This is a genomic window from Streptomyces sp. AC558_RSS880 (assembly GCF_019049255.1).
Taxonomy (GTDB): domain Bacteria; phylum Actinomycetota; class Actinomycetes; order Streptomycetales; family Streptomycetaceae; genus Streptomyces.
On the sequence record NZ_JAGMUJ010000041.1, the window covers coordinates 1 to 57495 of the forward strand.

Sequence of the window (57495 nt, forward strand, 5' to 3'; positions counted from 1 at the left end):
ACCGGGGTGCCGGTGGGGACGGCGTAGTCCTGACCGCTGTGCTTGGACGCCCACATGCCGCCGTTCTGGGCGAAGCTCGCGGACAGCTTGTAGCTCTTGACCGGGGAGACCCAGGAGGCCGTGGCCTTCTTGGCGACGGCCTGCGCCTGGGCGGTGGTGGCGGCGCCGGGCGCGGCCGTGTTCTCGGCGGCGACCGCGGCCCCGACTCCCAGGACGACCGTGGCGCCCATGCCGGCGGCCAGGACGGCCGCGCGGGTCTGGGTCAGGGACGTACGGGGGAGACGGGACGTGACGCGCTGGAGCATGGAGACCTCATGGGTGAGGGGACGGGGGAGGCCATCGGTGGAACGGGGTCCGTGCCGTGATGGCTGTTCCTTGGTAACCGGATCCGGTCAAAAGCCGCAAAGGTGTGACCTACGACGAAAGGTCGTACTCCGGGCGTGAGACGCACGTCTCTTGACGGTCGGCCCCGGACGGGGCGAAACCCCCCATTTCAAGCTGATCGGTCAGCTCTGTGCACCAAATGTCCCTTTTGGATTCAACCACTTCTCCACTATTCCGGTTAGTACCGGATGTTTCCCCTGTGCCGCTTGTCACCGGGAGCCCGGTCCGGATGCCCGGTGAATGTGGCGTGCGTCTCCGGTTCTGCCGCCCCGGTCAGCCGCCCAGCACCTCCAGCGACACCCACAGCGCCACCGTCGACGCCACCAACGCCGCCGGAACGGTGGCCAGGCCCAGCAGGGTGAAGCGCCTGAGGCTGACCTCGTGGGCGTGGTGGTGGGCGATGCGGCGCCACAGGAGGGTGGCCAGGGAACCCGCGTAGGTGAGGTTCGGGCCGATGTTGACGCCCAGCAGGACCGCGAGGACCGCGCCGGGGCCGGACGGTGCGGCCAGGGGGACGAGGGCGAGGACCGCGGGCAGGTTGTTGATCAGGTTGGCGAGCAGCGCCGCCAGGCCCGCGACGGCCAGCAGGGCCGGCAGTGACGTGCCGTCGGGGAGGACGACGCCGAGCGCCTCGCCCAGGCCGTGGTCCAGGACCGCCCGTACGACCACGCCGAGCGCCAGGACGAACGCGAGGAACGGCAGGTCGGCGGAGCGGAGGACCGCGGCCGGGGTGGTGCGGCGGCGCGCCAGGGCGCGTACGGCCAGCACGGTCGCGCCGGCCGCCGCCGCCCACGCCGGGTCGATGCCGAGCGCGGACGCCACGGCGAACCCGGCCAGCGTGGCGGCCACGGTCACCAGGGCGAACAGGGGCGGTCCCGCCGGCTTCTCCGGCACCTCCGGTGCGGTGGGCGCCGCGTCCAGGTCGGCGGCGAAGAAGCGGCGGAAGACGGCGTACTCCACGGCGATCGCCGCCAGCCACGGCAGGGTCATCAGCAACGCGAAGCGGGTGAAGCTCAGCCCCGTGGCGGTGAACGCGAGCAGGTTCGTCAGGTTCGACACCGGCAGCAGCAGGGACGCCGTGTTCGACAGGTGCGCGCCGGCGTAGACGTGGGGGGCGGGCCGGGCGCCCATGCGGGTGGCGGTGGCGAACACCACCGGCGTCAGCAGGACCACGGTGGCGTCCAGGCTGAGCGCGGCGGTGATCAGCGAGGCGAGGGCGAAGACCGCGCCCAGCAGCCTGCGCGGCCGGTGACGGGACCAGTGGGCCATCCAGGTCCCGCAGGCGTGGAAGAGACCCTCGTCGGCGCAGAGCCTGGCGAGCACCAGCACGGCGGCGAGGAAGCCGATCACCGGCCCGAGCCGGACGGCCTCCTCGCGCACCGCCGTCAGGGGGATCGCACCGGTCGCGATCACGACGCCGGCCGCGGGCACCGCGAACGCCGCCTCCGGCCAGCGGAAGGGACGGACGACGGCACACACCAGCACCACGGCCAGCGCGGCGACGGACAACGATTCGAGCAGCACAGCCCCGATCATCCCCAGGGGGCGGCGGGACGCGGACACCGCGTCCCCGGGATGTCGCGGGACGGTACCTTCGACCTCACGCCGATCCGGGCCGATGAGGAGAGTCAACGTGAGCAAGTTCGTGCGGCCCGCCGCCGAGGGCGCCGACCCGTTCGGTACGGCGCGTCTGCGGCGCGGGGTCCTGGACGCCTGGGTCACCAGCCCCGCCCGCTTCCGTGAGGACGCCAACGCCGAGGAGGACCTCGTCCTCGGCGGCTACCGGGACCGCCTCGTCGTCGAACTCGCCCAGAACGCCGCCGACGCCGCCGCCCGGGCCGGCGTGCCGGGACGGCTGCGGCTCACCCTGCGCGACGGGGTCCTCGTCGCCGCCAACACCGGGGCCCCGCTGGACGCGGCCGGTGTCGAGTCGCTGTCCACGCTGCGGGCCTCCGCCAAGCGGGACGCCCCGGACCGGTCCGTGGGCCGGTTCGGCGTCGGCTTCGCCGCCGTCCTCGCCGTCACCGACGAGCCCGCTGTCGTCGGGCGGCACGGCGGGGTCCGCTGGTCGCTGGCCGAGGCGCGGGAGCTCGCGGGGGACACCGCCCGGCACAGCCCCGGCCTGGGGGACGAGATCCGGCGGCGTGACGGGCACGTGCCCCTGCTCCGGCTTCCGTTCGCCGCCGAGGGCACCGCGCCCGGCCCGTACGACACGGCCGTCATCCTCCCGCTGCGCGACGCCGCCGCCACCGACCTCGCCGAGCGGCTGCTGCACGCCGTCGACGATGCTCTGCTGCTCGCCCTGCCCGGGCTGGAGGAGGTCGTCGTCGAGATCGGGGACGCGGAGCCCCGTACCGTCAGCCGCCGCGGCGAGGACGGACTCGTCGTCGTCGAGGACTCCCGGGAAGGCGTCACCCGCTGGCGCACCGCCCTCGCGCACGGCCCGCTCACCCCCGATCTGCTCGCCGACCGGCCGGTCGAGGAGCGGCTGCGCCCCCACTGGTCGGTCACCTGGGCCGTTCCCGTGGACTCCGACGGGGGCCCCGCCCGGCCCCGCACCAGCGCCGTCGTGCACGCGCCCACCCCCAGCGACGAGCCGCTCGGCGTGCCCGCGCTGCTCATCGCCTCCTTCCCGCTGGACTCCACCCGCCGGCACGCCGCCCCCGGCCCGCTCACCGACTTCCTCGTGCAGCGCGCCGCCGACGCCTACGCCGGGCTCCTCGCCGACTGGCGCCCGGTGGCCGCCGGGATCATCGACCTGGTGCCGGGCCCGCTCGGCAAGGGCGAACTGGACGGCGCCCTGCGCCGGGCGATCCTCGAACGGCTGCCCCGTACGTCCTTCCTCCCGCCGGCCGCCGGGCCGCGCGGGCAGGACGACGACTCCGAACTGCCGGAGTCGCTGCGGCCCCGGGACGCCGAGGTCGTCGAAGGCGCGGGGGCCGACACCGTACGGGTGCTGGCCGAAGTCCTCCCCACCCTCCTGCCCGCCGGTCTCGAACGCCGCGTCGAGCTGCGCACCCTGGGCGTGGCACGCGTCCCGCTCACCGACGCGATCGACCGGCTGGCCGGTCTGGAGAAGTCCCCCGACTGGTGGCGGCGGCTGTACGACAGCCTCGCCGGGGTCGACCCGGACCGGCTCTCCGGGCTGCCCGTGCCGCTGGCCGACGGGCGGACGACGATCGGGCCCCGGCAGGTGCTGCTGCCCACCCCCGACTCGGCCTCCCTCGACGCGGAACTCCTCGCCCGGCTCGGGCTCAAGGTCGCCCACCCGGACGCCGCCCACCCCCTCCTGGAGAAGCTCGGCGCGCTCCCCGCCACCCCGCGCGCCGTCCTCACCACCCCGCAGGTGCGGGCCGCCGTCGCCGCCTCGCTCGACGACGAGGGCGGGGTGAACTGGGAGGAGGACGCCCCGGACGCCGAGGAACTCGCCGACACCGTGCTCGGCCTGGTGCGCGACGCCGGGCTCGAACCCGGCGACGAGCCCTGGCTGGGCGCCCTCGCCCTGCCCGACGAGGACGGCGAACTCTCCCCGGCCTGCGAGCTGGTCTTCCCCGGCGGCCCGTTCGCCCAGGTCATGCGCGAGGGCGAACTCGCCGCCGTGGACGGCGAACTGGCCGAGCGGTGGGGTGAACAGCCGCTGGCCGCCTGCGGTGTGCTGGTGGACTTCGCGCTGATCCGCGCCACCGACGTCGTCCTCGACCCCGACGAACTGGAGCCCCGCGAAGGGGACTTCGCCGAACCCGACGACGCCGGTCTGCTGGACGCCGTGGACGTGTGGAGCGAGGACGTCCTCGACCGCTTCCCGGACAGCCCCGTCCCGCCCGTCGCCACCGAGATCGTCGCCGTGCGCGACCTCGACCTCGTCGACGACGACCAGTGGCCCCGCGCCCTCGCCCTCCTCGCCCGCCCGCCGCTGCGCGACGCGCTCACCCAGCCCGTGCGGATCCTGCTGCACGACGGCACCCACGAAATCGTCCGGCCGTACACCGCCTGGTGGCTGCGCGGGCACCCGGTGATCGGCGGTCGCCGCCCCGCCGGCCTGCGCGCGGCCGGCGGCGACCCGCTGCTGCGGGGTCTGTACGACGAGGCCGACGCGACCGGGTTCGAGGACGAGCAGGTGTTGCGGGCGCTGGGCGTACGGACCTCGGTGGCCGCCCTCCTCGACGAGCCCGGCGGCGCGGCGGAGCTGCTGGACCGCCTCGCCGACCCCGACCGCCCCGTCACGGCCGCCCAACTGCACGCCCTGTACGGCGCGCTGGCCGAACTGGATCCCGAACAGGTGACCCTGCCGGACGATCTGCGGGCCGTGGTCGACGGCCGGGTCGAGGTGGTGGACGCCGCCGACGCGGTGGTCGTCGACTCGCCCGACCTGCTGCCGTTCACGTCCGGTGTGCCGCTGCTGCCGGTGCGGCCGGCGCGGGCCGCCGAGCTGGCCGAGCTGTTCCAGGTGCGGCGGCTGAGCGAGTCCGTCACCGGCGAGGTGGACTCCGAGGGCACGGAGCACGACGTACCGGACGCGGTGCGGGTGCTGCTGGGGCCGCGTACCCCGGCGTCGTACGTCGAGCACGAGGAACTCGTCGTCGACGGCGTGGAGATCGACTGGCGCCTGACGGCCGACGGTGTGCTGCACGCGGCGACGCTGGAGGGCGTGGCCGCGGGCCTCGCCTGGGCGGCGGGCCAGTGGCCCCGGCGCTTCGAGGTGGCGGCACTGCTGGAAGACCCGTCCCGCACGGAGGAGTTGGCGCGGGACCGCTGGTTCGACTGAACCCGACGACGCCCGCACATTTGTTTCACTTCTCGTACAACCATATGGGCGAGTGGTGTATCTGATCATGCGAGTCAACAGACTCCACGATCATTCGGGCCCCGGCCGACGACGAGCCGTACGAAACGACCAGAGCCGGGGCCCCCTTCTCCAACGTGGGGAACACATGCGCATTCGTGCCACCGTGGCCGCCCTCTCCGGCGCCCTGGCCCTGTCCGCCCTCGCCGTCCCGGCCGCTCACGCCGACGACTCCGAGGGAGACACCAAGATCTCCAACGTGGTGGTCAACGGCGGCAAGTCCGTCGTCGTCGGCCCCACCGCTGCCAAGAAGGTCACCGTGACCTTCACCGTCACCGACAACTCCGGCGTCGACTGGGCGCAGGCCATCCTGTACCACGGCTCGAGCATCGAGAAGGCCGACAGCGGGGCCGTCGCCGACAGCAGCGACGGTGAGGCCAAGTGCACCAAGGTCAACGCCACGAAGTCGACCTGCACGTCCAGCTTCACCCTGGACCCGGGCTACAACCTGATCAACTCGGTCGCCGGCACCTGGAAGGTGTGGGCCGTCGCCGAGGCCAAGGACGACAACTTCGCGCAGAAGGACAACGCCAAGAGCTTCAAGGTCCAGCGGGCCTCCAAGCTCACCGTCAACGCCTCCCCCGAGCCGGTGAAGAAGGGCAAGACCATCACCGTCACGGGCAAGCTGTCCCGGGCCAACTGGGAGACCGGCACGTACGCCGGTTACACCGGCCAGTCGGTGAAGCTGCAGTTCCGCAAGAAGAGCTCCAGCACCTACAGCACGGTCAAGACCATCAAGACCAACTCCAAGGGCGAGCTGAAGACCACCGTCAAGGCCTCCGCCGACGGCTACTACCGCTACTCCTTCGCGGGCACCACGACCACCCCGGCGGTCAACGCGACGGGTGACTTCGTCGACGTGAAGTAAGCACCTCCGCGCTAAGCGGGAACGCGGCGGTCCACCCACCTCCACAGGAGCTCCAGGGTGGCCGCCGCCACCACCGCGATGCCGGTCGCGGCCCATGGCATGGTCATGTCGACCAGCCTCAGCGCGAAGAACTCCTGCAACCACGGCACCACCAGCACCAGCAGGAACCCGGCCCCCATCGCCGCGACCAGGCCGACCCGCCACCAGGTGTACGGCCGGGCGATGATCGCCAGCACCCAGATCGAGATCAGGAACAGCGTCAGCGTCGCCGCGCTCGTCTCCGCCTCCAGCGCGCCCGCACCGGTGTAGTGCTCCCGTGCGACCAGGTACGACGCGAACGTCGCCAGCGCGGCCAGCACCCCGCCCGGGATCGCGTACCGCATGACCCGCCGCACGAAGTTCGGCCGGGCGCGTTCCCTGTTGGGGGCGAGGGCGAGGAAGAACGCCGGGACGCCGATGGTGAGCGTGGACAGCAGCGTCAGATGGCGCGGCAGGAACGGGTACTCCACCTGCGAGACCACCACCAGCACCGCCAGCAGCACCGAGTACACCGTCTTCACCAGGAACAGCGTCGCGACCCGGGTGATGTTGCCGATCACCCGTCGCCCCTCCGCCACCACCGACGGCAGCGTGGCGAAGCTGTTGTTCAGCAGCACGATCTGGGCGACCGCCCGCGTGGCCTCCGAACCGGAGCCCATCGCCACGCCGATGTCGGCGTCCTTCAGCGCGAGCACGTCGTTCACGCCGTCCCCGGTCATCGCGACCGTGTGGCCCTTCGACTGGAGCGCGCCCACCATGTTCCGCTTCTGCTGCGGGGTGACCCGCCCGAACACCGTGCCCCGGTCCAGCGCCTCCGCCATCCCGTCCCGGTCGGCGGGCAGCCGGCGCGCGTCCACCGTCGTACCGGACAGCCCCAGCTTGGACGCGACCGCTCCGACCGACACCGCGTTGTCCCCGGAGATGACCTTGGCGCGGACGTTCTGCTCGGCGAAGTAGCGCAGGGTGTCGGCCGCGTCGGGGCGCAGCCGCTGCTCCAGGACCACCAGCGCGGCCGGCCGTACGCCCTCGGCGGCCCCGGGGTCGTCGACGTCCACGCCGTCGCGGGCGCGGGCGAGCAGCAGCACGCGCAGTCCCTGCTCGTTCATCCGCTCGGTCTCGGCCAGCGCCGGGTCGCCGGGGTCCAGCAGCACGTCGGGCGCCCCCAGCAGCCAGGTGACGGACGTGCCGGGGCCCTCGTCGAACGTCGCGCCGCTGTACTTGCGGGTGGAGGAGAAGGGCAGGGTGTCGGTGAGGCGCCACTCCCGCGTATGCGGATACGCGTCGATGACCGCCTGCAGGGAGGCGTTCGGGCGGGGGTCCGCCGCACCCAGCGCGCCCAGCACCTCGCGCACGTACGTCCCGTCGCCGTCGCCGAGCACCCGCAGCTCGGTGACGTCCATGCCGCCCTCGGTGAGCGTGCCCGTCTTGTCCAGGCAGACCGTGTCGACGCGGGCCAGCCCTTCGATCGCGGGCAGCTCCTGCACCAGGCACTGCTTGCGCCCCAGCCGGATCACCCCGATCGCGAAGGCGACGGAGGTGAGCAGCACCAGCCCCTCGGGGACCATCGGCACGATCCCGCCGACCGTGCGGGCGACCGAGTCCTTCAGCTCGTTGTCCTTGACCACCAGCTGGCTGATGATCAGGCCGATCGCGGTCGGGACCATCATCCACGTCACGTACTTGAGGATCGTGGAGATGCCCGAGCGCAGCTCGGAGTGGACCAGCGTGAACCGGGACGCCTCCTCGGCGAGCTGCGCCGCGTACGCCTCGCGCCCCACCCGGGTCGCCTGGAAGGAGCCGCCGCCCGCGACGACGAAGCTGCCGGACATGACCTGGTCCCCGGGCTGCTTCACCACGGGGTCGGCCTCGCCGGTGAGCAGCGACTCGTCGATCTCCAGGCCGTCCGCCTCGACGCACACCCCGTCGACGACGACCTTGTCCCCCGGCCCGACCTCGATCAGGTCGTCCAGCACGATCTCGGAGGTGCCGACCTCCGCGGCCGTCCCGTCCCGGCGCACCGTGGGCCGTACCTCGCCGATCACCGCGAGGGAGTCGAGGGTCTTCTTCGCCCGCCACTCCTGGACGATGCCGATGCCGGTGTTGGCGAGGATCACGAAGCCGAACAGGCTGTCCTGGATGGGCGCGACGATCAGCATGATCACCCAGAGCACGCCGATGATCGCGTTGAACCGGGTGAAGACGTTCGCGCGGACGATCTCGGCCAGGGACCGGCTGCTGCGCACCGGTACGTCGTTGACCTGCCCGCGCGCCACTCGTTCGGCCACTTCCGCGGCCGTCAGACCGGTCACCGGTGAGGTGACCCTGGCGGGTCGCACGCCGTCGACCCGGTCGTCCGCCTCGAGATGCGTCATGCATTCGACGGTACGGGCGGATTCGGGGGCCCACCCACCCGAACGGCGGAAGATCCGACCTGGGGAGGACGGCCGTAGTGCCGTGGTCGTACGGCGGTGGCGTGGAAGCCGGCAGGGCTCAGTCGTACGGCGGTGGCGCGGAGGCCGGTCGGGCCGAGTCGGCCGGCGGGGAGCGGAGGCCGGCCGGGCTCAGTCGGCCGACGGGGCGGGGGAGCGGTCCGGCTCCGTCGCCTCGGCCGTCCGCGCCCGCTGGATCGCGGCGTCGCGCCTGCGGACGTACCAGATGCCGATGAAGCCGAGCCCGCCGCCGGCCAGGCAGGTCCACAGCCACCAGGTGTGGCCGTGGTCGTCGAACCAGCCGTAGAACGGCAGCTGGACCAGGAACAGGGCGAACCAGACGATCGTGCCGCCGATGATGGTGGCGACCACGGGGCCCTCCAGGGGCTCCGGCGCCTCGTGCTTGGGGGTCCACTTCGCCATGCGGACAAGCTTACGAGGCCCGGCACGTGACGGGGACCGCACGGGGCCACACGGTTCTACGCGCGGAGATAGCGTGGACGACGTTATATGTTCATACTGAATCCGTTTGTCTCTGACCGCTTTTATTCGTAGAAAACACCAAAGGGCTTCGGGGGACGCCCACCGGTGATGAGGTCCTTGCATGTCCACGTCGGCCACCACCAAGGCCCCCACCCCCGAGCAGCCGGGGTCAGGTGCCGCGTCCGGCGCCCTCGACCGCTACTTCCGGATCTCCGAGCGCGGCAGCACCCTGTCCCGTGAGGTCCGCGGCGGTTTCGCCACCTTCTTCGCCATGGCGTACATCATCGTGCTGAACCCGATCATCCTGGGCAGCGCGAAGGACATGTACGGCAACCAGCTCGACAACGGCCAGCTGGTCACCGCGACCGCCCTGACCGCGGCGTTCACCACGCTGCTCATGGGCGTCATCGGCAACGTCCCGATCGCGCTGGCCGCCGGTCTCGGTGTGAACTCGGTCGTCGCGCTCCAGCTCGCGCCGCGCATGTCGTGGCCGGACGCCATGGGCATGGTGGTGCTGGCCGGCTTCGTCGTGATGCTGCTGGTCGCCACCGGTCTGCGCGAGCGCGTGATGAACGCCGTCCCGCACGGTCTGCGCAAGGCCATCGCCATCGGCATCGGCCTGTTCATCATGCTGATCGGTCTGGTCGACTCCGGTTTCGTCACCCGTATGCCGGACGCCGCCCAGACCACCGTCCCGCTCCAGCTCGGCACCGGCGGTCACCTCACCGGCTGGCCGGTGCTCGTCTTCATCCTCGGCGCGCTGCTGACGCTGGCGCTGATCGTGCGCCGGGTGCCGGGCGCGATCCTCATCTCGATCGTCGCGATGACGGTCGTCGCGGTGGTCATCAACGCCGTCGCCGACATCCCGTCCTGGGGCCTGACGACGCCGACCTGGCCCGGCAACCCGGTCGCCACCCCCGACTTCGGTCTGATCGGCGAGGTCAGCCTGTTCGGCGGCTTCGGCAAGGTCGGCGTGCTGACCGGCGTCCTGTTCGTCTTCACCGTGCTGCTGTCGTGCTTCTTCGACGCGATGGGCACGATCATGGGCGTCTCGGACGAGGCCAAGCTGACCGACGCGCAGGGCCAGATGCCCGGCATCAACAAGGTCCTGTTCATCGACGGTGTCGCGGTCGCCGCCGGCGGTGCCAGCTCCTCCTCGGCCACCACCGCGTTCGTGGAGTCCACGGCCGGTGTCGGCGAGGGGGCGAGGACCGGCTTCGCCAACGTCGTCACCGGCGGACTGTTCGCGGTGGCGCTGTTCCTCACGCCCGTCGCCACGATGGTCCCGTCCCAGGCGGCCACCCCGGCGCTGCTCGCGGTGGGCTTCCTGATCCTGGCCGGTTCGGTCAAGGAGATCGACTGGGCGGACCACACGATCGCCGTCCCGGCCTTCGTGACGATGGTGATGATGCCGTTCACCTACTCGATCACCAACGGCATCGGCATGGGCTTCATCACCTTCGCGGTTCTGCGGCTGGCGGCCGGCCGCGGCCGGGAGGTCCCGTCGGCGATGTACGTGGTGGCGGCGGTGTTCGCCTTCTACTACCTGATGCCGGCGCTGGGCCTGACCTGATCCCACGCCACGGGGATCATGTGATCCCACGCCACGGAGCTCACGTGACCCCGCACCACGGGGTCACCTGACCCCGCACCACGGGCTCACGTGACCCCGTAGAACTTCTCCGTCTCCTCGACGGCGGTCTGGAACCGCTGGTCGAAGTCATCGCGCATGAGCGTCCGGACGACATAGTCCTGGACGCTCATGCCGCGTTTGGCGGCATGCTCACGGAGTCGTTCGAGCAGGTCGTGGTCGATGCGCAGGCTGAACACGTCGGTCCCCATGCGCATGAGGGTTGCTGCACACCACGGTGCGGCGCGCCACGATTCGCGGATGGATCACTCATATGGGTGATCCGGTGTGACAGTGGCGGGGGTCACGGACACGTACGCGCCTTCCGAGTGGTCCTTAGCGAGAGTAATGAGTTACGCTAAAGAACATGCCGGACTTCAGCCATGGCGACGACGCAGCCGCCGTGAACGCCCTCCGATCCGCCGTGATGCGGCTGTCCCGTCGGCTCAAGCACCAGCGCGTCGACGAGTCCCTCAGCCCCACCGAGATGTCGGTGCTGGGCACCCTGGCCCGCTGCGGCCGGGCCACCCCGGGCGAGCTCGCCCGCAAGGAGCACGTCCAGCCGCCGTCGATGACCCGCATCGTGGCCCTGCTGGAGGCCAAGGGACTGGTCCGCCTCGAGCCGCACCCCGACGACCGGCGCCAGAAGGTCGTCACGCAGACCGAGCAGGCCGAGGCGATGCTCGAGGAGAGCCGCCGCAAGCGGAACGCGTTCCTGGCCTCGCTGGTCGAGGAACTCGACGACGACGAGTGGGCGAAACTGCGCGCCGCCGCCCCCGTGCTGGAGAAACTGGCGCACGTCTGAGCACACGGCACAGCAGCAGCTAGGAGGCGAACCCTTTTGAGTACGGGATCCGGAGCAGCTTCCGCCCCCGCACCTGACCCCCACGACACCCTGCCCGCCCCCGAGACTCCCGCCCGCAAGGCCTCGATGTTCGCCTCGCTGCGGGTCAGGAACTACCGCCTGTTCTTCGTCGGCCAGGTCGTCTCCAACATCGGCACCTGGATGCAGCGCATCGCCCAGGACTGGCTGGTGCTCAGCCTCACCGGCTCCTCGGCCGCCGTCGGCATCACCACGGCCCTGCAGTTCCTGCCGATGCTGCTGTTCGGCCTGTACGGCGGTGTCCTCGTCGACCGCCTGCGCAAGCGCCCCACGCTGCTCGTCACGCAGATCGCGATGGCCCTCACCTCCCTCGCCCTCGCCGCCCTCACCCTGACGGGACGGGTCGAGGTCTGGCACATCTACGTCGCCGCCTTCGCCCTCGGTCTCGCGACCGTCGTCGACAATCCGGCCCGCCAGTCCTTCGTCTCCGAACTCGTCGGCCCCGGCCAGCTGCAGAACGCGGTCAGCCTGAACTCCGCGAACTTCCAGTCCGCCCGCCTGGTCGGCCCCGCCGTCGCGGGCCTGCTGATCACCGGCGTCGGCACCGGCTGGGCGTTCCTCCTCAACGGCCTGTCCTTCGTCGCGCCGCTGGCCGGCCTGATGCTGATGCGCGCCCGCGAGCTGCACGCCGTAGAGCGGGCCCCGCGCGGCAAGGGACAGCTGCGGGAGGGCCTGCGCTACGTCACCGGGCGGCCCGAGCTGATCTGGCCGATCGTCCTGGTCGGCTTCATCGGCACCTTCGCCTTCAACTTCCCCGTCTACCTCTCGGCCTTCGCCGACGACGTCTTCCACGGGGGCGCGGGCGTCTACAGCATGTTCAACACGCTGATGGCGGTCGGCTCGGTCGCCGGCGCCCTGCTCGCCGCCCGGCGCGGCACGGCCCGGCTGCGGCTGCTGATCCTGGCCGCGCTGGCCTTCGGCGCACTGGAGATCCTCGCCGCCGCGTCGCCGGAGCTGTGGATGTTCGCCCTGATCATGGTCCCGCTGGGCCTGTTCTCGATGACGGTCAACGTCACCACCAACACCAGCCTCCAGATGGCCACCGACCCGGCGATGCGCGGCCGCGTCATGGCCCTCTACATGATGGTCTTCCTCGGCGGCTCCCCGGTCGGCGCCCCGATCGTCGGCTGGGTCACCGACACCTACGGCGCCCGCGTCGGCTTCGCGGCCGGCGGTGCGGTCGCGGTCGCCGCGGCGGCCGTCATCGGCCTGATCCTGGCCAGGGTCGGCGGACTGCGCCTGTCGGTGGGCTGGCACCGGGGCCACCCCAGCGTCCGCTTCGTACCACGGGAGCGTCAGGAGGCACTGGCGCCGGTGGCCTGACGGCAGACTGGCTCCATGAGACTCTTCGCCGCCGTACTGCCCCCCGAGGACGTGGTCCGTGAGCTCGCCGCCGAGGTGGCGGAGTTGCGGAGGCTGCCCGGGGCGGACGGGATGCGGTGGACCGAGCGGGCCGGATGGCACTTCACGCTCGCCTTCTACGGCGAGGTCGACGACGAGCTCGTACCCGAGCTGACGGTGCGGCTGGGGCGGGCCGCGTCCCGGACCGAACCGTTCCGGCTGGCTCTCTCCGGCGGCGGCCAGTTCGGGCACGGCCGGGCGCTGTGGACCGGTGCGGAAGGGGACCTGCGCACCATGCGGCTGCTGGCCGAGCGGGCCGAGGCGGCGGCGCGGAAGGCCGGGGTGCCGATGGAGGACCACCGCCGCTACAAGGCCCACCTGACCGTGGCCCGCAGCCGGGACGCCGTCGACACACGACCGTACATGGCGGCCCTGCACGCCTTCCACAGCCGTACCTGGACCGTGGACGAGCTGGTGCTGGTGCGCAGCAACCTGCCGACGTCGGGGGTGCCGGGCGAGCAGCCCCGTTACGAGGCGGTCGCCCGACGGGCACTGGGCGCGGCCGGTTAGGCTCGACGGCGTGGACCCGAAGACCCGTAACCGGATCATGGCCGGCGCGCTCGTGCTGATGTTCGTCGTGGTGGCGCTGACGGCGGCGCTGGGCAAGTAGCGCCGCCGCCGTACGCGTACGCGCTCGCTACCAGGCGAAGGCCTCCGGCGACGGCCCCGGGCCCGGGAAGATCTCGTCCAGCGAGGTCAGCAGCTCCTCGCTCAGCTCCAGCTCGACCGCGCGCAGCGCGGAGGCGAGCTGCTCGGCCGTGCGCGGACCGACGATCGGGCCGGTCACGCCGGGCCGGGTGAGCAGCCAGGCCAGCGCGGCCTCGCTGGGCTCGACGCCGTGCTTGTCGAGCAGGTCCTCGTACGCCTGGATCTGCGCGCGGGACGACGGGTCGGCGAGCGTGTCGGCGGCCCGTCCGGAGGCGCGTCGGCCGCCCTGGACCTCCTTCTTGATCACACCGCCCAGCAGGCCCCCGTGCAGCGGCGACCACGGGATGACCCCGAGCCCGTACTCCTGCGCGGCCGGGATGACCTCCATCTCGGCGCGGCGCTCGGCGAGGTTGTAGAGGCACTGCTCGCTGACCAGGCCGATGGTGCCGCCGCGCCGGGCGGCGATCTCGTTGGCCTGGGCGATCTTGTAGCCGGGGAAGTTCGAGGAACCGGCGTAGAGGACCTTGCCCTGCTGGACCAGGACGTCGATCGCCTGCCAGATCTCCTCGAACGGCGTGTTCCGGTCGACGTGGTGGAACTGGTAGACGTCGATGTAGTCGGTCCCCAGCCGCTTCAGCGAGGCGTCGACGGCCCGGCGGATGTTCACCGCGGACAGCTTGTCGTGGTTGGGCCACGCCTCGCCGTCCGTGCCCATGTTGCCGTACACCTTGGTCGCGAGGACCACCTTGTCGCGGCGGTCGCCGCCCTTCGCGAACCAGCTGCCGATGATGCTCTCGGTACGGCCCTTGTTCTCGCCCCAGCCGTAGACGTTGGCCGTGTCGAAGAAATTCAGACCCGCGTCCAGCGCGGCGTCCATGATGGCGTGGCTGTCGGCCTCGTCGGTCTGCGGACCGAAGTTCATCGTCCCGAGGACGAGGCGGCTGACCTTGAGTCCCGTGCGTCCGAGCTGCGTGTACTTCATGGTCGTCAAGCCAACGGCCTGGAGTGCGCTCTATGCAAGAGGGGACCGGTCCCGGGGGAAGTTGCTGGTGCTCACGGTCAGGTCGGCCACGGTGCCGGTCAGATCGATGTCGTCACCGAAGTCCACCCGCGTCCTCGTGACGTAGTCGCCGTTCTTCGGGTCGGTGTAGACGTAGCAGCGGCCCCGGTAGGGGTCGACGATGACGTAGAGGGGCACTTCGGCGGTCGCGTAGGCGGCCTTCTTCGGGCCGTAGTCGTTGGCGGCCGTGCCCTCGGAGATGACCTCGAAGACGAACTCGACGTCCTCGTACCGCCAATGGCCCTCGTCGTCCTTCTCGGCGGAGGCGCGGAGTACGGCGACGTCCGGGCAGAGACCGTTCTCGTGGCCGGGGAAGTCGATGCGGACGTCCGAGAACACCTTGACGTCCTCCCCGAACCGGGCTTCAACAGCCATGGCGAGCTTGAAGATGATGGCCCAATGAGTGTCACGCTGCGGTGTCATGTAGACGTTGCCCCCGACGATCTCGACCCTGAATCCTTCGGGGACGGGCATCCGCTCCAGGCGCTCGAACCACTCGTCCAAGCGCTGAGTGTTGACGTCGGCCATGGCGATCCTGTCTTCAAGGACGGTCATCGTGGCGCTCCTCCCCGGCCGCCCCACGGACGAGTGCGGCCGCGCGGTACAACGATACGCACGGTGAGGAGGACACGGGGCGGAGCGCATATGCCAGAAGCCCCGGCCGCTACGCCGCCCCGTACGGCCCGCCCAGCCCCCACCCCCGCCACATCGCCTCCGCGAAGGCCCCCGCGATCCTGTGCTCGCCGCTCTCGTTGGGATGCGTGCCGTCGTACGTGTCCGTGTGGAAGTCGTACGACGCCGGCGGCGGGACCAGCAGCAGCGGCGAGCCCGGCTCGTCCAGGTCGGCGACCGCCTTCGCCAGGAGTTCGTTGAAGTGGGCGACCTGTTCGGCGAAGGCCGGGTCGGCCTCCACCCGGACGTTCCGGATCACCGGCATGACGGCCACGCGGACGCGCGGGTTCGCGGCCCTCGCCCCGGCGACGAAGGCGCGGACGTTCTCCGCCGTCTGTTCGGCGTTCGTGTAGAAGCCCAGGTCGATCAGGCCCAGCGACACCAGCAGCACGTCCGCGTGGCAGGAGCGCACGGCCTCGCCGATCAGCGGGACCATGTGCTGCCAGCCCTCGCCCCAGCCGGCCAGGTGGGCGCGGGGGAAGTCCGGATCGGCGTACGCGTACGACGTGGGGGCGTCCGTCGACGGGTCGTGGAGCGCCTCGCGCGGGCCCACCAGCGTGCAGGGGCCGTCGTACGCCGTGCACAGGTGCTGCCACAGCCGGTAGCGCCAGGTGTGTTCACCCGCGCTCCCGATCGTCATCGAGTCACCTACGGGCATGAACCTGAGCACCCGATCATCATGGACGATCGGTCCGGCCGCCGCGATGTGAGTCCCGACACCCGCCGTGAAGTGCGCTGAACAATGGCACTCTTGGCACATGCGCCGACCCTTCGCCCTGCTCGCCGCGACCCTCCTCACGGGCGCGCTCGCCGTGCCCGCCGCCTCCGCCGTCGACGGGGACGAGGGGTTCACGATCAAGGACCCGCGCATCACCGAGTCCAGCGGACTCGCCGCCTCCCGCCTCCACCCCGGCGTCTACTGGACCCACAACGACCAGGACGACGGGCCCTACCTGTACGCCGTCGACGGCGGCACCGGCGAGACGGTCGCACGCGTCGCGCTCTCCGGCGTCGGCACGCTCCGCGACGTCGAGGCCATCTCCATCGGCCCCGGCAACAAGATCTTCGTCGGTGACATCGGGGACAACCTCGGCGGCACCTGGCCCCACGTGTGGATCTACGAGCTGCCCGAGCCGACGGAGCTGAAGGACCGGACGGTCCGGGCGACGCAGTACGTCGTGAAGTACGAGGACGGCGCCCGCGACGCGGAGTCGATGCTCGTCCACCCGAAGACCGGACGGGTCTACCTCATCGACAAGAACGAGGACGGCGGACACCTGTACGAGGGTCCGGCGAAGCTCTCCGCCTCCGGAACGAACGTCTTCCGGCCCACCGTCCCCGTCGACCTCTGGGCCACCGACGCCGCGCTCTCCCCGGACGGCGAGCGGCTCGCCGTGCGCGGCTACCTCGGAGGCATCTGGTACGACTGGAACGGCGGCAAGATCCGGCGCGGGGGGCGGATCAGCGTGCCCCTGGGGCAGGGCGAGTCCGCCACCTACACCACCGACGGCAGGAAGCTGCTGCTCGGGATGGAGGGGGCCGAGAGCCCCGTCGAGGCCGAGGACGCGCCCGGGGGCGGTGGAGAGCCGGGGGCGGGCGCCGAGGGCGAGGAGAGCGGGAGCGGTGCTGCCGCCGCCGACGGGACCGGGGGCGAGATCAAGGTCGGCGCCGCCGCCGCGGCGGCCCTCCTCTGCGTGCTCCTCTTCAGGCTGCTGTGGCGACGCAACCGCTGATCAGCCGTCCTGTCGCCCCGCGTTCCGCCCGGCGACGAACACCTCGAGACCGTCCAGGATCCGCTGCAGCCCGAACTCGAAGTGGTCGAAGCCGGAGCCGAAGGTGTCCTCGGAGAGGCCGGCCAGGACGGGGTAGCGCCCGCTGAGCATGGCCTGCTCCAGTACCGGCCGCTGCGCCTCCCAGAACTGCGCGTCCGTCAGCCCCGAGCTGCGCTCGGCCTGCTCCTGGTACAGCTGGGTCCGGGCGGCCCCGACCACGTACCCGTCGACCATGATGATCGCCGACAGCAGCTCGGGGTCGGACAGGCCCATCGGCTTGATCCGGGTGAGCACCTTCTCCATGCCGTCCAGCGCGCCCGGGCCGAGGACCGGGCGGGACTGGTTGACCTCCAGCAGCCACGGGTGCCGGCGGTACAGGGCGAGGGTGGCGCGGCCGAGGGCCTCCAGCGCCGCGCGCCAGCCGCCGTCGCCGAGGTCCGCGGGGTCCTCCGAGGGGCGCTGCACCCGGTCCAGCATCAGGTCGAGCAGCTCGGACTTGCCGGGGACGTAGCGGTACAGGGACATCGTGCCGGTGCCGAGCTCCGTGGCGATCCGGCGCATGGACAGCGCGGCGAGCCCGTCCCGGTCCGCGACCTCGACGGCGGTCTCCACGATGCGGTCCAGCGTCAGCCCCGGCTTCGGCCCCCTGCTGGGCCGCGGGCCCGTGTCCCACAGCAGGTCGAGGGTGCGGGTGATGTCGCCGCTGCCACTGGTCTCCGTACCGCCCCTGCCGCTGCTCATGGGGGCAGTTTAAATCCGCGCCGAAAAACTGAGTACGCTGTACGCGCAATCGGGTACGGTGTACTCAGTTAGTGGAAGGGGGACCCATGAAGGACGACGGATACGCGGTCCGGGCCGAGGGACTGGAGAAGCGCTACGGCGAGAAGCGCGCCCTCGACGGCTTCGGCCTCGCCGTCCGCGAGGGCACGGTGCACGGACTGCTCGGGCCGAACGGCGCCGGCAAGACCACCGCCGTACGCATCCTGTCGACGCTGATCCGCCTCGACGGCGGCCGGGCCACGGTCGCCGGGCTCGACGTGACCCGGCAGGCGCGCGAGGTGCGGGCGCGGATCGGGCTCACCGGGCAGTACGCGGCCGTGGACGAGGTGCTCACCGGGCGGCAGAACCTGGAGATGTTCGGCAGGCTGTTCCACCTCGGCGGCAAGCGGGCCCGGGCGCGGGCCGCCGAGCTGCTGGAGCGGTTCGACCTGACCGACGCCGCCGACAAGGGCGTCGGTGGCTACAGCGGCGGCATGCGGCGGCGCCTCGACCTCGCCGCCTCGATGATCCTCGCCCCGGCCGTGCTGTTCCTGGACGAGCCGACGACGGGACTCGACCCCCGCAGCCGGGGCGAAGTCTGGGATTCCGTGCGGGCGTTGGTGGCGGACGGCACGACCGTGCTGCTGACCACGCAGTACCTGGAGGAGGCCGACAGGCTGGCCTCCCGGATCACCGTCATCGACCAGGGGCGGGCCATCGCCGACGACACCCCGGACGGGCTGAAGAACCTGGTCGGCGGCGACCGCGTCGAGGTCGTGGTCGCCGAGCGCTCCGACATCCCGCGCGTGGTGAAGGTGGTCGCACGGGTCGCCGACGGCGAACCCGAGTCGGACGAGACCGAGTCGCGGGTGCACGCCCCCGTGACCGACCGGGTGGCCGCGCTGACCGACGTCGCGCGCACCCTCCAGGACGAGGGCGTACGGGTCGAGGACATCGGGCTGCGCAGGCCCAGCCTCGACGACGTGTTCCTGCGCCTGACCGGACACCGCACGGAGAAGGAGGCGGCGGCGTGAGCGCGCTCGACCTGACCGGACCGGCCCCGCACGGCCGTACGTACTGGGCGCTCGCGGACTGCTGGAACATCGTCCGCCGCGGCCTCACCCACTACCGGCGCCAGCCCGTCAACATCGCCTGGCAGCTGGGCTTCCCGATCCTGTCGGTCCTCCTCTACGGCTATGTCTTCGGCAGCGCGATGACCGTGCCCGGCGGCGGGGACTACAAGGACTTCCTGATGCCGGGCATGTTCGTGATGACCATGGCGTTCGGCTTCATCAACACGGCGACCGTGGTGGTGTACGACTCCACCAAGGGGGTCATCGACCGGTTCCGCTCCATGCCGATGGCCTCCTCGGCGGTGGTGGCCGGGCGCGGGGTGACCGATCTGGTCGTCGCCTGCGCCGAGCTGGCCATCATGATGCTGACCGCGCTGGCCATGGGCTGGCGGCCGGACGGCGGCTGGGAGTTCCTGGCGGCGTTCGGACTGCTGCTGTGGCTGCGGTTCGCGCTGATCTGGATCGGGGTCTGGCTGGGTCTGCTGGTGCCCAACCCGGAGGCCGCCGGCGGGCTGTTCGCGGTCGCGTTCCCGCTGACGATGATCTCCAGCATCTTCGTCGCCCCGCAGCTGATGCCGGACTGGCTGGGCTGGGTGGCGGCCTGGAACCCCATCTCCTCCACGGCCGCAGCGGCCCGCGAGCTGTTCGGCAGCCCGGCCGGCAGCGGCGACTCGTGGGTCGAGCAGCACGCGCTGCTGATGGCGGGGGTGTGGCCGGTGGTCCTGACGGCGGTCTTCCTGCCGCTCGCGGTACGCCGCTTCCAGAAGCTGAGCCGCTGAGCCCTGACCCGACAGCGGAGGGTGCTGCCCGTCGGCGCAGGGGAAGCTGGACACTGGTGAGGTGATCGTGCACGGCCCGCCGCTGACCGACCCAGGACGTCGCACGGCTCCGGCGGGCCGTCGCATGCCCACGGTTCGAGCGACCCCGGCACGATCGGCGAATGGCAGGTTCCGTTTGATGCACACAGCTGAGCTGGCAGAAGCCCGCGTCGATGACGCGGGCAACGTCTTGGTCGCGCCTTCGACGTTGCGAGACCATGACGTGGTCCGGGACTTCTTCGGGACCACCATCGCACCGGAGGATCTTGCCTCCGGTTCGCTCGACCTCGCGCGGAAGACCGTCTACCTGTGTGGCGACATGTCCGGGATCAGCGGTCACCGACTGCGTGCGGCGGCCCGGGTGTTCGTCGTCCGGGAGCTGTCGCACGGCTACGACGAGGACGTCGACCAGCCTTGGCCCCTGGCGGATCTCGGCCGAGTCCCCGTCCGCGTCCACGGGCTCGGCGTGTACTACCGCCGCTTCTTCGGACTCGGCACCGATCACTTCGAGCGGATCCGTGCGGAGCACGCGTTCCAGTCCCTGACGGAGTCCACCAAGCCCGGAACAGCCCATCGCAGCGGAATCTATCTGACGCCCGTCACGCGAAACGACGACGAACTGCATTTCCGCCTGCTCCGCTGCTCGACGAACTTCTCGGGGCCGACGGAGAACTTCCGCCCGACCGACACGCGCATCGTCGAGTCCCTGAACCGCGAGGCCGCCACCGTCTTCCGGAACCAGGCACCGCTGAATCACGTTCTCGCCCAGATCTACCACAACACCGTCGCCACGGCGGACCGCAAGCAGTCCAAGGCCAGGATCTCGGCCCATGCCGACAAGACCAAGGACATGCCGGTCAACGGCATCATGGCCTTCTGCACCTTCTACGACGGGCTCGACACGTTGCAGCCCCTGGCTGAAGACGCCTTCGACTACGGCGTGAAGGGCGTCAGCGGGCTGACCAGACTCCACTTCCGCCTGAAGGAGCCGACCGAGGAACCGGACGGGACCACACTCCCCCGGCAATTCACCCTCACCCTCCACCCGGGCTCCGTGTTCTTCATGCCGCTGTCCACCAACCGCCTGTACGCGCACGAGATCCGGCCCTCGATGTTGGACGCCGGATCGCTCCCGACCCGCCTGGGATACGTGGTGCGCTGTTCGAGCACCGAAGCCGTACACAGGAACGGCCGCACGTTCCTCAAAGCGGCCGGAGACCTGGTGGAGCTGGAGCCGCCCACACAGGCCGGCATGGACGAGCTGCGCAGGCTGTACGCCGAGGAGAACAGGACCTCGTCCTTCATCGACTACGGCGACGGATTTCTCTTCAGCATGAACACGGGAGACTACCTTGCCCCCCGAGTCTAGGATCTCGCGCGAGGTCCTCTCGTACGCTTTGCCGACCGAGGAGAACCTCTTCGCGGAACTGTCCGCGTCGACCGGTTGGGAAGACGTGGGAAAAGGCCGGCGAGGCGCCGTGCTCACCAAGGTCGACGAGGCGGGTGGTGTGCCCCTCGTGCGTACCACCACCAGATACGGCAGTCCGGCGCAGCGTTTCCGGCCGGTGCACGAACGGCTGGCGCGGCAGATCCAGGAGCGTACGGCACTCCCGGTCGGCTTCAACAACGCACTCGTCGAGCTCTACACGAACGCTTACACCACCATGGGCAAGCACTCCGATCAAGCCCTCGATCTGGCCGACGAGTCGTTCATCGCCGTCTTCTCCTGCTATCGACATCCCGAAGCGGGCCCGCCGAGAAAGCTGATCTTCGAATCGAAAATGACCGGTGACGAGAAGTTCGAGATCCCTCTCGCCCACCACAGCATCGTCGCCTTCTCCGTCGAATCGAATCGGCGACTCAGGCACAGGATCGTGTTGGAGTCCCCCGTCCAGGCCGCGGACAACCAATGGTTGGGTGTGACGTTCCGAACGTCGAAGACGTCGGTTCGCTTTCACGACGGACACGCATACCTCCCGCAGGGCGCGCGCCTCATGCCGGCCGACGATGAGCAGAGGCTCGAGTTCTACCGACTGCGGCGTCGTGAGAACAATGAAACGGACTTCGTCTATCCGCCGCTGACGTACACGATCAGCGAGAGCGACCTGATGCCGCCTGTCTGACTCCGGCGTCTGCCTGCGGTGTGATGACGACGCGCATGACGAAGGGCGCCCCGCCGATGTGACTCCGCGGGGCGCCCTTCCCTGTCCTACGGGACGACTACAGCTGCTCGATCACGTAGTCGACGCACTTCGTCAGGGCCTCGACGTCCGCCGGGTCGATCGCCGGGAACATCGCGACGCGGAGCTGGTTGCGGCCGAGCTTGCGGTAGGGCTCGGTGTCGACGACGCCGTTGGCGCGCAGCACCTTGGCGACGGCGGCGGCGTCGACCTCGTCCGTGAAGTCGATCGTGCCGATGACCTGGGAACGCTTGGCCGGGTCGGTGACGAACGGGGTGGCGTACTTGGACTCGTCCGCCCAGGCGTACAGGCGGGTCGAGGAGTCCTTCGTGCGGGCCGTGGACCAGTCGAGTCCGCCCTGACCGTTGATCCACTCCAGCTGGTCGTTCAGCAGGAAGAGGGTGGCGAGGGCCGGGGTGTTGTACGTCTGGTTCTTGCGGGAGTTGTCGATCGCCGTGGGGAGGGAGAAGAACTCCGGGACGTGGCGGCCGGAGGCGTGGATCCGCTCGGCGCGCTCGATCGCGGCCGGGGAGAACACGCCGATCCACAGGCCGCCGTCGGAGGCGAAGGACTTCTGCGGGGCGAAGTAGTAGACGTCCGTCTCGGCGATGTCGACCGGGAGGCCGCCCGCGCCGGAGGTGGCGTCCACGAGGACGAGAGCGCCCTCGTCGGCACCGGTCACGCGCTTGACGGGCATGGCGACGCCGGTGGAGGTCTCGTTGTGGGTGAACGCGTACACGTCCACGCCGGCCTCGGCCCGCGCCTCGGGGTGCGTGCCCGGGTCGGAGGAGACGACGGTGGGCTCGGCGAGCCACGGGGCGAGCTTCGCGGCCTTGGCGAACTTGGAGCTGAACTCGCCGAAGGTGAGGTGCTGCGACTTGTTCTCGATCAGACCGTGGGTCGCGACGTCCCAGAACGCGGTGGAGCCGCCGTTGCCGAGGATCACCTCGTAGCCGTCGGGGAGCCGGAACAGCTCGCGGATGCCCTCGCGCACCTTGCCGACCAGGTTCTTCACCGGGGCCTGGCGGTGGGAGGTGCCCATGAGGGACGTGCCGGTCGCGGCCAGCGCGTCCAGCGCTTCCGTCCGCACCTTGGAGGGACCCGCACCGAAACGACCGTCGGCGGGCTTGATGTCAGCAGGAATCCGGATCTCAGCCACGACCGGAGCCTAGCGGCTGCGGGAAACCCGGGCGCAAGATCGTCCGTCCGCTGAGACGAGCGGTGGGACGGAAGTGAGACGGGTGGCGGACGGACCGGGGGGAGGCCCGCCCGCCACCCGCGTCGTTCACCCGCCGAGCTTCACCGGAAGCTCGTACAGGTCGTTCTGGGTGACCACCGGCTTGTTGCGCAGCTCGTCCGCCGGGACCGCCAGGTCGAGCCCGGGGAAGCGGGCGTACAGGGCCGGGAGGGCCACGCCGGCCTCCAGGCGGGACAGGGCGGCGCCGGGGCACACGTGCGGGCCGTGGCCGAAGGAGATGTGCCGGTTGGCACTCTCCCGGGTGATGTCGAAGTCACCGGCCGTCGGGCCGTGCGCCTGCTCGTCGCGGCCGATCGCGGCGTACGACACGATCAGCGCGTCACCGGCCGGCAGGACCTTGTCGCCCACCGGTATGTCCTCGGTCGCGAACCGGATCAGGACGTGGGACGTCGGCGTGGCGTACCGCAGCGTCTCCTCGACCACCGCCGACCAGTCCGCCTTGCCGGAGAGCACCAGCTCCCGCTGGTCCGGGTGGGTGGAGAGGTTGACCACCGCGTTGACGATGAGGGAGATGGTCGTCTCGTGGCCGGCCGCGACCATCAGCTGGAGCGTGGCGACGATCTCCTCGTCGGTGAGGCTGTCGCCGTCCTCCGACGCCTGGATGAGCGCGGAGGTCAGGTCGTCGCCCGGGTTCTCCCGCTTGTCCGCGACCGTCTCGGCCATGATCCCGGCCAGCTCGGTCAGCGTCGCGATGACCTCCTCGGGCGGGGTCTGGGTGGAGAAGAACTTCTCGAAGAGCTCCTTCAGGCGCGGCAGCCGCTCCTCCGCCAGACCCATCAGGTCGGCGATGACGTACATCGGCAGCGGGTAGGCGAACACCGCCTTCAGGTCGACCGTGTCGCCGGGCTCCGCGGCCACCCGGTCCAGCAGGCCCTCGGTCAGCTCCGTGATCCGCTCCCGCATCCGCTCCACCCGGCGGGGCGTGAGCGCCTGCGCGACCAGGGTGCGCAGCCGGCGGTGGTCGGCGCCGTCCACGGTGAGCATGGAGCGGGGCGGGTTGGCCAGCCCGATCAGGGGCCAGTCGGGGGCGATCTCGCCGCGCTGCCAGGCGGTCCAGACGTTGATGTCCTTCACCACGCGCGGATCGGTGAGCAGCTTCTTCGCCTCCGCGTGGTGCGTGACCGCCCACACCGGTACGTCACCCGGCAGCATCACGGCGGCCAGCGGCCCGGCGGCCCGCAGCGCGGCGCTCTCCCCGTCCAGGTCGGAGACGAAGGGGTCGAGGGGGATACGGGTCTGTCCGGTGTCGGTCGTCATGGTGTCCGTACCAGCCGTCATGCGAGCGAGCCTCCAAGGGCGGGAGTGGGTGTGAACGTGACCGGGAGTTCGGACAGTCCGCGCAGCCACGGCGACGGGCGGCGGGCCAGGTGCGCGGCCGGCACCGCGAGGTCGATGTCCGGCAGCCGGTCCAGTACGACCTCGATGCCGGTCCGGGCGATCACCTCGGCGATCTCCTGCGCCGGGAACGGGCAGCGGTGCTCCCCGTGACCGAAGGAGAAGTGCGCGCTGTTGCCGCCGGTCAGCGCCGAGCCGTCGGTGCGCACCTGCGGGTCGGAGTTGGCGCCCTGCAGACCGAGCAGCAGCATGTCGCCGGCGCGGACGCGGCGACCGCCGAGCTGGGTGTCGCGGGACGCCCAGCGGGCGGCCACGTTCTGGGTCGGGGTGTCCTCCCACAGCACCTCGTTCATCGCCTCGGCGATGCTGTTGCGGCCCCCGAAGAGGGAGGCGGCGAACCGGGCGTCGGTGAGCATCAGGTGCAGCGAGTTGCCGATCCAGTCGGCGGTCGGCTGGTGCCCGGCCGCCAGCATCACCATCATGTCCTGGACGATCTCCTCCTCGGTGAAGCCCGAGGAGTCGGCGAGCATCCGGGACACGACGTCCTCGGCGGGCGCGCTCTTCCGGGCGGCCACCAGCTCCGTCATCGACGTGAACAGGTGGGTCTGGCCCGCGAGGGCCCGCTCCCGCCCGTCGATCATGTCGTTGAGGGCGGTGACCAGGCCCGGGCCCTCCTCGTCGGAGAAGCCGAAGAGCCGGGCCAGTACCCGTACCGGCAGCAGCATCGCGAACTCGCCGATCAGGTCGGCGGTGCCCTCGGAGCAGATGCCGTCGATGAGCTCGTCGGCGAACTTCTCCGCGTACCCGCGCAGTTCGAACGGGTCGACCGCCTCCAGCGCGTTCCCCAGCATCCCGGCCCGCTCGCGGTGCCGCTCGCCGACGGTGTACAGGATCGACGGCTGCTTACGGCCGATCATCGGCAGCAGCGGCCAGTCGTCGGGGATGTTCTCCCACTGGTTCCACAGATCGGAGTCGCGGCTGAACAGCACCGGGTCGCCGGTGATCTGGTGCAGCTCGCGGTAGCCGAGCACCAGCCACGCCGGGGCGTCCCCGTCCAGCACCACCGGGACGACGCTGCCGTGTTCGCGTCGCATCTCCCGGTACACGCGGGCCGGGTCGTCCTGGAGCAGGGACCCTTGGAAACGGACGGCGTTGGGGACGGAGGCGGGACTCACACCAGCTCCTGACGGGGGGCTCGGGCCGGGTCGGCGTACAGGGCCTGGATGTGCTCCACCAGCGTGATCAGCACGATCTTGCTGGACTCCCGCGACCGCGCGTCGCAGTTCACCAGCGGCACGTGCGGGTCGAGGTCGAGGGCCTCGCGGATCTGCTGCGGGGTGAAGGTGGGCCCGCCGAAGTCGTTGCAGGCCACGATGAACGGCGTGCCGTGCTTCTCCAGCCGGTCGATGGCGTACCAGGAGTCGTCGATGCGCCGGGTGTCGACCAGCACGACCGCGCCGAGCGTGCCGGAGAACAGCCGGTCCCACAGGAACCAGAAGCGTTCCTGCCCGGGTGCGCCGAACAGGTACAGCACGTTGCGCGTGTCGAGGGTGATGCGGCCGAAGTCGAAGGCGACGGTGGTCGCGGTCTTGCCGCTCACCCCGCTGGTGTCGTCGACGGCCTCCCCGGCCTGGGTCATCGTCTCCTCGGTGTTGAGGGGACGGATCTCGCTGACCGAGCGGACCATCGTCGTCTTGCCGGCGCCGAAGCCGCCCACGACCACGATCTTCAGGCCGTTGTCGGCCGACGCGTCGAGCGGCGTACGCGTCTCAGAGGTTGCGGAGTCCAACGAGCACCTGTTCCAGGATGTCGGGGTCGGGTACGGCGGCCTTGCGGGGGTGACGGGCGCTGACCCGGCCCGCCGCCTGTAGGTCGGAGAGCAGGATCCGGGTGATGCTCACGGGCAGCTTCAGCTCGGCCGCGATCTCCACGACCGCCGTGGGGCGTTCGGTCAGCCGCAGGATCGCCGCGTGCTCGGACTGCATGCCGGGCACCGGATCGCACTCGGCGACGACCAGGGTCACCAGGTCGAAGGGGTTGTCGGGACCGGACCGGCTGCGCCCCCCGGTGAGGGTGTAGAGCCGGTCCGGGGCGTCGTCCCTGCCGGGCCTGCTCATGAGGTGCGCGGCTGCGCGGTCAGGTGCTCGCCGAGCTGCTCCACGAGCTCGCTCATGTTGTGCCCGACGAGCCCGGCGTCCGCGTCCTCGGTGGTGACCACGGCCAGGTGCGCGCCCTCGCCGGCCTCCACGATGAACAGCACGCCGCCGTAGAACTCGGTCATCGCCGAGCGCACGCCGCCGCTGCCGTCACCGAACTCGACGGAGGCGCCGTGCGACAGCGACTGGATGCCGGCGGCGATCGCGGCGAGCTGGTCGGCCTGGTCGGTGGAGAGCTCCGGGGTGCGGCACAGTTTCAGGCCGTCACGGGAGAGCACGAGCGCGTGCCGTGCGCCCGGCGTGCGCTCCAGCAGGCCCTCTATCAGCCAGGTGAGCTTCTCGTCGGCGGTCGTCGTGCCGGTCATGAGGTGGTGTCGCCTTCCGGGGTCGCGGGGGTGGGCTGTGCTTCGGGGGTCGCGTCGGTGGTGGTGCCGGTGTCCGGGTCGGCCGTGTCGTCCGGGGTGGGAGGGCGGACGGCCTGACGGAAGCTGCTGAAGCGGGCGGTGCGCGCCTTGGTCTCCTCGGCGGTCGGGGCGGGCCGGGGGGTGGTGTCACGGCCGCCCGGACGCGTGCGCTCGGCCTCGGCGAGGGTCCGGCCCCGGCGGCGGCGGGGCAGTACGAGCGGGGGTGCGTCGGAGCCCCGGTCCGGGGACTCGTGGGTCGGCACCGGGTCGGGGTCGAGGTCGGCGCCCGCGCGGGATGCCGCGTAGGAGAGGGCGGGGCGGGTGCTCCCGGGGATCGTCGGCCGGTCCGCCGGGGCGGTGTCGGTGCCGCCGTCGCCCGCGGTGTCGCCGTCGTGCGCGGTGACGTGGCTCGTCTCCGGTTCCGGCCGGCCGGTGGCGGTTTCCGCGCGGTGGCCGTGGCGGTGGGGGAGGGTGCGGGCCGCCTCGTCCGCCGAGGGCTCCGGGGTTCCGGAGCCGGGCGTCCCGGTGAGCGCGGCCGGAGTCGCGGGGACGGACGGGGTGTCGGCCGAAGCGGTGGTGCGGGCTGCGGACGTGGCGGTGGTGCCGGTCGTCGCGGTGGTGCGGGGTGCCGGCGTGGCGGTGGTGCCGGTCGTCGTGGTGGTGCGGGGTATCGATGTGGTGGTGCTGCCGGTCGTCGCCGGGGTCGCGGGGGCCGCGTCCGGCGGTACGAGGATGTCCTGCGGGACGAGCATCAGGACGCCCGTGCCGCCGCGGGCCGAGGGCCGGTAGGAGACCCGGAGTCCGTACCGCCGGGACAGCCGGCCGACCACGGCGAGACCGAGCCGGGTGCCGGTGAGGCCCCCGAGTTCGGCGGACTCGCCGGAGACCGCGCGCTCGGCGCGACGCAGCTGCGCCTCGCCCATGACGAGCCCGCTGTCCTCGACGGACACGATGACCCCGGCCGGGACCTCCTCGACGTACACGTGGACCTCGGCGGTCGGCGGCGAGAAGTTCGCGGCGTTGTCGAGGAGTTCGGCGAGCGCGTGCATCACGCCCTCGGCGGCGTGTCCGGCGACCGCGGTGTCGCTGGCGGAGTGGACCCTGATCCGCTGGTAGCCGCTGATCCGGCCCATGGCGCCGCGCAGGATCGACTCCATGGCGATGGGCCGGGCCCAGCGGCGGCCGGAACGGGCGCCGGTGAGGACGGCGACGGAGTCGGCGAGCCTGCCCGCCTGCGCGGTGCGGTGGTCGAGGTGGAGCAGGTCGGCGAGGACCTCCTCGTCGTGGTGCTTCTCCTCCATCGCGCGCAGGTCGGCGAGCATGCCGGTGGAGAGGGCCTGCATGCGGCCGGCCGCGTTGGCGGTCGCGGACAGCGCGGCGGCCCGGGCGCCGTCGGCCTCGCGCAGCCGGGTGGTCAGCCGCGCGTTCTCCGCGGTGAGCCGGTCCCGGTCCGCCCTGAGCCGGTCCCGCTCCTCGGCCAGCCGGTCGCGCTCCTCCGCGTGGTCGCGGGCCGACCGGGCGGTGTGGGCGTCGTGTTCCTCGGTGATGAGGCGCAGTTTCTCGGCGTGTTCCTCGGCGAGCCGCCTCAGTGCGGCGGCGTGGTCGTCCGTGAGCCGGGCCCGCTCGTCGGCGTGGTCCCGCGTCAGGCGGGCGGTGTCGGCGGCGTGCTGCTCGGTGAGACGGTCGCGTTCGGCGGCCAGGGTCTCGGCGAGGTGGTTGCGCTCCTGGTCCAGCTCGGCGGACAACCGGGCGCGCTCGCGGGTGAGTTCGCCGGTCAACCGCTCGTGCTGGCGGCGGGACTCCTCCGTCAGCCGGGCGCGTTCCTGGAGCAGCCGGCCGACGTCCTGGGTGACGGCGTCCAGCCGTGCCCGGGTGGCTCGCGCCGACAGGACGGCGTACGTGGCCACCGTGGCCGCCGCGCACAGCAGCACGGCGGCGACCGTGCCGGCCACGGCGAGAGCGGTGATCGCGTCGTCCGGCCCGAGGAGGACGGCGGCGAGGACCGCGATCGCGGCGACCGCCGCGGTGAGCAGGGGAACGGGCAGCAGGCCGCGGAGGGTGGGGCGGTCACCGGGGAGCAGGGGGGAGGTCATCAATCAGGGTCCTCGGTCGGGTCCTCGGTCGGTCCGCGGGCGTGCGCCGTCGTGTCTGCGCGGCCCCCGGGCGGGCTCGATGGCGATACCGGACCTGATTCGGGGGTCGCTTTCCGAACGGGGTCCGACAACTGCGCGCAACTCGCGGTCACTATATGAGAGTTCGTGATCGACTTGGGAAGATTCCGCTTCCGTTTTCGGTAATGGACCCTTCGCGTGCGTGCCCCGGGTCCTTCCCGGCGTCGCGGGACGTGTGTGCCGTCGCCCGCCGTCCGGCCCCCGGCGGAGGCATCCTGAGGGCATGACGGATCACCGGGAACTGTCGGCCGGGCTGCGGGCGGCCGTGCGCGGCGAGGTCGACTTCGGCACGACCGCACGGGCGCTGACCACGATGGACGCCTCCAACTACCGCCGGGTGCCGCTCGGTGTGGTGGCCCCACGGGACGCCGACGACGTGGCGGCGGCGCTGTCGGTGTGCCGGACGTACGGCGTCCCCGTGGTGCCGCGTGGCGGCGGCACCTCGATCGCGGGGCAGGCGACCGGCACGGGTGTGGTGCTCGACTTCACACGGCACATGAACCGTCTGCTGTCCCTCGACCCCCGGGCGCGCACGGCGGTCGTCCAGCCCGGTCTCGTCCTCGACCGCCTCCAGGAGGCCGCCGCCCCGTACGGCCTGCGCTTCGGGCCGGACCCCTCCACCCACAGCCGCTGCACCCTCGGCGGCATGATCGGCAACAACTCCTGCGGCTCCCACTCGGTGGCCTGGGGCACGACGGCCGACAGCGTGCGCGAACTGTCCGTCGTCACCCCGCGCGGGGAGCGGCTGCGACCGGGACGGGCGTGGGCGGGCGCCCCGGCGGGACTGCGGGACCTGGTGGACGGCGAACTGGCCCGCCTGCGCACCGGCTTCCCGGAGCTGCCCCGCCGTATCTCCGGATACGCCGTGGACGCCCTGCTGCCCGAGAGGGGAGCCGACGTCGCCCGCTCCTTCTGTGGCTCGGAGGGCACGCTGGGCGTGCTCACGGAGGCGGTCGTGGACCTCGTACGGGCACCCCGCGCGCGTGCGCTCGCCGTGCTGGCGTACGCGGACGAGAGCGGGGCCGCGGAGGCGGCGGCGGGGCTGCTGCCGTTCGGTCCGCTGACCGTGGAGGGCATGGCGGCCGACCTGGTGCCGGCCGCGGCGGACCTTCCGCGCGGCGGGGCCTGGCTGTTCGTGGAGACCGGCGGGGAGACGGAGGCGGAGGCACGCGCGCGTGCGGAGACGATCGTCCGCGCGGCGGACGCCGTGGACGCGCTGGTGGTCACCGACCCGGACCGGCAGCGCGCGCTGTGGCGCATCCGGGAGGACGCGAGCGGTACGGCGACCCGGAGGTCGGACGGCACGGAGGCCTGGCCCGGCTGGGAGGACTGCGCGGTGCCGCCCGCCCGGCTCGGCGCGTACCTGCGCGACTTCCGGGCCCTCATGGCGGACCACGGGCTGCGCGGCACCCCGTACGGGCACTTCGGGGACGGCTGCATCCACGTCCGCATCGACTTCGACCTGCTGACCGCGCCGGGCGTCGCCCGCTTCCGGCGCTTCTCGGAGGAGCTGGCCGATCTGGTCGTGGCGCACGGCGGCTCGCTCTCCGGCGAGCACGGCGACGGCCAGGCCCGCGCGGAACTCCTGCCGCGCATGTACGGCGCGGAGACGGTCGCCCTCTTCGAGCGCGTGAAGGCCGTCTGGGACCCGGACGACCTGCTCAATCCCGGCATGCTGGTCCGCCCCGCGCCCCTGGACACGAACCTCCGCTTCTCCGTCCTCCCGCGCGAACCGGTCGACGTCGCCTTCGGCTACCCGGCCGACGGCGGCGACTTCTCGGCGGCGGTGCGCCGCTGCGTGGGCGTCGCCAAGTGCCGTACGACGTCCGTGTCCGGGCCGGCGGTGATGTGCCCGTCGTTCCGGGCGACGGGGGAGGAACAGCACTCCACGCGGGGGCGCGCGCGCCTGCTGCACGAGATGCTCGCGGGTGAGCTGGTGACCGACGGCTGGCGCTCCACGGAGGTACGGGACGCCCTGGACCTGTGCCTGTCCTGCAAGGGCTGCCGCTCGGACTGCCCGGTCGAGGTCGACATGGCCACGTACAAGGCGGAGTTCCTGCACCACCACTACGCGGGCCGGCGCCGCCCGGCCGCGCACTATGCGATGGGGTGGCTGCCGGTGTGGCTGGGCTGGGTCGCGCGGACGCGGGCCGCGGGGGTGGTGAACGCTCTGGCTTCGGTGGGTCCGCTCGCGAGCGCGGCGAAGCGACTGGGCGGGATCGCGGGGGAGCGGGAGATCCCCCGGGTGGCGGGGGAGACGTTCACGCGGTGGTGGCGGGGGCGGGGAGCGCCCTCCGGCGAGGGGAAGCCGGTGGTCCTCTGGCCGGACACGTTCACCGAGCACCTGTCGCCGTCGGTGGGCCGGGCGGCGGTGCGCGTGCTGGAGGCGGCGGGCCTGCGGGTGGTGCTGCCGCCCACACTGCGGCCGGGGAGCCGCCCGGTGGGCGACGCCCGCAGCCGCTCGGCCCTGTCCCTGCTGGCGGCCCGCAGGGGCCGGGTCTGCTGCGGCCTGACGTACATCTCCACGGGCCAGCTCGACCGCGCCCGCGCGGTGTTGCGCCGCACCCTCGACCTCCTGGAGCCGGTCCTGGCCACGGACGCCCCGCTGGTCGTCCTGGAACCGAGCTGCGCGGCGGCCCTGCGCACCGACGCCCCGGAACTCCTCCACGACGACCCCCGCGCGGCGCGGCTCGCCGCACGGGTCCTGACCTTCGCGGAGACCCTGGAGCGGCACGCCCCGGACTGGACCCCGCCGTCCGTGAACCGCCCCGTCACCGGCCAGACCCACTGCCACCAGCACGCGGTGCTGGGCGAGGCGCCGGACCGCCGGCTCCGCGCCGCGGCCGGCCTCACCGGCGAACTGGCGGGCGGCTGCTGCGGCCTGGCGGGCAACTTCGGCTTCGAGAAGGGCCACTACGACGTCTCCCGGGCCTGCGCGGAGGACCGGCTCCTGCCGTCGGTCCGGGAGGCGCCGGAGGAGGCGGTCGTCCTGGCCGACGGCTTCTCCTGCCGCACGCAACTGGAGCAGTTGGCGGGCGTACGGGGGCGGCACCTGGCGGAGGTACTGGCGACTGCTCTGGAACATACGTGAGCGGTCGCCGCCCTTCTGTCCTCGGCGCGCTCAGTTGAGCCGCTGCAGCCCGCGCCCTCGGCTCTCCGCCACCCGCAGCGCGTCGGCGAGGGCCTCGGCTCCTTCGTCGCCGAGCGGCCCGAGGCGTGGTGCCCGCCGGGGTGCCCGCGTGTGCGGGCCGGCGTTCTCAGGGAGCCGTCTCGCCCCGGACCAGCGGGTGGCACACCGGCTGGACGCCCTCCGGGAGGTCGTCCGGGCGGCACCAGCGGGCCTCCAGGATCTCGAAGGGGTCGAGGCGCAGTTCACCGCCCAGCAGGCGGGCCTCGTAGGCCACCTCCATACGCGTACGGAACCCGCTGTTCAGCATGACCAGGCGGCCCACCTCCACGTCGAGGCCGGTCTCCTCCTTGACCTCGCGCACCACGGTCGCCCGGAAGTCCTCGCCCTTGCGGGCGAAGCCGCTCGGCAGGCCCCACTGGCGGCCGGGCGGCCACATCCGGTGCCGGAGCAGCAGCACCCGCCCCTCGTCGTCGCGCACGACGCCGGTCACGCCGACCACGAACTTGGCGTGCAGCAGCCACATGATGCGGCTCTGCGCAGGGCGCAGGAGCCGCCAGAGACGGACAAGGAGTCGTCGCACGGGGCCTCGGATGCTGGGAGCGGTGGCGGGTGTCGGCGGTGGAAACCGTATCTTTCCCGCGCTGCCCGGAGGTGATGCGGTCCGGGGGGTGCCCGGTCCGCGTGACGGACGGAGTTGACCGCGGCGGGGTGCGAGTCGCATGGTCAGGCATGTAGGTGCTTCACGGTGCTGACTCGGTTTAATGCAGTGGACTGAGTAGTGCATCAGGATGCACAATCCCTACAGGCAGGTTTCCGCACCCACGTCCCTGGAAGGCCCCGTGAGCACCCCCAGCGCCGCCACACCGTCCACCACGACAGGGGCGGGGCCGCGCGGCCGTGCGCCCACGCCGGCCGGCGTCCCGCGCGGGCGGGGTTCCCTGGGCCCGGTGGGGCTGGTGCTCGCGGGCGGGATCTCCGTGCAGTTCGGCGGGGCGCTGGCGGTGACGCTGATGCCGCGGGCGGGTGCGCTCGGGGTCGTGACGCTGCGGCTGCTGGTGGCGGCGGTCGTGCTGATGGTGCTGTGCCGGCCCCGGCTGCGCGGGCACTCGCGCGCCGACTGGGGCACGGTGATCGTCTTCGGCATCGCCATGGCCGCGATGAACGGCCTCTTCTACCAGTCCGTCGCGCGCATCCCGCTGGGCCCCGCGGTCACGCTGGAGGTGCTCGGCCCGCTCGCCCTGTCCGTCCTGGCCTCACGGCGTGCGGTCAACCTCGTGTGGGCCGCCCTGGCCCTCGCGGGTGTGTTCCTCCTCGGCGGCGGCAGCTTCAGCAGTCTCGACCCGTTGGGTGTGGTCTTCGCACTGGGTGCCGGCGCCATGTGGGCGGCGTACATCGTCTTCAGCGCACGTACGGGCCGCCGCTTTCCCCAGGCCGACGGGCTCGCCCTCGCCATGGCGGTGGCGGCGGTCCTGTTCCTCCCGCTGGGCGTCGCGGAGTCCGGTACGAAGCTCCTCGATCCGACGGTCCTCGGCCTGGGCGCGGCGGTCGCCGTGCTGTCCTCCGTACTCCCGTACACCCTCGAACTCCTCGCCCTGCGCCGCCTGCCCGCCTCCACCTTCGCGATCCTGATGAGCCTGGAACCGGCCCTCGCGGCCACCGCCGGTTTCCTGATCCTCGACCAGGCCCTCTCCGCCGTGGAGGCCGCCGCCATCGCCCTGGTCATCGCGGCGAGCATGGGGGCGGTGCGGACGCAGGTGGGCCGGGGGCGGGCGAAAGGGCTGGAAGGGTGAACCGGGGCCCGGTGACGGGCCCCGGCGGTGTGTGGCGATTCGGCCAGTTATGCCCTTACCGGCTCTGCAGCCAGGCGACTACCAAGAAGAAGAGGGTGGCTCCGGCCGCCGAGCCGGCCCCTCGCAGGACCTGGACTGCTCCTGCCCGCCCCCAGGTCTTCCAGTACTCGCGGGCTTTCCTCCGGATGACTGTGCCGGAGGAGTCGTTACACTGCATGAGTAGGGTGCCCTTTCTGATCAGTGAGGGTTGCTCTGTCAGGGGAGCCCCGGGCCGGATGCTTGCCGGCTAGGCCTGAGGCTCCCTTTTCTGCTTCGTTGACCACTCCCGTCCCTCTGGGAAGCTGAAATGCCCCCTTTGAGGTGAAAGGGTCAACTTCATCCGCCTTCCTCGCTTTAGTGGATCAATTGCCTTGAAATAATCCTTGTCAGGCAATGTGTGATCACCGATAATTCCCTTTGCCGTGTGTTCACGGGAACATGGAGGTATGGTGACCCGCTCGCGAGGCAAGTGGCAGAAGAGTTCGTACAGTCAGCAGGGTGCCTGTCTGGAAGTGAGGGCCCGGGGTGGAATTTCGATACGTGATTCGAAGCTCTCCCGGGGGGCTTTTGTGACATGCAGTACCCCTGCTTGGGCCGTTTTCGTTGAATTCGTCAGGTCATCTGTGTCCCCCTCTCACTGAAGTGGTTCCGAAGGCGGCGTCATGCGGCCACGACGACGCCTTCGCGGATGTCCTCGGCGACGTTCCGCTCCACATGCCAGAAGGCATCCAGGTAGTCGGCGGGTGAACGCCTGGAACCGTACCTCGGCGTTGCCTCGCTGAGCAGGACCTCCCCGTCGGGGTTTTCCAGATAGGCGACGAGGTCGTCCGAGCCGCCGGCGAATTCGAAGATCTGGTACGGCGTCCGGAACAGGGGATACAGCCCCTTGTGGAAGGGGACGAACTGGATCTGGACGTTCGGGTACTCGTGGGCCCGGAGCAGGGCCTCCAGCTGTTGTTGCATGACGGCCTCGCTTCCGATGGTCCGCCGCAGCACCGACTCGTCGAGGATGAAGAAGAACTCGGCGTCGGTGGACTCCAGGACTCGCTGGCGGCGCATGCGCAGCTCCACGCTCAGTTCCAGCTCCGGGCCTGTCCAGAACTCCCCGAGGATCGCGCGCGCGTATTCCTCGGTCTGGAGAAGTCCTGGCACCACATTGCGTTCGAAGTTGCGCACGATGGAAGCGGATTCCTCGTACGAGACGTACGCCTCGAGTTCCGGGGACATGATGCTTTTGTATGGTGCGTACCAGGATGGTTGACGTGCGGCCTTCGCCAGACTGACCAGTTCCGTCGCCTCATCCCCGCTGATGCCGTAGTGCTGCACCAATGCCATTGCATCCGTAATGCTGATGCCGATTTTCCCGTTCTCGATGCGAATTACCTTCGAGGGTGACCAGCCGAATACTTCTGCAACCTGTTGTTGCGTCATTCCGGAGGTCTCCCGTGCCCGCTTGAGGCGGTCCCGCAGGCGCTGGCGCAGGAACATCGGGTTCTCGGACATGGTCACAGCTGCCCTTTCTCGTCGACGTGGTTACGTGGCCACGTCCGCGGGAGGCGGACGAGGCCGCAGGTGCGACAGGCTATCGGGGGCTATGGCATCGTGCCTGCTGACAGGAGTAACCCCGGCAGGCTGCGTGGTGGCGCGCCGCGCTCTTCTGTCATGACGTGCAGCCGTGTGCCACGTCCATTCAAGTAAGGTCATCCTTACTCACCTCGCATGCTGACAGAAGCATAAATGCTATATAGCACAAGCTTCCATGGCTGAACGTTCAGAGGCAAGGGCTGATCGATCGGGTCTGGTGCGCGAGAGGGGCGTGGATATTCGAAGAGGCTGAAGGGGCAAATGAGTTCCGCTGAAAAATCATGCAAGCAAGCTTGCTTGTTTCCTGGGTGCCTGCCATGCTCCGGTGCACCGCGCCACACCGCCGTGTCCGTGTCCCGAGGGGAGCGCCTCGTGTCCGATCCGACGCCCGTGATCGACGATCTGCGTGAGGAGGGCGAGGAGCTCGACCGGCTCGTGGCCGGGCTCGGCCCCGAGCAGTGGGCGCGGGAGACGCCCGCCGCCGGGTGGACCGTCGCCCATCAGATCGCGCACCTCGCCTGGACCGACCGTTCCGCGCTGCTCTCCGTCACCGACGCGGACGGGTTCCGGACGCTGGTCGAGAAGGCCCTCACCGCCCCGCGCACCTTCGTCGACGAGGGCGCCGAGGAGTACGCCCGGTCCGCGCCCGCCGACCTGCTCGCGCGGTGGCGCGAGGGGCGCGCGGCGCTGGACAAGGCGCTGCGGGAGGCGCCGGCCGGGGCGCGTTTCCCCTGGTACGGGCCGCCCATGTCCGCCGCCTCCATGGCCACCGCCCGCCTCATGGAGACCTGGGCCCATGGACTGGACGTGGCGGACACGATCGGTGTGATGCGGCCACCCACTGAGCGGCTCCGGCATGTGGCGTGGCTCGGGGTGCGGACCCGGGACTTCGCCTACGGGGTGCACGGGCTCACCCCGCCGGCCGATCCCTTCCGCGTCGAGCTGGTCGGACCGGGCGGTGAGCCGTGGGCCTACGGTCCCGAGGGCGCCCCCCAGCGTGTCACCGGGCCCGCGCTCGACTTCTGCCTCCTGGTCACCCAGCGCGCCCACCGCGCCGACCTCGCGCTCACCGCCGACGGCCCCGACGCCGACCGCTGGCTGGACATCGCCCAGGCCTTCGCCGGGCCGGCCGGTGGCGGACGGGAGCCTAAGGGAACCGTTCGGTGAGCGTGCTCCGCATCGGGAACGCCTCCGGCTTCTACGGCGACCGTTTCTCCGCCATGCGCGAGATGCTCACCGGCGGCCCCCTGGACGTCCTCACCGGCGACTACCTCGCCGAGCTGACCATGCTCATCCTCGCCCGCGACCGGCTCAAGGATCCGGACGCCGGGTACGCCCGCACCTTCCTGCGGCAGTTGGAGGAGTGCCTCGGCCTCGCCCACGAGCGGGGCGTGAAGATCGTCGCCAACGCGGGCGGGCTCAACCCCGCCGGACTCGCCGACGCCGTACGCACGCTGGCCGACCGGCTCGGCATCCCCGTGCGGGTCGCGCACGTCGAGGGCGACGACCGCACCGCCGCCCACCCGGGAGCGCTGGCCGCGCACGCCTACCTCGGCGGCTTCGGCGTCGCCGAGTGCCTGCGCGCGGGTGCCGACGTGGTCGTCACCGGGCGGGTCACCGACGCCGCCCTGGTCACCGGGCCCGCCGCCGCGCACTTCGGCTGGAAGCCGACGGAGTACGACCGGCTGGCGGGCGCGGTCGTCGCCGGGCACGTGCTGGAGTGCGGGGCGCAGGCGACCGGCGGGAACTACGCCTTCTTCGGCGAGCGCCGGCCCGGTGAGCTCCGGCGGCCCGGATTCCCCCTCGCCGAGATCCACGCCGACGGCAGCAGCGTCATCACCAAGCACCCCGGAACCGGCGGCTTCGTCGACGTCGGTACCGTCACCGCGCAACTGCTGTACGAGACCGGCGGCGCCCGGTACGCCGGGCCGGACGTCACCGCGCGGCTGGACACCGTCCGGCTCACCCGGGACGGGCCCGACCGGGTGCGCGTCGAAGGCGTCCGGGGGGAAGCCCCACCGCCCACGCTCAAGGTCGGGCTCAACCGGCTGGGCGGGTTCCGCAACGAGGTCGTGTTCGTGCTCACCGGCCTCGACGTCGAGGCCAAGGCGGACCTCGTGCGGGAGCAGATGTCCGACGCGCTCGCCGAGTCGCCGCCCGCCGAAGTGCGCTGGGAGCTGGCCCGCACCGACCGGACCGACGCCGGCACCGAGGAGACCGCCAGCGCGCTGCTGCGGCTCGTCGTACGGGATCCCGCGCAGGAGGCGGTCGGGCGGGTGCTGAGCGGGGCCGCCGTCGAGCTGGCGCTGGCGAGCTATCCCGGATTCCATGTGATGGCGCCACCGGGGAAGGGCTCCCCCTATGGGGTCTTCGAGGATGTGTACGTCTCCCATGGCGACGTCGACCATGTGGCCGTCCTCCACGACGGACGCCGAATCCCCGTGGACCCGCCCCCCGACACCGCCGTACTCGACGACGTACCGGCGCCCGCGCTCCCCGAACCGCTCCCCACGGGACCCACGACACGAGCCCCCCTCGGCCTCGTCGCCGGCGCCCGCAGCGGCGACAAGGGCGGGAACGCCAACGTCGGCGTCTGGGTCCGCTCCGACGACGCCTGGCGGTGGCTCGCGCACGAGCTGACCGTCGAGCGGTTCCGCGAGCTGATCCCCGAGGCCCGCGACCTGCCGGTCACCCGGCACGTACTGCCCCGCCTGCGCGCCCTGAACTTCCTCGTCGAAGGCATCCTCGGCGAGGGCGTCGCCGCGCAGGCCCGCTTCGACCCGCAGGCCAAGGCGCTCGGCGAATGGCTGCGCTCCCGGCACCTCGACATCCCGGAGGCCCTGCTGTGACGGTCCTCGCATCCGCCCTCGACACCACCGGCCCCGATTACCGGGCGCACCGCGACGCCATGCTCGCCAAGCTCGCCGAACTCGACGCCGAACACGCCAAGGCCCTCGCGGGCGGCGGCGAGAAGTACGTCGAGCGGCACCGGAAGCGCGGCAAGCTGCTCGCCCGCGAACGCGTCGAACTGCTCCTCGACCCCGACACGCCCTTCCTGGAGCTCTCCCCGCTGGCCGGCTGGGGGAGCGACCACACCGTCGGCGCCTCGCTCGTCACCGGGATCGGTGTCGTCGAGGGCGTGGAGTGCCTGATCACCGCCAACGACCCGACCGTGCGCGGCGGCGCCAGCAATCCCTGGAGCCTGAAGAAGGCCCTGCGCGCCAACGACATCGCGCTCGCCAACCGGCTGCCCGTGATCAGCCTCGTCGAGTCCGGCGGCGCCGACCTCCCTTCCCAGAAGGAGATCTTCATCCCCGGCGGCGCGATCTTCCGGGACCTGACCCGGCTGTCGGCGGCCGGCATCCCCACCGTCGCCGTCGTCTTCGGCAACTCCACCGCCGGAGGCGCGTACGTCCCCGGCATGTCCGACCACGTGATCATGGTCAAGGAGCGGGCGAAGGTGTTCCTCGGCGGCCCGCCGCTCGTGAAGATGGCCACCGGGGAGGAGAGCGACGACGAGTCCCTGGGCGGCGCGGAGATGCACGCGCGCGTGTCGGGCCTCGCCGACCACTTCGCCGTCGACGAACCGGACGCGCTCCGCCAGGCCCGCCGGGTCGTGGCCCGCCTCAACCACCGCAAGGCGTACGACGATCCGGGACCGGCCGCCCCGCCCAAGTACGACGAGGCCGAACTCCTCGGCATCGTCCCGGGCGATCTGAAGACCCCCTTCGACCCGCGCGAGGTCATCGCGCGGATCGTCGACTCCTCCGACTTCGACGAGTTCAAACCCCTCTACGGCACCAGCCTCACCACCGGCTGGGCCACTCTCCACGGCTATCCCGTCGGCATCCTCGCCAACGCCCGGGGAGTCCTCTTCAGCGAGGAGTCCCAGAAGGCCGCCCAGTTCATCCAGCTCGCCAACCAGCGCGACATCCCGCTGCTCTTCCTGCACAACACCACCGGCTACATGGTCGGCAAGGAGTACGAGCAGGGCGGCATCATCAAGCACGGCGCGATGATGATCAACGCCGTCGGCAACTCGAAGGTCCCCCACCTGTCCGTCCTCATGGGCGCCTCCTACGGCGCCGGGCACTACGGCATGTGCGGCCGCGCCTACGACCCCCGCTTCCTGTTCGCCTGGCCCAGCGCCAAGTCCGCCGTCATGGGCCCGCAGCAGCTCGCCGGCGTGCTGTCCATCGTCGCCCGGCAGTCCGCCGCGGCGAAGGGACGGCCGTACGACGACGAGGCGGACGCGGCGCTGCGCGCCATGGTGGAGCAGCAGATCGAGTCCGAGTCGCTGCCCATGTTCCTGTCCGGGCGGCTGTACGACGACGGCGTCATCGACCCGCGCGACACCCGCACCGTCCTCGGCCTGTGCCTGTCGGCCATCCACACCGCGCCCTACGAGGGCGCGCGCGGTGGCTTCGGCGTCTTCCGGATGTGAGGCCCATGATGCCCGTGATGCCCGTGATTACTTCCGTTCTGGTCGCGAACCGGGGCGAGATCGCCTGCCGCATCGTCCGCACCTGCGGTGAGTTGGGAATCCGGACGGTCGCCGTGCATTCGGACGCCGACGAGAACGCGCTCCACGCGCGCGTGGCGGACACGGCGGTACGACTGCCGGGGACGGCGCCCGCCGACACGTATCTGCGCGGCGACCTGATCGTGAAGGCCGCCCTCGCGTCCGGCGCGGACGCCGTGCACCCCGGCTACGGCTTCCTCTCCGAGAACGCCGACTTCGCGCGGGCCGTCCGGGACGCCGGCCTGGTGTGGATCGGGCCACCCCCGGAGGCGATCGAGGCGATGGCGTCCAAGACGCGCGCCAAGGAACTGATGGGCATCGAGCCCCTGCGCGAGGTCACCGAGTCCGATCTGCCGGTGCTGGTGAAGGCGGCGGCGGGCGGCGGCGGACGCGGGATGCGCGTCGTACGGCGCCTCGCGGACCTGGACGGCGAACGGGACGCCGCCCGCGCGGAGGCCGCGAGCGCCTTCGGCGACGGCGAGGTGTTCGTCGAGCCGTACGTGGAGGGCGGCCGGCACGTCGAGGTACAGGTGCTCGCCGACACGCACGGCACGGTGTGGGTGCTCGGCACCCGTGACTGCTCCCTCCAGCGCCGCCACCAGAAGGTGATCGAGGAGGCCCCGGCACCGGGGCTGACCGCACGGCTCACCGGGGAGCTCCACGCCCTCGCCGTACGCGCCGCGCGTGCCGTCTCCTACGTCGGCGCCGGAACCGTCGAGTTCCTCGTCGCGGGGGAGCGGGCGCACTTCCTGGAGATGAACACCCGCCTCCAGGTGGAGCATCCGGTGACGGAGGCCGTCTTCGGGATCGATCTCGTCGCCGAGCAGATCCGCGTCGCCGAGGGCCACGCCCTCTCGGGCGACCCGCCACGCGCGCGTGGACACGCCGTCGAGGCCCGCCTCTACGCCGAGGACCCGTCCCGGGAGTGGGCCCCGCAGACCGGCCGTCTGCACCGCCTCGCCGTCCCCGGCGCCGTGCGCCTGGACACCGGCTACACGGACGGCGACGACATCGGCGTCCACTACGACCCCCTGCTCGCCAAGGTCGTCGCCCACGCCCCCACCCGCGCGGAGGCGGTCCGCAAGCTGGCCGCGGCGCTGGAACGCGCGGTGATCCACGGCCCCGTCACCAACCGGGACCTCCTCGTCCGCTCCCTGCGGCACGAGGAGTTCGCGGAAGCCCGTACGGACACCGGCTTCTACGACCGCCACCTGCCCGAGCTGACCGCCCCGGCCCCCGACCCGTACGCCCCGCTCGCCGCCGCCCTCGCCGACGCCCACGGCCGCTCCCGCTTCGGCGGCTGGCGCAACCTGCCCTCGCAGCCGCAGACGAAGCGGTACGCGATGGCCGGCGAGGAGCACGAGGTCCGCTACCGGCACACGCGCGACGGCCTCACGGCCGACGGGGTGCGGGTCGTGCACGCCGACGCGGGGCTCGTGATCCTGGACGTGGACGGCGTACGGCGCCGCTACGAGGTCAGCCGCTACGGCGACCGGGTGTACGTGGGCGCCACCGCCCTCACCGCCCTGCCCCGCTTCCCCGACCCCACCGTCCAGCACGCCCCCGGTTCCCTCCTGGCCCCCATGCCGGGCACGGTCGTCCGCGTCGCGGAGGGCCTGACCGAGGGAGCGGCGGTGGAGGCCGGACAGCCCCTGTTGTGGCTGGAGGCGATGAAGATGCAGCACAGGATCACGGCCCCGGTCAGGGGAGTTGTGAGGGTCCTCCATGCGGCTCCGGGCCGTCAGGTGGAGGTCGGCACCCTACTGGCGGTCGTGGAGGCAACCCCTCCAGGGGCGCGGGGCCGCACTGAACATGCGGCTCCGCCGCGTGAGCGCGACCAGTCCGAGACAACCCGCACCCTTCCGACGACCTGAAGCCCCTCCCCCTCAGGAGCGCTCATGCCGGTGATCGAATCAGAGGAACACAAGGCCCTCCGCGAAGCGGTCGCCGCGTTCGCGACCAACAACCCCCGTACCGACAACACCGAGTTCTGGAAGAACGCCGCCGCGCTCGGCTACATCGGCGTCAACCTGCCGGAGGCGTACGGCGGCGGTGGCGGCGGCATCACCGAACTCTCCCTCGTGCTCGAGGAGATGGGCGCCGCCGGCAATCCCCTGCTGATGATGATCGTCTCCCCGGCGATCTGCGGCACCGTCATCTCCCGTTTCGGCACCGAGGCCCAGAAACGGGAGTGGCTGCCCGCCCTGGCCGACGGCAGCCGCCTGATGGCCTTCGGCATCACCGAACCCGACGCCGGGTCCAACAGCCACCGCATCACCACGACGGCCCGCAAGGACGGCACCGACTGGCTCCTCACCGGCCGCAAGGTGTTCGTCTCCGGCGTCGACATCGCCGACGCCACCCTCATCGTGGGCCGCACGGAGGACGCCCGCACCGGACGCCTCAAGCCCTGTCTGTTCATCGTCCCGCGCGACACCCCCGGCTTCGGGCGCCGGAAGATCGACATGGAACTCAACGCCGCCGAGAAGCAGTTCGAGCTGACCCTCGACGACGTACGGCTGCCCGCCGACGCGCTCGTCGGCGACGAGGACGCGGGCCTGCTCCAGCTCTTCGCCGGCCTCAACCCCGAACGCGTCATGACGGCCGCGTTCGCGATCGGCATGGGCCGCTACGCGCTCGCCCGCGCCGTCGAGTACGCGCGTGAGCGCACCGTCTGGAACGCCCCCATCGGCGCCCACCAGGCGATCGCGCACCCCCTCGCCCAGGCGCACATCGACCTCGAACTGGCCCGCCTGATGACGCAGAAGGCCGCGCACCTCTACGACGCCGGTGACGACGTGGGCGCGGGCGAGGCCGCCAACATGGCCAAGTACGCGGCGGCCGAGGCCTGTGTGAAGGCCGTCGACCAGGCCGTGCACACCCTCGGCGGGAACGGCCTCACGCGCGAGTTCGGGCTCGCCTCGCTGATCACCGCCGCACGCGTGTCCCGTATCGCCCCGGTGAGCCGGGAGATGATCCTCAACTACGTCTCCCACCAGACCCTGGGCCTTCCCAAGTCGTACTAGGCGCTCATGGCCCCCTCGGCCGTCTTGGAGGAACCGTGTTCCGAAGCGAGTACGCAGACGTCCCGCCGGTAGAACTCCCCATCCACGACGCGGTGCTCGCCCGGGCCGCCGAGTTCGGGAGCACCCCGGCACTGATCGACGGCACCGACGGCACCACCCTCACCTATGAGCAGGTGGACCGCTTCCACCGGCGGGTCGCCGCGGGGCTGGCCGAGGCGGGCGTGCGCAAGGGGGACGTGCTCGCCCTGCACAGCCCCAACACGGTCGCCTTCCCCACCGCGTTCTACGCGGCCACCCGCGCGGGTGCCGCCGTCACCACCGTGCACCCCCTGGCCACCGCCGAGGAGTTCGGCAAGCAGCTGAAGGACTGCGCGGCCCGCTGGATCGTCACCGTCTCACCGCTGCTGGACACCGCGCGGAGGGCCGCCGAACTGGCCGGCGGGATCGAGGAGATCCTCGTCTGCGACAGCGCGCCCGGACACCGTTCCCTGATCGACATGCTGGCCTCCACCGCGCCCGAGCCGGTGGTCGGCATCGACCCGGTCGAGGACGTCGCCGCCCTGCCGTACTCCTCCGGCACCACCGGCGTCCCCAAGGGGGTGATGCTCACCCACCGCCAGATCGCCACCAACCTCGCGCAGCTCCAGCCGCTGATCACGGCGGGTCCCGGCGACCGCATACTCGCCGTCCTGCCGTTCTTCCACATCTACGGGCTCACGGCCCTGATGAACGCCCCGCTCCGGCAGGGCGCCACCGTCGTCGTCCTGCCGCGCTTCGACCTGGAGACGTTCCTCGCGGCCATCCAGAACCACCGCATCACCGGCCTGTACGTGGCCCCGCCGATCGTCCTGGCCCTCGCCAAGCACCCCCTGGTCGCCCGGTACGACCTGTCGTCCCTGAAGTACGTCGTCAGCGCCGCCGCGCCCCTGGACGCGAGCCTCGCCGCCGCCTGCTCGCGGCGGCTCGGGCTGCCGCCCGTCGGCCAGGCGTACGGCATGACGGAACTGTCGCCCGGCACCCACGTCGTCCCCCTGGACGCCATGAGCGACGCGCCCCCCGGCACGGTCGGCAAGCTCATCGCCGGCACCGAGATGCGGATCGTCTCCCTCGACGACCCCGGCAAGGACCTCGGACCCGGCGAGTCCGGCGAGATCCTCATCCGCGGGCCCCAGGTCATGAAGGGCTACCTCGGCCGCCCCGACGCCACCGCCGCGATGATCGACGGGGACGGCTGGCTGCACACCGGCGACGTCGGCCACGTCGACGAGGGAGGCTGGCTCTTCGTCGTGGACCGGGTGAAGGAACTGATCAAGTACAAGGGCTTCCAGGTCGCCCCCGCCGAACTCGAGGCGCTGCTCCTCACCCATCCCGGCATCGCCGACGCCGCCGTCATCGGCGTCTACAACGAGGACGGCAACGAGGTCCCGCACGCCCACGTCGTCCGTCAGCCGTCCGCCCCGGAGCTCTCCGCGGGCGAGGTCATGAGGTACGTCGCCGAGCACGTCGCCCCGTACAAGCGCATCCGGCACGTCACCTTCATCGACGGCGTCCCGCGCGCCGCCTCCGGAAAGATCCTGCGCCGTGAGCTCCGCGCGGCGCACGAGGAGCCCTCGTGACCCTGATCGGCCGCACCCGCGCGCGGGGCGTCGAGACGCTCCGCCTCGACGCCCCGGAGCGCCGCAACGCCCTGTCCGCCGCCCTCGTCGGCGAACTGGCCGACGCGCTCACCGACGCCGGCGAGGACACCGGCGTCCGCGCGGTGGTCCTCACCCACACCGGCAACACCTTCAGCGCGGGCGCGGACCTGCGCGACCCGCCTGCGCCCGAGGCGCTGGTGGGCCTGTTGCGGGGGATCGTCGAGCTGCCCAAACCGGTCCTCGCGCGGGTCACCGGGCACGTCCGCGCGGGCGGCCTGGGCCTGCTCGCGGCCTGCGACATCGCCGTCGCCTCCCGCGCGGCGACGTTCGCCTTCACCGAGGTCCGCATCGGGGTCGCCCCGGCCGTGATCTCGCTGCCGCTGCTGCCCCGCACCGACCCGCGCGCCCTGGCCCGCTACTACCTCACCGGCGAACGCCTCGACACCGCCGAGGCCGCCCGCATCGGCCTGCTCACCGCCGCCGGTGACGACGTGGACGAGGTCCTCGCCCCGATCCTCGACGGCCTGCGCAGATCCGCCCCCGGCGCCCTGGCCGAGACGAAACGGCTGCTCACGGCTAGGGTGCTGGAGACCTTCGACCGGGACGCGGCCGACCTGACCGCGCTCTCGGCGCGCCTCTTCGCCTCCGCCCACGCGCGCGAGGGAATGACGGCCTTCCTCGAACGACGGGATCCGGAATGGGTGGTGTGAGCACGGCCGACCGTGCGGAACGAGTCCCCAAGCAGGACCGCAGCCGGGCCACCCGGCAGCGGCTCCTGGAGGCCGCCGTGGCCTGCCTCGCGGAGCACGGCTGGGCGGGCTCCACGGTCTCCGTCGTCGCCGAACGCGCGGGCGTCTCCCGGGGGGCCGCCCAGCACCACTTCCCGACCCGTGAGGACCTCTTCACGGCCGCCGTCGAGTACGTCGCAGAGGAGCGCTCCACCGCCCTGCGCGCCCTGTTCCCGGAGGGCGCCGCGGCCGGCGACCGCCGTGCGGTGATCGCGGCCCTCGTCGACCTCTACACCGGCCCCGTCTTCCGCGCGGCCCTCCACCTCTGGGTCGCCGCCTCCAACGAGGAGCAGCTGCGTCCGCGCGTGACCGAGCTGGAGTCGCGCGTCGGCCGCGAGAGCCACCGCATCGCCGTCGACCTCCTCGGCGCCGACGAGTCCCGCCCCGGCGTCCGCGAAACCGTCCAGGGCCTCCTCGACATGGCCCGGGGCCTCGGTCTCGCCAACCTGCTCACCGACGACGGAGCCCGCCGCGAGCGGGTGGTGGCGCAGTGGGCGGTGCTGCTGGACGGGGCGCTGGACTGAGGGCGTTGTCGGTGGCGGGGCCTACGGTCTCCGCATGGGTGACTACTTCCAGACGATCGTCGACCTCGACGCCGGCGCCGACGAGGCGGCGGAACTCGCGGACCGCGTGGTCGCGTGGCTGGTGGACGAGGGCATCGTCCTCGCCGAGCGCACCGGCTGCGTCCTCGGGCAGCCGCTCGGGCATCCGCCCGGTCCGAACTGGCACCGCGCCGTGGCGGAGGACGACGCCGACCGGGAGCCGTGGGACGGACTGGCCGTGGAGGTGGGGCGCACCGTCTTCGACGCCGGCCAGGGCGATCCCGAGGCGGTGACCTGCCCGCGGTGCGCGGCCACCATGCGGCTGGTCACGGACACCTGGGACACGATCGACGACGCCTGGGCGCCCTTCCGCGCGGCCATGGAGACCTGGGACGAGACCGGGGAGGCGCAGGTCGTCTGCCCCGCCTGCGCCGAGTCCGTCCCGCTGCCGGAGTGGCGGTGGGCCGACGACTACTTCGCCTTCGCCCACCTCGGCTTCGAGTTCTGGAACTGGCCCGAGTTCACGCCGGAATTCCTGACCCGGTTCTCCCACGCCCTCGGCGGCCACCGCGTCGGACGCGTGGGGGGCAAGCTGTGAGAACGCGCGCGATCACGCCCGCTCGCGGGCCTCGCGCACCGCGCGGAGGACGTCGGTGACGTCGTCCGCCGTGCCCTCACCCCGCGAGGCGAGGGCGCGGGCCTCGACCGCCGCCTCGGCCGGCGACAGCGCCGCCTCCCCGTCTCGCGCACGGGACTCCTGCTCGTTCACGGGCTGAGCCTCTCCACCCGCCAGCCCCCGCCCGCCCCGGCGACGTACCGCAGGCGGTCGTGCAGGCGGTTCTCCCGGCCCTGCCAGAACTCCACCGTCTCCGGGACCACCCGGAAGCCGCCCCAGTGGGGCGGTACCGGTACCTGCTCGTGTTCCGGGTAGCGCGCCGCCAGGCCGGCGTAGGACGCGTCCAGTTCCGCGCGGCCGGCGATCACCGACGACTGGCCGCTGGCCCACGCGCCGAGCTGTGAGCCGTGCGGGCGGGTGCGGAAGTAGGCGGCCGTCTCGTCGCGGCCGGTGCGGCGCGCGGTGCCGGTGACGATGACCTGCCGGGCCATCGGGTGCCAGGGGAAGAGGAGCGAGACATGGGGGTTCTCCGCCAGGTCGCGGCCCTTGCGGGAGTCGTAGTTCGTGTAGAAGACGAACCCGTCGTCGTCGAAGTGCTTCAGCAGCACCGTGCGCGAGCTGGGCCGTCCCTCCGCGTCCGCCGTCGAGACGATCATGGCGTTCGGTTCGAACAGCCCGCCGTCCGTCGCGGCCTGTTTGAACCAGCGCGCGAACTGTTCGACGGGAGTGGCGGCCAGGTCGGTCTCGGAGAGCCCCTCGGTCCGGTACTGCTTGCGCATCGAGGCGAGAGCGAAGGGGACGGCGTCTCGGTCGGTCACGCCGTCATCCTGCCGCATGCGCGAAGCCCATGGGGGCACGGTGTCCTTCGTCACGCGATGGCACTGAGTGCCGCGGACCCTCCTCAAAGATGGCACTCGGGGATATCGTGCTGCCACTGATCCGGTTGGGTGACCGCCAGCCGGGCATCACAGGGGTGACGTCCCGGACCGCGAGTCCGTTCGAACGGACCGTGGATCCACCGGACGCGCGCCTTCGCTTCCGCCGACTTCCGACACATGGTCGTCCCACCCCACAACACCATCTGTCACCCACCTCACAAGGAGCCGCCAGATGTCCGACTTCGTACCCGGGCTCGAAGGAGTCGTCGCGTTCGAGACGGAGATCGCCGAACCCGACAAGGAGGGCGGCGCCCTGCGGTACCGGGGCGTCGACATCGAGGATCTGGTCGGGCACGTCTCCTTCGGCAACGTCTGGGGACTGCTCGTCGACGGGGCGTTCAACCCCGGACTGCCGCCCGCCGAGCCGTTCCCGATCCCCGTGCACTCCGGCGACATCCGCGTCGACGTGCAGTCCGCGCTGGCCATGCTGGCACCCGTGTGGGGCCTGAAACCGCTCCTCGACATCGATGCCGAGCAGGCCCGCGACGACCTCGCCCGCGCCGCCGTCATGGCCCTGTCCTACGTCGCCCAGTCCGCGCGCGGCCAGGGCCTGCCCATGGTGCCGCAGCGCGAGATAGACAGGGCCGAGTCCATCGTCGAACGCTTCATGATCCGCTGGCGCGGCGAGCCCGACCCCAGGCACGTCGCGGCCGTCGACGCGTACTGGACGTCGGCCGCCGAGCACGGCATGAACGCCTCCACGTTCACCGCGCGGGTCATCGCCTCGACCGGCGCGGACGTCGCGGCGGCCCTCTCGGGCGCCGTCGGCGCCATGTCGGGACCGCTGCACGGCGGCGCGCCCTCGCGCGTCCTGGGCATGATCGAGGAGATCGAGCGCACCGGGGACGCCGAGGCGTACGTCCGGCAGGCCCTCGACAAGGGCGAGCGCCTCATGGGCTTCGGCCACCGCGTCTACCGCGCGGAGGACCCCCGCGCCCGCGTCCTGCGCCGCACCGCCCGTGAACTCGGCGCCCCGCGCTTCGAGGTCGCCGAAGCCCTGGAGAAGGCCGCCCTGGCCGAGCTCCACGCCCGCCGCCCCGACCGGGTCCTCGCCACCAACGTGGAGTTCTGGGCGGCCATCGTGCTGGACTTCGCCGAAGTCCCGGCACACATGTTCACCTCGATGTTCACCTGCGCCCGTACGGCCGGCTGGTCGGCGCACATCCTGGAGCAGAAGCGCACGGGCCGCCTGGTCCGGCCCTCGGCCCGCTACGTCGGCCCGGGCACGCGCGACCCGCGCGAGATCGAGGGATACACGGACATCGCCCACTGAGCGGGGCCCGGAGAACGCAGGCGACCCGCGAGTCTGGTTCCTCCCTGGGGAGGAGCCGGCCGGACGTTACCGGCGACTCGCGGGTCGGGTGACTGCGTTGGATTGGGCCGGTTGCGTGTATCTCGCACACGCCGGTCCGGCGCCGAACCGAGTACGACGGCGGGCTACTGGCCCGCAGCCACCTCTTCCGTCCGGTTGTCATACATCTGCCGAACCACCTCCCTTCTGAAGTACCGCCCACCTTAAGAACCGGCTCTCGCCGTATCAACCGCTTTTTTCGTTGACCTCCGCGCGGGGGCGCGGTTGGCTTGCCGGATGAGTGATCTTCGTATCGAGGTCGTGGCCGGCGACGCCATGCTGGAGCAGTGGCGGCACGTCCACAACGTGATCGTGCCGCCCGCCGCGATGACGCTCGACGAGGTGCGGGAGCGCGTCGCGCGCGGGTACCGGCTGGAGAACGCGTACGCCGGTGACGTGCTGGTCGGCTGCTCGACGGTGCGGCCCCCGCAGGGGGAGGACGCCGTGGTGACCGTCATCGCGCGGGTGCTGCCCGGGCACCGGCGCAGGGGATACGGGACGGCGCTCTACGCGTCGGGGATCGCACACGCGCGCGCGGCGGGCGCCGGGGCCGTCGAGACCGTGGTCCTGGCCGCCAACGAGGACGGCGTACGGTTCGCTCGCGCGCGGGGCTTCGACGAGGTCGAGCGATACGTTCTGCCGGGGGAGAGCGAGCTGTGGCTGACGCTGCGACTGGCGCCTTTTCCCTCGTGGACGGGCGGATCGGGCGGTGCCGTACAACGATTCTCTCAATCTTGCGGGAACTCGATGTGCGCTGCGTCACGTTCAAGTTGAATGATTGCAAGTGAGTGAACCGTCGTGCCGTACGTGCGGACGCAGCCTGCAGGGGGTCCAGGTGAGTGCTTCCCGGCGTAGTGGGACCACCGACGAGCTGGGGCCGGACGAGCCCGAGCCCGCGCGGGAGGGGTCGGACGGCTCCGACCTCCTCGCCGCGCTGCTCGACGGCATGGACGCCGCCCTGTGCGCCTTCGACGCGGACGGGACGGTCACGCACTGGAACCGTGAGGCGGAGCGGATCCTCGGCTGGACCGCCGGCGAGGCGGTGGGCCGGGCCGGGTTCGCCGGGTGGGCCGTGCGCAGCGCGGACGCCGAGGAGGTCGAGGCGCGGCTGATGTCGGCCATGGACGCGCCGGGCCGGCAGGTGAACGAGTTCGCGCTGCTGACGAAGGACGGCGGCCGGGTGCTGGTGCGGACGCAGTCCGCGGCGGTGCGCGGGCCGGACGGGAAGCCGGCGGGGGTGTACTGCGCGTTCAGCGAGGTGCACGCGCAGATCGACCTGGAGCGGTCGATCGCGCTGAGCGAGGCGCTGCTGGAGGAGGCGAGCTGGGGGGTCGTCCTGGTCGACGCCGATCTGCGGCCCGCGGTGGTGAACCCGCACGCCGCGCGGGCGCTGGGCACGGGGCGGACGTCGGTACTGGGACGGCCGCTGGGGGAGCTGCTGGCGCAGGGCGCGGAGGAGCTGGAGAGCGCGCTCACCCATGTGCTCGCGGAGGGGGCGCCGCCCGCGCCGGCCGAGCTGTGGGTGAGTGTGCGCACGCCGGAGGGCGAGCGGCGGCGGTGCTGGCGGAGCGGGTTCGTGCGGCTGTCGTCACCGCTGGCGGAGGAACCGGTTCCGCTGGGGGTCGGCTGGCTGTTCCAGGACGTGACCGAGTCCCGGCAGGGCGAGCAGGAGGCGTCGCTGCTGCGGTTCCGCGCGCAGCAGCTGCACCGCGCGGCGCGCGCGGCGGCGGAGTGCGAGGACCCGGCGGAGGCGGCGACGGTCCACCTGGACTTCGCGCTGGCCGGGTTCGCCGACCACGCGCTGATCGACCGGGTGGCCGACGGCGGCCAGGACACCGACCGGGTGCGACTGGTACGGATCGCCGCCACCCCGTCCGGCGCACCGGGACCGAGCAGGCTCGCCGGGCGGGCGGGGCTGCCGGTGCGGTACGACGAGGGGCATCCGGCGGTGCAGTGCGTGGAGCGGGTCGGGACGGTGCGGGCCGATGCCGGCTCCATGGGCACCGAGGAGGCGCGGGCGTGGGCGCTGTCCCGGCAGTGGCCGGGGGACGCGGTGCACGCCCTGTGCACGGTGCTGCGGAGCCGGGGACGCACGCTTGGTGCCGTGACGTTTCTGCGGGGGGCGGGTCGCAGCGCGTTCGAACGCTCCGACACGATGTACGCGGAGGATGTGGCGGTCCGCATCGCCACGGCCCTGGACCTGGCGGCCCTCCTCACCACCGACCGCTGACCCCCGGCCGGGCCCGGCCGCCGCGGTTCAGTGGCGGTAGAAGATGCGGTCGGGTTCAGTGGCGGTAGAAGATGCGGTCGGCGTACTCGTCGAAGACGCGCGCGTTCCAGTCGTGGCCGCCGTCCACGTTGCCCGAGCGCAGCAGCGGCGGCTCGATTCCGCGATCGGCGAGCGTCGCCGCCGCGGTGGCCATGACGGCCTGGAGGAGCGCCGTGGTGACCACCGTCGACGCGGGGGCGAAGGGCGCGGGGACGTTGTCGTGGGTGAGCTCCGCGTCACCGACCGCGACACCGGAGTCCAGGACGAGATCGCAGTGGTCCTTCAGGAACGTCCCGGAGGAGTGCCGGGACGACGTCTGCGTCGCGTACGCCACCGAGGTCACGCCGATGACCCGCACGCCCAGCTCACGGGCCTTCATCGCCATCTCCACGGGCAGCGCGTTGCGCCCGGACAGCGAGATGACGATCAGCGCGTCGCCCGCGCGGAGCGGGGAGGCGCCGAGCACGACGCCCGCGAGCCCGTCGACGCGTTCCAGGGCGGAGCCCAGCGTGGCCGGCCGCACGTCGACGCCGACGGCCCCCGGGACGGCGAGCAGGTTCATCAGGGCGAGTCCGCCGGCCCGGTAGACGAGATCCTGCGCGGCCAGCGAGGAGTGCCCGGCGCCGAAGGCGAAGAGCCGTCCGCCGTCCGCGACCGTGTCGGCGAGCAGCGTGCCCGCCGCCGCGACGGACGCGGCCTCCTCGTCACGGATCCGCCGCAGCAGGTCGATCGCGGCGTCGAGGAATTGACCGGCCGGCGTGCGGTCGCTCATGCGGCGTCCCTTCGGGCGGAAGTGTTGCGGATCACCGTGCGGTCTGGACCAGTGTCGTGTCAATACGGCGCCCGATCGCGCGGTTTCCCCTCCGCGGAGCCCTTCGTTCTCACTGCGCGGCCCGGTTGTCGGTCGTATGCGTCAGAATTGAGTCCTGGGCCAGCGCACGCGCCGGTGAGCCGTCCAGCCTCCGGCAGAGCCATCCGCAGATCTCATCGAGGGGCATGTATGTCCGGACTGATCGACACCACGGAGATGTATCTCCGCACCATCCTCGAGCTGGAGGAGGAAGGTGTGGTCCCCATGCGCGCCCGGATCGCCGAGCGGCTCGACCAGAGCGGTCCGACGGTCAGTCAGACCGTGGCGCGCATGGAGCGCGACGGCCTGGTGTCCGTCGCTCCCGACCGGCACCTCGAGCTCACCGACGAGGGCCGCCGGCTGGCCACGCGCGTGATGCGCAAGCACCGGCTCGCCGAGTGTCTCCTGGTCGACGTGATCGGCCTGGAGTGGGAGCAGGTCCACGCCGAGGCCTGCCGCTGGGAGCACGTGATGAGCGAGGCCGTCGAGCGCCGCGTGCTGGAGCTGCTGAGGCACCCCACCGAGTCGCCGTACGGCAACCCGATCCCCGGCCTGGAGGAGCTGGGCGAGAAGGACGGGGCCGACCCGTTCCTGGACGAGGGCATGGTGTCCCTGGCCGACCTCGACCCGGGCGCCGGGGGCAAGACGGTCGTGGTGCGCCGGATCGGCGAGCCGATCCAGACGGACGCCCAGCTGATGTACACGCTGCGCCGGGCGGGCGTACAGCCCGGTTCGGTGGTCAGCGTGACGGAGTCGGCGGGCGGGGTGCTGGTCGGCAGCAGCGGCGAGGCGGCCGAGCTGGAGTCGGAGGTGGCCTCGCACGTGTTCGTCGCCAAGCCCTGACCGGCCGGCGGGGCGGGGCGGGACACCGGGCGGACGAGCGGTGCGCGCCCGCCGGTGCGCGTGCCCGTCGGTATGAACGCGTCGAATCCGAGATCCACTGCGCCGAATCGCAGCGCTCGCCGGATTCGCGTGCGAGGCTGTCGCGTGAGGCATATGACCTGAGTGGCTCTGGCCGGGCCCGGCAGCGATGTCATCCCGGCAGGGGAGGGGCGGGACGATGTGCCGTGACCACGTGAGGAGCCCCGGCGCCGTACGGCGCCGGGGCCTGTCCTCCCCTGTGCTGACCCGGAGCCCCGAGCTCTCAGGGTCATTCCCCTCGGACCGGTTTCCCCGAGCGGTCCGCCTCCCGCTGAAGATCTCCCCCGGGCCACGGCGATCAATCCCCTCAGGGGGTCACTCGAACGAGGGGTGTTGCCGGGCAAGAAGCCATTTTCGAATAGTCATTCGATAATCTGCGGCAGTGGCAACAGGCAGGGCCAGCGCAACAGGCAACGGGCAGGCAGCGAGCTTGGGGGGTGCCAGGACCATGGCGCGACGCATCGACGTGACCGGGGCGGACGGCGTACGGCTCGCCGCCTGGGAGTTCGGCGACCCGCCCAAGAACGGGGCCGACCCGGCGGAGAGCGCCGCGCAGCACGCCCCCGGCGTGCTGTTACTGCACGGACTGATGGGCCGCGCCTCGCACTGGGCGTCCACCGCCCGCCGGCTCTCCGGGCGGTACCGCGCGGTCGCCCTCGACCAGCGCGGCCACGGCCGCAGCGACAAGCCCCCGCAGGCCTCCTTCACCCGTGACGCCTACGTCGACGACGCCGAGGCCGCCCTGGAGCAGCTCGGCCTCGGCCCCGCCGTCCTCATCGGCCACGCGATGGGCGCGCTGACCGCCTGGCAGCTCGCCGCCAAACGCCCCGACCTGGTGCGCGGGCTGGTCATCTGTGACATGCGCGCCTCCGCCCTCGGGGCCGCCTCGCAGCGCGAGTGGGCCGAGTGGTTCAAGGCCTGGCCGGTCCCGTTCGCCACGCTCGCCGACGTACGCAAGTGGTTCGGCGAGGACGACCCCTGGGTGGAGCGGCCCAACCCGGCCCGCGGCGCGTTCTACGCGGAGGTGATGGCCGAGTCCCCGGACGGCTGGCGTCCGGTGTTCGACCCGGACCAGATGCTCCGCTCCCGCGAGACCTGGGTGTTCGACGCGCACTGGGAGGAGCTGGCCCAGGTGCGCTGCCCCGCCCTGGTGGTCCGCGGCCTCGACGGCGAACTCGGCCGCGCGGAGGCCCAGGAAATGGTCCGCGTCCTCCCGCACGGCCGGTACGCGGAGGTCGCCGACGCCGGCCACCTGGTCCACTACGACCAGCCGGAGACCTGGCTCACGGCGATCGAACCCTTCCTGGACTCGCTGGACTCGCTGGGCGAGGGCTGACCGCCGGCTCAGCCCTTGCTCACCGCCGTCAGGATCTCCGGCAGCCGGCGGGCCGTCCGCGGGGCCGCCAGCCGCAGGCCGAGGAACGTCAGGGCCGCGCCGTACGCCGTGCCCACCGGCAGCAGCAGCCACAGCCAGTCGTCGCCGCCCTCGGCGATGTTCAGCCAGACGGTGAGGGCGATGACCGGGACGCACAGCACCGCCGCCGCGACCATGCCGCCGAAGAGGGAGATCCAGGCCAGCCCGGCCTGCCCCGGGGCGACGTTCTTGTGGCCCTCCTGCGGAATGGAGTACGGGAAGCGGGCCGAGGCCCACGCGCCCGTCGCGAGCATCGCGCCGAGCAGCGCGAAGGACAGGCCCAGCGCCTCCGGCAGCCGCGCCCAGTCACCCAGCAGCGCCGTCGTCAGCACGGTGACGAGCGTGGCGTACGGCAGGGTGACCAGCAGCAGCGCCAGCGCGCGGGCGCGCAGCTCCACGTACGCGTCCCGGGTCGACGAGATCGTCATCGCGACCATCCAGAACGCCGAGGTGTCCTGCCCGAACTGGTTGTACATCTGGATGCCGAGCATCCCGGCGGCGAAACAGGCGAAGTAGACCGAGCCGGTGCCCTGCCAGGCGTTGAACACCGGCACGATCAGCCCGATCGCCAGCGAGGTCACCCACGCGGCCTTCGTCTTCGGATCGCGCCGGACGTAGCGCAGGCTGCGCTCCACGACCGTGCCCGTGCGGCCCGGCGGCAGCAGCCGGGACAGGCCCGTCGACGAGCGGTCGCGGACCGCCGTGTCCCCGGCCGCCTGGAGGGTGGAACCGTCCGGCGAGGTCATCAGCCGCGTCAGGGACCGCGACCACAGCGCGAGCAGCCCCGCCAGAGCCGCCGCGCTCAGCGCCAGCTGCGCCAGCGCGACCCCGTACGCCCCCTCGCCCGCCGCGTGCGCCGCGGCGACCGCCGACGCCGGCGGGAACCACCGCAGCACGTCCGCCGCCGGGTCCAGCTGTTCCAGGCCGGAGGTACCCAGCCGCTGCGCCCCGAAGTTGACCACCTGCGCCCCGACGGCGATCACCAGCCCGCTGAGCACCGCGAGATCCCGGCCCTTGCGGCTGGTGAGCAGCCGTACGTTGGCGGCGGCCACCGCCCGCGCGAGCGCCACGCACACCAGCAGCGCCAGCGGCACGGCGAGGACGCCCACGGCGAACGCCGCCCCGCCGTGCGCGACGGCGATCACGGAACCGGCGAGCAGGCACAGCGTGAACAGCGGCCCGACACCGACCAGCGAGGACGCGAGCAGGGCCCGCACCAGCGGCCGCGGCCGCAGCGGCAGCATCACCAGCCGGGTCGGGTCGAGGGTCTCGTCGCCCCCGGGGAAGAACAGCGGCATCACCGCCCAGCCCAGCCCCAGCACCGCCACGAGCAGCACCACCAGCGACTCGACGTGACCGGAGCCGCGCAGCGCGATCAGCCCGAGGAACTGCAGCACGGCGAACAGCAGGGCGGCGACGGCGGAGGCGATGTACGCCGCCTTGCGCCCGCCGGACTGCCGCAGCCCGTTGCGCAGCAGGGACAGTTTCAACCGGACGAAGACGGAGGTGAGGGCGGCGGGCGTGCTCACGGCGCTCACCGGGAACCCCCGCCCAGCCAGTCGAGATCCGCACCGGCGTCGCGGCCGTCCGCGCCGACGAGCTCCAGGAACGCCCGCTGCAGCGAGGGCGCGTCCCCGCGCACCTCGGCGAGCGGACCGTGGGCGCGGATCCGGCCGGCGGCCATCACGGCCACCCAGTCGCACAGCGACTCGACGAGCTCCATGACGTGGGAGGAGAACACGACCGTGGCGCCGGACGCCGTGTACCGCTCCAGGACGCCCCGGATGGTCTGCGCGGAGACCGGGTCGACCCCCTCGAACGGCTCGTCCAGGAAGAGGACTTCCGGGTTGTGCAGCAGGGCGGCGGCGAGCCCGATCTTCTTGCGCATGCCGGTGGAGTAGTCGACGACGAGCTTGTGCTGGGCACCGGCCAGACCGAGGACGTCGAGCAGCTGCGTCGCCCGCTTGTCGACCTCGTCACCGGGCAGCCCCCGCAACCGCCCCGTGTAGCCCAGCAGTTCACGCCCCGACAGCCGCTCGAACAGCCGCAGCCCCTCCGGCAACACCCCGATCCGGGCCTTGACCTCCACCGGATCCCGCCACACGTCGTGCCCGACGACCTCGACGGTGCCCTGATCGGGCCGCAGCAGCCCGGTCACCATGGACAGGGTGGTGGTCTTCCCGGCCCCGTTGGGCCCGACCAGCCCGATGAACCGTCCCGCGGGCAGTTCCAGATCGATCCCCCCGACCGCGACCTGCTCCCCGAACCGCTTCCAGAGGCCCCGCACACTTACGGCCACAGTCCCCACCGGATCTCCCTCCGTCAGCGCAGAAGCCTAGGGGAGCGGAGCGCCCCGAAGGGGCGCGGGACCGTGCCGACATGCGGCTCCGCGCGTGGGCGTGACAAGCCACGACACGGCCGCGGTCGCCTGCGGACAGAAACCACGCGCGTCGACAGGCGCCCTAGCGATCCCGGCCGCACGCATAGGCCAACGGCGAGATCAACTCCTCCGCGTCCGGCAGCCACCGATTCGCCGCCGTGGGCCGGCAGGCCCACTGCACGGCCCCCCGGCACCCGAACCGCGTGGGCGGGGCGGCCACGTACGCCCCCTCCCCCAGGACCGCCAGGTCGAGCGACACCGACGACCACCCCAGCTTGCGCAGCAGGTCCGGCACCTTCGCCGACGCCCCCGGCAGCACGAAGAACTCCGTCCGCCGGTCCGGCGTCACCGTGACCGGCCCCAGCGTCAGCCCCATCCGCTCCATCCGCGCGAGCGCCAGGAACCCCGCCGTCTCCGGGACGGAGATCGCGT

The 57495-nt window shown here is 72.0% G+C and carries 51 protein-coding genes and 1 pseudogene (1 of these 52 only partly in view); 28 read left to right on the top strand and 24 right to left on the bottom strand.

The annotated features are described in order from the left end of the window. Both KUM38_RS18290 and KUM38_RS18295 read right to left on the bottom strand, forming a co-directional pair. A pseudogene (locus KUM38_RS18290) lies at positions 1–305 on the bottom strand (M23 family peptidase); the annotation flags it as partial. Positions 306–657: 352 nt separating this feature from the next. Further along, entirely contained in the window at positions 658–1920 is a 1263-nt protein-coding gene (locus KUM38_RS18295) for an SLC13 family permease (RefSeq protein WP_217130466.1), read from the bottom strand. Positions 1921–2017: 97 nt separating this feature from the next. Here KUM38_RS18295 and KUM38_RS18300 point away from each other — a divergent pair, with 97 nt between their 5' ends. Next, positions 2018–5149 carry a sacsin N-terminal ATP-binding-like domain-containing protein gene (locus KUM38_RS18300; protein ID WP_217130467.1) on the top strand — a complete coding sequence of 1044 codons (3132 nt, stop codon included), beginning with the start codon at positions 2018–2020 and terminating at the stop codon, positions 5147–5149. A 166-nt stretch (positions 5150–5315) separates the two neighbouring features. After that, entirely contained in the window at positions 5316–6095 is a 780-nt protein-coding gene (locus KUM38_RS18305) for a DUF5707 domain-containing protein (RefSeq protein WP_217130468.1), read from the top strand. Positions 6096–6106: 11 nt separating this feature from the next. On the opposite strand, the gene KUM38_RS18310 is transcribed toward KUM38_RS18305, so the two are convergent. After that, positions 6107–8506, bottom strand: coding sequence for a cation-translocating P-type ATPase (locus tag KUM38_RS18310; protein WP_217130469.1), 2400 nt, complete (start codon positions 8504–8506; stop codon positions 6107–6109). A gap of 189 nt (positions 8507–8695) precedes the next feature. Continuing rightward, positions 8696–8986 carry a DUF2530 domain-containing protein gene (locus tag KUM38_RS18315; protein WP_217130470.1) on the bottom strand — a complete coding sequence of 97 codons (291 nt, stop codon included), beginning with the start codon at positions 8984–8986 and terminating at the stop codon, positions 8696–8698. Positions 8987–9167: 181 nt separating this feature from the next. Between KUM38_RS18315 and KUM38_RS18320 the strand changes: the two genes are divergently transcribed. Further along, positions 9168–10619, top strand: a complete 1452-nt coding sequence (locus KUM38_RS18320) for an NCS2 family permease (RefSeq protein ID WP_217130471.1) — start codon at positions 9168–9170, stop codon at positions 10617–10619. A gap of 86 nt (positions 10620–10705) precedes the next feature. Here the strand turns inward: KUM38_RS18320 and KUM38_RS18325 are convergent, their stop codons facing one another. After that, complete coding sequence (locus KUM38_RS18325) at positions 10706–10888, bottom strand: ribbon-helix-helix protein, CopG family (RefSeq protein WP_217130472.1); 183 nt, start codon at positions 10886–10888, stop codon at positions 10706–10708. A gap of 155 nt (positions 10889–11043) precedes the next feature. Between KUM38_RS18325 and KUM38_RS18330 the strand changes: the two genes are divergently transcribed. Genes KUM38_RS18330 through thpR form a run of 3 tightly spaced genes read left to right on the top strand, consistent with a single transcriptional unit; the run spans position 11044 to position 13470 of the window. Beyond that, positions 11044–11481, top strand: a complete 438-nt coding sequence (locus KUM38_RS18330; protein ID WP_217130473.1) for a MarR family winged helix-turn-helix transcriptional regulator — start codon at positions 11044–11046, stop codon at positions 11479–11481. Positions 11482–11517: 36 nt separating this feature from the next. After that, entirely contained in the window at positions 11518–12882 is a 1365-nt protein-coding gene (locus tag KUM38_RS18335; protein WP_217130474.1) for an MFS transporter, read from the top strand. 15 nt (positions 12883–12897) lie between these two features. Beyond that, positions 12898–13470 carry an RNA 2',3'-cyclic phosphodiesterase gene (thpR, locus tag KUM38_RS18340; RefSeq protein ID WP_217130475.1) on the top strand — a complete coding sequence of 191 codons (573 nt, stop codon included), beginning with the start codon at positions 12898–12900 and terminating at the stop codon, positions 13468–13470. A gap of 127 nt (positions 13471–13597) precedes the next feature. On the opposite strand, the gene KUM38_RS18345 is transcribed toward thpR, so the two are convergent. The 3 genes from KUM38_RS18345 to KUM38_RS18355 form a co-directional block, all read right to left on the bottom strand. Further along, entirely contained in the window at positions 13598–14590 is a 993-nt protein-coding gene (locus KUM38_RS18345) for an aldo/keto reductase (protein ID WP_217130476.1), read from the bottom strand. Positions 14591–14620: 30 nt separating this feature from the next. Further along, a complete protein-coding gene (locus tag KUM38_RS18350) occupies positions 14621–15223 on the bottom strand; it encodes a Uma2 family endonuclease (protein WP_217130477.1) in 603 nt (200 codons plus the stop codon). Positions 15224–15332: 109 nt separating this feature from the next. Next, entirely contained in the window at positions 15333–16010 is a 678-nt protein-coding gene (locus KUM38_RS18355; RefSeq protein ID WP_217130478.1) for an SGNH/GDSL hydrolase family protein, read from the bottom strand. A gap of 88 nt (positions 16011–16098) precedes the next feature. Between KUM38_RS18355 and KUM38_RS18360 the strand changes: the two genes are divergently transcribed. Next, entirely contained in the window at positions 16099–17073 is a 975-nt protein-coding gene (locus KUM38_RS18360; protein ID WP_217130479.1) for a WD40 repeat domain-containing protein, read from the top strand. On the opposite strand, the gene KUM38_RS18365 is transcribed toward KUM38_RS18360, so the two are convergent. Continuing rightward, a complete protein-coding gene (locus KUM38_RS18365) occupies positions 17074–17853 on the bottom strand; it encodes a TetR/AcrR family transcriptional regulator (protein WP_217130480.1) in 780 nt (259 codons plus the stop codon). Positions 17854–17939: 86 nt separating this feature from the next. Between KUM38_RS18365 and KUM38_RS18370 the strand changes: the two genes are divergently transcribed. From KUM38_RS18370 to KUM38_RS18385, 4 genes are all read left to right on the top strand, one after another. Beyond that, positions 17940–18905, top strand: a complete 966-nt coding sequence (locus tag KUM38_RS18370; RefSeq protein ID WP_217130481.1) for an ATP-binding cassette domain-containing protein — start codon at positions 17940–17942, stop codon at positions 18903–18905. After that, entirely contained in the window at positions 18902–19723 is an 822-nt protein-coding gene (locus KUM38_RS18375; protein WP_217130482.1) for an ABC transporter permease, read from the top strand. Before KUM38_RS18370 ends, KUM38_RS18375 begins: the two co-directional genes overlap by 4 nt. Positions 19724–19901: 178 nt before the next feature. Further along, positions 19902–21131, top strand: a complete 1230-nt coding sequence (locus tag KUM38_RS18380; RefSeq protein WP_217130483.1) for a hypothetical protein — start codon at positions 19902–19904, stop codon at positions 21129–21131. Beyond that, complete coding sequence (locus KUM38_RS18385) at positions 21115–21885, top strand: hypothetical protein (protein ID WP_217130484.1); 771 nt, start codon at positions 21115–21117, stop codon at positions 21883–21885. The genes KUM38_RS18380 and KUM38_RS18385 overlap by 17 nt, the downstream gene beginning before the upstream one ends. 97 nt (positions 21886–21982) lie before the next feature. Here KUM38_RS18385 and serC read toward each other — a convergent pair whose 3' ends face one another. From serC to KUM38_RS18420, 7 genes are all read right to left on the bottom strand, one after another. Then, positions 21983–23101 (bottom strand): phosphoserine transaminase, encoded by a 1119-nt coding sequence (gene serC, locus KUM38_RS18390; RefSeq protein ID WP_217130485.1) that lies wholly within the window; start codon positions 23099–23101, stop codon positions 21983–21985. A 126-nt stretch (positions 23102–23227) separates the two neighbouring features. Further along, complete coding sequence (locus tag KUM38_RS18395; RefSeq protein ID WP_217130486.1) at positions 23228–24478, bottom strand: cytochrome P450; 1251 nt, start codon at positions 24476–24478, stop codon at positions 23228–23230. Continuing rightward, the gene (locus KUM38_RS18400; RefSeq protein WP_217130487.1) at positions 24475–25710 is read right to left on the bottom strand and encodes a cytochrome P450; all 1236 of its coding nucleotides are present in this window, start codon (positions 25708–25710) and stop codon (positions 24475–24477) included. Before KUM38_RS18400 ends, KUM38_RS18395 begins: the two co-directional genes overlap by 4 nt. Continuing rightward, positions 25707–26324 carry an ATP/GTP-binding protein gene (locus tag KUM38_RS18405; protein ID WP_217130488.1) on the bottom strand — a complete coding sequence of 206 codons (618 nt, stop codon included), beginning with the start codon at positions 26322–26324 and terminating at the stop codon, positions 25707–25709. Before KUM38_RS18405 ends, KUM38_RS18400 begins: the two co-directional genes overlap by 4 nt. Next, the gene (locus KUM38_RS18410; RefSeq protein WP_217130489.1) at positions 26305–26652 is read right to left on the bottom strand and encodes a DUF742 domain-containing protein; all 348 of its coding nucleotides are present in this window, start codon (positions 26650–26652) and stop codon (positions 26305–26307) included. Before KUM38_RS18410 ends, KUM38_RS18405 begins: the two co-directional genes overlap by 20 nt. After that, complete coding sequence (locus KUM38_RS18415) at positions 26649–27056, bottom strand: roadblock/LC7 domain-containing protein (RefSeq protein WP_217130490.1); 408 nt, start codon at positions 27054–27056, stop codon at positions 26649–26651. Before KUM38_RS18415 ends, KUM38_RS18410 begins: the two co-directional genes overlap by 4 nt. Continuing rightward, a complete protein-coding gene (locus KUM38_RS18420) occupies positions 27053–29188 on the bottom strand; it encodes an ATP-binding protein (protein ID WP_217130491.1) in 2136 nt (711 codons plus the stop codon). The genes KUM38_RS18415 and KUM38_RS18420 overlap by 4 nt, the downstream gene beginning before the upstream one ends. Positions 29189–29489: 301 nt before the next feature. On the opposite strand from KUM38_RS18420, the gene KUM38_RS18425 reads away from it, so the two are divergent. After that, a complete protein-coding gene (locus KUM38_RS18425) occupies positions 29490–32357 on the top strand; it encodes an FAD-binding and (Fe-S)-binding domain-containing protein (protein WP_217130492.1) in 2868 nt (955 codons plus the stop codon). Between the two features lie 166 nt (positions 32358–32523). Here the strand turns inward: KUM38_RS18425 and KUM38_RS18430 are convergent, their stop codons facing one another. Continuing rightward, on the bottom strand, positions 32524–32976 hold the full coding sequence (locus KUM38_RS18430) for an NUDIX hydrolase (protein WP_217130493.1): 453 nt from the start codon (positions 32974–32976) through the stop codon (positions 32524–32526). A gap of 259 nt (positions 32977–33235) precedes the next feature. On the opposite strand from KUM38_RS18430, the gene KUM38_RS18435 reads away from it, so the two are divergent. Together KUM38_RS18435 and KUM38_RS18440 are read left to right on the top strand one after the other, a co-directional pair. Further along, positions 33236–34186, top strand: coding sequence for a DMT family transporter (locus tag KUM38_RS18435; RefSeq protein WP_217130494.1), 951 nt, complete (start codon positions 33236–33238; stop codon positions 34184–34186). A gap of 485 nt (positions 34187–34671) precedes the next feature. Next, positions 34672–34866 (top strand): DUF397 domain-containing protein, encoded by a 195-nt coding sequence (locus tag KUM38_RS18440; RefSeq protein ID WP_217130495.1) that lies wholly within the window; start codon positions 34672–34674, stop codon positions 34864–34866. Positions 34867–34885: 19 nt separating this feature from the next. Here KUM38_RS18440 and KUM38_RS18445 read toward each other — a convergent pair whose 3' ends face one another. Further along, positions 34886–35728 carry a helix-turn-helix transcriptional regulator gene (locus tag KUM38_RS18445; protein ID WP_217130496.1) on the bottom strand — a complete coding sequence of 281 codons (843 nt, stop codon included), beginning with the start codon at positions 35726–35728 and terminating at the stop codon, positions 34886–34888. A gap of 453 nt (positions 35729–36181) precedes the next feature. Between KUM38_RS18445 and KUM38_RS18450 the strand changes: the two genes are divergently transcribed. The 9 genes from KUM38_RS18450 to KUM38_RS18490 are packed head-to-tail and all read left to right on the top strand — an operon-like array spanning position 36182 to position 46922. Beyond that, the gene (locus tag KUM38_RS18450) at positions 36182–36976 is read left to right on the top strand and encodes a TIGR03084 family metal-binding protein (RefSeq protein ID WP_217130497.1); all 795 of its coding nucleotides are present in this window, start codon (positions 36182–36184) and stop codon (positions 36974–36976) included. Continuing rightward, entirely contained in the window at positions 36973–38658 is a 1686-nt protein-coding gene (locus KUM38_RS18455) for an acyclic terpene utilization AtuA family protein (protein WP_217130498.1), read from the top strand. Before KUM38_RS18450 ends, KUM38_RS18455 begins: the two co-directional genes overlap by 4 nt. Beyond that, on the top strand, positions 38655–40253 hold the full coding sequence (locus KUM38_RS18460) for an acyl-CoA carboxylase subunit beta (RefSeq protein WP_217130499.1): 1599 nt from the start codon (positions 38655–38657) through the stop codon (positions 40251–40253). Before KUM38_RS18455 ends, KUM38_RS18460 begins: the two co-directional genes overlap by 4 nt. Positions 40254–40276: 23 nt before the next feature. Next, the gene (locus KUM38_RS18465; RefSeq protein WP_308408993.1) at positions 40277–42205 is read left to right on the top strand and encodes a biotin carboxylase N-terminal domain-containing protein; all 1929 of its coding nucleotides are present in this window, start codon (positions 40277–40279) and stop codon (positions 42203–42205) included. Between the two features lie 24 nt (positions 42206–42229). Further along, positions 42230–43357 (top strand): acyl-CoA dehydrogenase family protein, encoded by a 1128-nt coding sequence (locus KUM38_RS18470; protein ID WP_217130501.1) that lies wholly within the window; start codon positions 42230–42232, stop codon positions 43355–43357. Between the two features lie 35 nt (positions 43358–43392). Continuing rightward, entirely contained in the window at positions 43393–44973 is a 1581-nt protein-coding gene (locus KUM38_RS18475) for a 4-coumarate--CoA ligase family protein (RefSeq protein ID WP_217130502.1), read from the top strand. Then, positions 44970–45704: an enoyl-CoA hydratase family protein gene (locus tag KUM38_RS18480; protein ID WP_217130503.1), complete on the top strand. Its 735-nt coding sequence runs from the start codon at positions 44970–44972 to the stop codon at positions 45702–45704. The genes KUM38_RS18475 and KUM38_RS18480 overlap by 4 nt, the downstream gene beginning before the upstream one ends. Next, positions 45692–46306, top strand: coding sequence for a TetR/AcrR family transcriptional regulator (locus tag KUM38_RS18485; RefSeq protein WP_217130504.1), 615 nt, complete (start codon positions 45692–45694; stop codon positions 46304–46306). The genes KUM38_RS18480 and KUM38_RS18485 overlap by 13 nt, the downstream gene beginning before the upstream one ends. 34 nt (positions 46307–46340) lie before the next feature. Next, on the top strand, positions 46341–46922 hold the full coding sequence (locus tag KUM38_RS18490; RefSeq protein ID WP_217130505.1) for a hypothetical protein: 582 nt from the start codon (positions 46341–46343) through the stop codon (positions 46920–46922). A gap of 12 nt (positions 46923–46934) precedes the next feature. Here KUM38_RS18490 and KUM38_RS18495 read toward each other — a convergent pair whose 3' ends face one another. Continuing rightward, positions 46935–47093: a hypothetical protein gene (locus KUM38_RS18495; RefSeq protein ID WP_217130506.1), complete on the bottom strand. Its 159-nt coding sequence runs from the start codon at positions 47091–47093 to the stop codon at positions 46935–46937. Then, a complete protein-coding gene (gene pdxH, locus KUM38_RS18500) occupies positions 47090–47776 on the bottom strand; it encodes a pyridoxamine 5'-phosphate oxidase (RefSeq protein ID WP_217130507.1) in 687 nt (228 codons plus the stop codon). The genes KUM38_RS18495 and pdxH overlap by 4 nt, the downstream gene beginning before the upstream one ends. Positions 47777–48050: 274 nt before the next feature. On the opposite strand from pdxH, the gene KUM38_RS18505 reads away from it, so the two are divergent. The 3 genes from KUM38_RS18505 to KUM38_RS18515 all read left to right on the top strand — a co-directional run bounded on the left by KUM38_RS18505 (position 48051) and on the right by KUM38_RS18515 (position 51459). After that, positions 48051–49151, top strand: coding sequence for a citrate synthase 2 (locus KUM38_RS18505; protein WP_217130508.1), 1101 nt, complete (start codon positions 48051–48053; stop codon positions 49149–49151). A 315-nt stretch (positions 49152–49466) separates the two neighbouring features. Then, positions 49467–50003: a GNAT family N-acetyltransferase gene (locus KUM38_RS18510; RefSeq protein ID WP_217130509.1), complete on the top strand. Its 537-nt coding sequence runs from the start codon at positions 49467–49469 to the stop codon at positions 50001–50003. Positions 50004–50064: 61 nt separating this feature from the next. After that, a complete protein-coding gene (locus KUM38_RS18515; protein WP_217130510.1) occupies positions 50065–51459 on the top strand; it encodes a PAS domain-containing protein in 1395 nt (464 codons plus the stop codon). Between the two features lie 55 nt (positions 51460–51514). Here the strand turns inward: KUM38_RS18515 and KUM38_RS18520 are convergent, their stop codons facing one another. Continuing rightward, positions 51515–52270 carry an SIS domain-containing protein gene (locus KUM38_RS18520; protein WP_217130511.1) on the bottom strand — a complete coding sequence of 252 codons (756 nt, stop codon included), beginning with the start codon at positions 52268–52270 and terminating at the stop codon, positions 51515–51517. A 228-nt stretch (positions 52271–52498) separates the two neighbouring features. Between KUM38_RS18520 and KUM38_RS18525 the strand changes: the two genes are divergently transcribed. Beyond that, a complete protein-coding gene (locus KUM38_RS18525) occupies positions 52499–53191 on the top strand; it encodes a metal-dependent transcriptional regulator (protein ID WP_073934467.1) in 693 nt (230 codons plus the stop codon). A gap of 526 nt (positions 53192–53717) precedes the next feature. After that, entirely contained in the window at positions 53718–54605 is an 888-nt protein-coding gene (locus KUM38_RS18530; protein WP_217130512.1) for an alpha/beta fold hydrolase, read from the top strand. Positions 54606–54613: 8 nt separating this feature from the next. On the opposite strand, the gene KUM38_RS18535 is transcribed toward KUM38_RS18530, so the two are convergent. The 3 genes from KUM38_RS18535 to KUM38_RS18545 all read right to left on the bottom strand — a co-directional run. Next, positions 54614–56212: a transporter gene (locus KUM38_RS18535; protein WP_217130513.1), complete on the bottom strand. Its 1599-nt coding sequence runs from the start codon at positions 56210–56212 to the stop codon at positions 54614–54616. 5 nt (positions 56213–56217) lie between these two features. Beyond that, positions 56218–57009 carry an ABC transporter ATP-binding protein gene (locus KUM38_RS18540; protein WP_217130530.1) on the bottom strand — a complete coding sequence of 264 codons (792 nt, stop codon included), beginning with the start codon at positions 57007–57009 and terminating at the stop codon, positions 56218–56220. A gap of 136 nt (positions 57010–57145) precedes the next feature. After that, on the bottom strand, positions 57146–57495 hold the 3' portion of the coding sequence (locus KUM38_RS18545; RefSeq protein ID WP_217130514.1) for a bifunctional DNA primase/polymerase. Its footprint extends 313 nt past the window's final position; the window shows 350 of its 663 coding nt (coding positions 314–663); the start codon falls outside the window, past its right edge — the gene reads right to left on this strand; the stop codon is at positions 57146–57148.

Bases quoted from the DNA above. Each gene is read 5' to 3' on its own strand.
- KUM38_RS18295 (WP_217130466.1), bottom strand. From the start codon at position 1,920: ATGATCGGGGCTGTGCTGCTCGAATCGTTGTCCGTCGCCGCGCTGGCC.
- KUM38_RS18305 (WP_217130468.1), top strand. From the start codon at position 5,316: ATGCGCATTCGTGCCACCGTGGCCGCCCTCTCCGGCGCCCTGGCCCTG.
- KUM38_RS18310 (WP_217130469.1), bottom strand. From the start codon at position 8,506: ATGACGCATCTCGAGGCGGACGACCGGGTCGACGGCGTGCGACCCGCC.
- KUM38_RS18315 (WP_217130470.1), bottom strand. From the start codon at position 8,986: ATGGCGAAGTGGACCCCCAAGCACGAGGCGCCGGAGCCCCTGGAGGGC.
- KUM38_RS18320 (WP_217130471.1), top strand. From the start codon at position 9,168: ATGTCCACGTCGGCCACCACCAAGGCCCCCACCCCCGAGCAGCCGGGG.
- KUM38_RS18325 (WP_217130472.1), bottom strand. From the start codon at position 10,888: ATGGGGACCGACGTGTTCAGCCTGCGCATCGACCACGACCTGCTCGAA.
- KUM38_RS18330 (WP_217130473.1), top strand. From the start codon at position 11,044: ATGCCGGACTTCAGCCATGGCGACGACGCAGCCGCCGTGAACGCCCTC.
- thpR (WP_217130475.1), top strand. From the start codon at position 12,898: ATGAGACTCTTCGCCGCCGTACTGCCCCCCGAGGACGTGGTCCGTGAG.
- KUM38_RS18345 (WP_217130476.1), bottom strand. From the start codon at position 14,590: ATGAAGTACACGCAGCTCGGACGCACGGGACTCAAGGTCAGCCGCCTC.
- KUM38_RS18350 (WP_217130477.1), bottom strand. From the start codon at position 15,223: ATGACCGTCCTTGAAGACAGGATCGCCATGGCCGACGTCAACACTCAG.
- KUM38_RS18360 (WP_217130479.1), top strand. From the start codon at position 16,099: ATGCGCCGACCCTTCGCCCTGCTCGCCGCGACCCTCCTCACGGGCGCG.
- KUM38_RS18365 (WP_217130480.1), bottom strand. From the start codon at position 17,853: ATGAGCAGCGGCAGGGGCGGTACGGAGACCAGTGGCAGCGGCGACATC.
- KUM38_RS18370 (WP_217130481.1), top strand. From the start codon at position 17,940: ATGAAGGACGACGGATACGCGGTCCGGGCCGAGGGACTGGAGAAGCGC.
- KUM38_RS18380 (WP_217130483.1), top strand. From the start codon at position 19,902: ATGCACACAGCTGAGCTGGCAGAAGCCCGCGTCGATGACGCGGGCAAC.
- KUM38_RS18395 (WP_217130486.1), bottom strand. From the start codon at position 24,478: ATGACGGCTGGTACGGACACCATGACGACCGACACCGGACAGACCCGT.
- KUM38_RS18410 (WP_217130489.1), bottom strand. From the start codon at position 26,652: ATGAGCAGGCCCGGCAGGGACGACGCCCCGGACCGGCTCTACACCCTC.
- KUM38_RS18415 (WP_217130490.1), bottom strand. From the start codon at position 27,056: ATGACCGGCACGACGACCGCCGACGAGAAGCTCACCTGGCTGATAGAG.
- KUM38_RS18420 (WP_217130491.1), bottom strand. From the start codon at position 29,188: ATGACCTCCCCCCTGCTCCCCGGTGACCGCCCCACCCTCCGCGGCCTG.
- KUM38_RS18425 (WP_217130492.1), top strand. From the start codon at position 29,490: ATGACGGATCACCGGGAACTGTCGGCCGGGCTGCGGGCGGCCGTGCGC.
- KUM38_RS18440 (WP_217130495.1), top strand. From the start codon at position 34,672: ATGGTGACCCGCTCGCGAGGCAAGTGGCAGAAGAGTTCGTACAGTCAG.
- KUM38_RS18445 (WP_217130496.1), bottom strand. From the start codon at position 35,728: ATGTCCGAGAACCCGATGTTCCTGCGCCAGCGCCTGCGGGACCGCCTC.
- KUM38_RS18470 (WP_217130501.1), top strand. From the start codon at position 42,230: ATGCCGGTGATCGAATCAGAGGAACACAAGGCCCTCCGCGAAGCGGTC.
- KUM38_RS18485 (WP_217130504.1), top strand. From the start codon at position 45,692: ATGGGTGGTGTGAGCACGGCCGACCGTGCGGAACGAGTCCCCAAGCAG.
- KUM38_RS18490 (WP_217130505.1), top strand. From the start codon at position 46,341: ATGGGTGACTACTTCCAGACGATCGTCGACCTCGACGCCGGCGCCGAC.
- pdxH (WP_217130507.1), bottom strand. From the start codon at position 47,776: ATGCGGCAGGATGACGGCGTGACCGACCGAGACGCCGTCCCCTTCGCT.
- KUM38_RS18505 (WP_217130508.1), top strand. From the start codon at position 48,051: ATGTCCGACTTCGTACCCGGGCTCGAAGGAGTCGTCGCGTTCGAGACG.
- KUM38_RS18510 (WP_217130509.1), top strand. From the start codon at position 49,467: ATGAGTGATCTTCGTATCGAGGTCGTGGCCGGCGACGCCATGCTGGAG.
- KUM38_RS18520 (WP_217130511.1), bottom strand. From the start codon at position 52,270: ATGAGCGACCGCACGCCGGCCGGTCAATTCCTCGACGCCGCGATCGAC.
- KUM38_RS18525 (WP_073934467.1), top strand. From the start codon at position 52,499: ATGTCCGGACTGATCGACACCACGGAGATGTATCTCCGCACCATCCTC.
- KUM38_RS18530 (WP_217130512.1), top strand. From the start codon at position 53,718: ATGGCGCGACGCATCGACGTGACCGGGGCGGACGGCGTACGGCTCGCC.